This is a genomic window from Microcoleus sp. B4-D4, from assembly GCF_036705185.1.
Lineage (GTDB): Bacteria > Cyanobacteriota > Cyanobacteriia > Cyanobacteriales > Microcoleaceae > Microcoleus.
The window spans coordinates 57672-98077 of the sequence record NZ_JAUBTX010000004.1; the positions used below are offsets into that span (position 1 = coordinate 57672).

Consider the following 40406-nt stretch of genomic DNA (forward strand, 5'->3'; position numbering starts at 1 on the left):
CCGCCAAAGGTCAAGAACGCCAGCGGAGTTTAGAAGCTTTGCAAATAGAATCCCGCACTATTATCTTATACGAATCTCCCCACCGGTTGCGGCAAACTTTACAAGATTTAGCAAATACCTTGGGAACCGACAGACAGATTGTGCTGGCCAGGGAATTGACAAAAATGCACGAAGAGTTTTGGCGTGGTAGTATCGAAAGTGCGATCAAACTTTACACCGCACGCGAACCCCAAGGAGAATTTACCCTAGTGATTGGCGGCCTCCAAACAGACGCACCAATTTTCTCCGAAGACGCCATCAAAGCCGAATTACAAACATTAATAGCAGAAGGCATCAGCCGTTCCCAAGCCAGCCGCCAACTAGCCCAACAAACATCCCTCCCCCGCCGCCAAATCTATCAACTCGCCCTCACAATTGGCGACAATGAATCACTAGAATAACCCTCCTTTCTTCTCCCCCCTCTCCCACTCTCCCCCTCTCCCACTCTCCCCCTCTCCCACTCTCCCCCTCTCCCACTCTCCCCCTCTCCCACTCTCCCCCTCTGCGCCCTCTGCGCCCTCTGCGGTAAAAAAAGAAACTCAATAATCACACTAATAATTCTATGGTACGCGGAAACTACGATCGACAAAAACCCTACTTACGCAACCCCCACATCAACAAACCAATCGCCGAAATCTATGCAGACTTAGACGCCTTTAGCTGGGAGATATTTGAAGACCAACCCCACCGCTTCGATACCGTAAGTTTCTACGTCTTGCTTCCCCCGCTATTTTACGAAGGAAAATTCATCAAAGGAATTTACTTAAGCGAAGGAGTCGAACTAATCAACAAACTATTTCCCCAACTTTCCTCAGTATTTTTATCCTTCACCTATTCCCCCGGCACATCCTATTCCTGGGCACCGATAGCCGACGCATACTCCAGTTTATACAAAAACCCGCAGCGAGATAAATGGTTTCGCGAAACTTATCCAAATCGCGCCAACAAACCGATCGTACCACTGCAAGACACCGACTTCATCAACGAATACTTAATTTCTCCCCGCAACGTCCCCGCCAAAGACATAGACTTGCTAGCCGTCGCCCGAATTTCCGAAGAAAAGAATTTACCAACGATTGCTAAAGCCTTAAAAATTTACCGCCAAAAATATCCGCAAAAACCCATAAAATTAACAGTTGTCAGCGGTCACGAATTTGATATTAATAACCTAAATACTCTCGACGAACTTGCCTTAAAAGAATGGCACCAAGTAGAAGCAATTTTAGGCAATCCCTCCGACTACATCAACTTACTACCGCGAGTTGACTACTACAGCGAAATGCCTGTATATTATTCGCGCGCCCAAGCCTTCGTCCTCGGTTCCCTCCTCGAAGGAAAAAATCGGGGAATTACCGAAGCAATGAGTTGCAACATACCAGTAATTTGTTTTGAAGAGTTCAACCAATACGCCAGAGGAAACTCGCCTGTTTTCCCGGAAGGTGCGGGACTTTACGCCAAATTTGACCCGGAATCCTTAGCCGATACTATTCATACAGTATTGGAAAATCAAACCGAATTTAAGCCGCGATATCAGTATTTAAAGCATTGCGGGCGAAAAAACTTTTTTAACACTTGTATAGATAGTTTTCCTTACTATCAGCATAACATTCCCGACTACAAACCGGGAGAAGCATTTAAGAATTTGTGGCTGGATTTGGCGGTGCAGCAAAATTATCAAGTTAGTTTGGATAGTTTTTTGTACGGAGGTTCTCCCCTGTCTCATATTCGCGGGATAAATACGATTCAGCAAAATCTCGGTGAGTTAACTAAGTTTCAATGACAGATAATTCGGAATGATTAAACCGCAGAGGCCACAGAGGACACAGAGGAAGAGAAGAGAGAGATGAATGATTCTGATGTCAAGGGATTTGAGATTAGTCTTCATAGCGAGGAATTTCGCTAAAGGGCTCGTGGAATTGATTCCCTAGCGACTGGTAGATGGTCGGCTTTAGTTGACACCAATGCCCTATTCCCTATGACAATATCCTCAAAAATCTTACTTGCCAAAACTCTTGCTAAATTCACAGGAACAGCATTCCCGACCATTTTGTAGCCGTCCGCAATATACTTGTACTTGAAAATAAACTCATCAGGAAAAGTCTGAACTCTCGCACACTCTCGCACAGAAAGCCGACGGTAAGGCTGAGGCGAATTGGGGTCAAAAATGCGCTTATCTTTGCCAACCAAAATCATTTTACTAGCTTGAGGGTGTAGAGGTGCGTGTCGGCCGCCCGCCTGAATTGTAAACGAAGGTTCGCCCCAACTTCTAACTCGATTGCGCGACATATAAATGCTCGAAAACCCCAAATCTGCACATTCGTGATTCGCGACAGCATCGTGATAATTATCTACTTTACCCTTAACTGACATTGGGGCGATCGCCTTTAAGTCAAAAATCGCATCTTCCAGCGTCAAAACATCCGTTCCCGGCGCGGGAAACTCAAAACCAAAACCCAGATTTTCCCGATAACCGACAACAATTACCCTTTGTCTATCTTGCGGCACACCAAAACTTTTAGCATTCACCAACTGGAACGAAACCCGATACCCGATCGCCTCAAACTGCGATAATATATAAGTGAAAGCATCACGATTTCTAGGCGCTAAAATACCCCTAACATTCTCAGCCAAAAAAAACAAAGGCTGCTTGTCCCGCACAATTCTGATATACTCCCAAAAAAGCTGACCCCGACTATCATCAATCCCGCGTTTCGCACCCGCCGCACTCCAACTTTGACAAGGAGGCCCGCCAATAATTCCAATACAGTGAGGAATTTCATCAGAATTAATTTTTCTGATATCTCTGCGGTCTAAAATAGTTTCAGGATGATTGAAATTATACGTATCCCAAATAGACTTATCATATTCATTCGCCCAAACCGGATTAAACCCAGCCAACCGAAAACCCAAATCCAACCCCCCACAACCCGAAAACAGAGAAATAATATCCAAAGCCACCTTTTCTCACCCGCAATAAATTACAATAAATCAATTATAAACATCTCTTTCCTCTCTCCCTCTGCGCCCTCTGCGCCCTCTGCGGTTAATAAAAAAAATATAATTCACACACAAACAGAATTCATCATCCTCAATGAATGCAGAATCCATCCTCCAATCTTACCAACACTTCGGCGTACACCTCGGCCTAGAAAGAATCCAACAACTCCTCCAAAAACTAGACAACCCCCACCAAAAAGTCCCCATTATCCACATTGCCGGCACAAATGGCAAAGGTTCCGTTTGCGCTTACCTCTCATCCGCACTCACAGCAGCAGGCTATCGAGTCGGGCGCTACACATCCCCGCACCTAATCGATTGGACAGAAAGAATTTGCATCAACCAAAAACCAATTTCTACAATAGCATTGCAACAGTGTCTAGAACAAGTTGTCAGCGCTGCGGAAGGTAATACAGAAACTCCCACTCAATTTGAAATCATCACCGCTGCAGCTTGGCTGTATTTCGCCGAACAAAAAGCAGATATTGCCGTCATAGAAACAGGATTGGGCGGTAGATTAGACGCGACTAATGTTTGCGAAACTCCCCTTGTCAGTGTCATTACTTCTATCAGCCTCGACCACTGGCAAATCCTCGGCCCTACTGTCGCCGATATTGCTGGAGAAAAAGCCGGAATTATCAAATCAAAGTGTCCGGTAGTTGTCGGAGAATTGCCAGAATCTGCTAGAATAGTAGTAGAAAAACGCATTCAAGAATTAGACTGTCCGGCAATTTGGGCAACACCAGCGGTAGATTTAGGACAAGGATTTGCAGAATATCAGTTAAGTCAAAATTCGGTTAAAATAAAATATCAATTGCCATTGTTGGGACAAATTCAATTAATGAATTCGGCGATCGCACTTGCAACTCTTCACACCCTCCAAAACCTAGGATGGCAAATCTCCCCCACCGCCATCGCAGACGGAATCGCCAAAACCCAATGGCCCGGAAGACTTCAGCAAACTACCTGGAAAAATCAGAAAATATTAATAGATGGAGCTCACAACCCCGCTGCTGCGATCGCCCTGCGCGAATATGTAGATCATCTTACCAGTTCCCCGTCCCCGATTAACTGGGTAATCGGCATTTTGGCGACGAAAGACTGCGATGATATTTTACAAGCATTACTCAAAAAGGGCGATCGGCTTTACCTAGTTCCCGTACCCGATCAAAACTCATCATCCCCCGCAGAATTAGCCGCCCTCGCTCAAATTATCTGCCCCGAATTAACTCTCTGTCAAGCCTTCCCAGACTTAACAACAGCCTTAGATATTGCAGTTGCAGGCGACAATTTAACAGTGCTTTGTGGTTCCCTGTATCTCGTCGGCTACTTTCTGCAACAACAACAATCCCAAGCTTAAACGCATTATAATTGTGTTTCTTCCTCTGTAAAAATAGGAGGCCACAGTTCCGAAACGGGCAATTCCCAACCGGGAAAAAGTTCTGCTACTGTTAAAATATCGCCATTTCCTAAAACAGTCGGTTCGCCTGTAGATCGATAAATAGTCACTGTTTCTTCATCAGGATCGATCAGAATTCCGACAACCGCCCCCAACTCGATAAACTTCAAAACCTTGTTTTCTATCGGCTTAATGCGATCGCTCAAAGATTTAATCTCAACCACCAAATCCGGGACAAGTTCACCAAAATAACGCGGACTTTGGCGCAAGCGGGCGGCGCGCACAAAAGAAACATCCGGTGCTTTGACATTCGTATCCGGCATGATGAAACCGCCTGCGGAGTCAAACACTCTCCCCAAGCGACGGGGATTTATCCAAGCGAAAAGAAAGGCGATCAGACGGCTACTGATTTCACTCGATACGATGTCTGATGGCCCCACAATTGAAAGTCTCCCGTCTTCTAGTTCCATTTTGTAATCTAAACCCGCTTCAGAAAAAAGGGTTTGAACTTGGTTTAAATCTTTGAGTGTCATCGCTGGCATAAGAATTTTCTCCTATTCCGATCGGAGCTTTGATTTTAACACAAGTCAAATTTATGAATATTTGAGGGATTTAGGCTGTTTTTGTAGAAATCATCAATCAAGCTGCATTCAGAAAGGCGATCGCACGGGATAAATAAACCCGGTTGCTGGGATGAGCGATCGTTCTTATCAACAAACATTTACCTCTAAAATAGTCGAGATTGACTTATCCAGAGTTTTCCTCTGACTCCGCGTTGTGAAGAGGCGGTAATTTCATCATTCGATAATAACTTAAAAGCTTATCTATGCTTATATATATGGCGGCACAGATCCCATTATTTAATAATACGTCAAGTGGCATAAAAAAGCAAGGGGCGATATCAAAAAAGATTAATGCCTAATGCCCAATGCCCCATGCCCAATTTTTGTTACAATACAAGTGAGTTTGGAAAAATTTAGAGATAGAAGTTTATGAGCAGCCTTATATCGGTGCAAACGCTAATTGAATATATAGAAGCTTTGCCAGCCCAAGAGCAAACTTTACTATTTGAGGAGCTTTTCAGGCGAAACATAATCAAGCAGCGTCAGGAAAACATCGATTCTACAGTCAAGGTAGCTCTTGACTCGCCGAGCTGGCCAGCACGAGAAAAGTTTCCAAACACGGAAAAACTTTATGACGCGCTTATCAAAGCAGACCCGCTTATCATGGCAGAAAGAGAAAAGTCGCGCCAGGAAAACACCGAGCATACAGTCAAGACAAAAACACTCTTAACAGGTAACGCTACCTGCGACATTCGCGCAGCCGATCGCACTAAATTTGGGGGCGACCTCGACAGCTCAACTGCTCACATAATCATTAAAAACGAATCAGACAAAACCGTCAGTGCAGCGTTGCTGGGATGGCCCGAATGTAAAGCTTTTGGCGAGACGCGATCGCAAGCACTGCAAAACCTGCACGATTTAGTAAATGCCCAGCTAGCCGAAGCAGAAATCGTCTCTGTCAAACTCACTTCTAGTCGATCGAACAATCCTTGGGTGAGGTTAGCTGGTAAGTATGAAAACGATCCGCAATACGATGAGGTATTGGCACACATAGAAGAATATCGCCGCGAACTCGATGCAGAAACCGAAGCTTATTATAGTCAAATTGACGCTGCGGTTGAGACAAAATGAGCCTATACATACTTGATACGGATTGTTTCTCCCTTTGGCAACAGAATCATCCAATGATGGTGCAGCGGGTCGAGGTTAACCCAGAAAATCTTGCTTTAACTATTGTAACAGTAGAGGAAGTAATTCGCGGCAGGTTCAAGGTTATTAAAAACGCTTCTGAATCTTCGCAAGCAGACAAATTAGTATGGGCTTATACCAAGCTATGGGATACATTAGATGATTTCAGACTTCTAAACATTCTGAAATTTGACCAGAATTCTTTCACTATTTACACTGATTTCCGCCGTCAAAGAATACGCATCGGCACGCAAGATTTGCGGATTGCTGCTATTGTACTTGCTAATAATGCTATCCTCGTTACGCGCAACTACCGAGATTTTTCGCAAGTGCCTGATTTAGTGCAGGAAGACTGGACAATTCAACCTTAAAAGCAAGGGGGAAAAGCAAAAATATTTCCGCCCCAGCTTCAATTAAAAACTACCTTTGATCCCAAGCATTCGCCGCATCACTCACAGCTTGTTCCACGGATTTTTCGCCCAACATCGCCGCCTGCAAATTGTCATAAATCGCCTTTTGCAACTTCTTAACATCCTTGAGAGGGGGAATTAACAGCTCAGCTTTCGCCAAGCCAGAAGCACTGACAATCCTAGCTCGATCGCTCGGAGCAGCATCAGCCGGAACACTCTTAAAATAAGAGTCCTGCAAAGCCTCAACCGTAGAAGGCAAAACATTAGCAACCTTCGCAAAAGCCAACTGATTTTGAGAATTTGTCACGAACAAAGCAAATTTCACAGCATCATCAGGGCGCTTGCTGTCGCGAGGTACAACCAAATTCATCACCGCCACAGTCTTCTTGCCGGTTTCCCCCGTAATTTGAGGCGCAGCAGCCGAGACAGCACCAATATTCGGAGCATTCTCAGCGATCGCCTTTAAAAACTGAGGCCCAGAAGCTAACAAAGTAGTTTCCCCAGCTTGATAAAGCTCGATCGCCCTGCGATGTCCCTGCACCAAAACATCCTGCGGCAAAAGTCCGCCCTTGTACAAATCCACCCAATACTGAAAAACAGCCTTCCCCTTATCAGTATTAAAAGCAGCCTTACCTTTAGCATCAACCAAAGGCACACCCATCTGCACAAAAGATTGCAAAACCTCCGACGAATCTTCCGGTACAAAAGTCGCAAAAAAAGCAAATTTACCAGTCTTATCCTTCACCTGTTTCGCCACAGCCGCCAACTCGGCATAGGTAGCGGGAGGCTTAGCAATTCCAGCTTTTTTAAACAACTCCGTATTGTAAATTGTCACCCCAGTTGTCAGATACCAAGGAATCCCAAAAGTCTTGCCATCAAGTACGCTAGCTTTCCAGATATTTGGCAGATAGAGCGATCGCACTTGCTCCGAAATTCGAGAGTCCAAATCCAGCCAAGCATTGCGCCCCGCCAACAGCGAAGCAAAATCTGGATTCAGGTTCACCACATCCGGCGCAGTTTTCGCCGAAACAGCACCCAAAATCTTACTTTCCATCGCCGACCAAGGGACATCCACCCAACGCACCTTCACGCCCGGATTTTTGGCTTCAAAATCGGCGATCGTCTGATTGAAATACTCAGTAAACTGAGGTTGAAGCTGCATCGTCCAGAACTCGATTTCGTTAGCATTCTTAGTTTGGGAATTAACAGCAGGCTTGCTGCAGCTCACCACCGCAGCCAGCAGCAGCCCCACCAGCCCAAAAACAGCAAACAGTTGCCAAGATTTACGCTTCATAGAATTTAATTTCAGAATCATGGGAACCGTTAGAGAAAAAAAAGCACAGCCCGCCGAGAAAACCAGAGAGTCAAGTTCTAGTCTTGGTTGCGCCAGAGCCCTGCGAGGGAAAGAGTCGGTTTTGCAGCCGCACCGGCAGGTTTTCGGTCGATCGAGCTGAAAATTGTTGACATTCGCCGGAGAATAGCTATTGTCAAGTAAATTGGATAGCATAAAATCGGAACTAGCGATCGCGCAACCAAGACCCTGCAGCGCAGCACCGCCAACGGTACTGCGAACACCGAGATTACAGCAGGCGCGTTGGAAATACATACTAGGCCAGCAATCCAAACCCGCCGGCCGATGGGTCATTCCTAATTGAAAATCCCAAATGGTATCACCCTCCAACAGCCAAAGGCTGAGTCAGGCTGGCCAACCACAAAATAAACAAATAGCAACTACCGGCGACCCAATCACATGGTTAACTTTTTCAAAGGTCTACTTTCCCAACGCCAGCCAGGAATCGGGATCGAAATAGCCCCAGACCGCATCAACATCATTCAGCTCGAAAAGAAAGCTCAGGCATTAAAATTAGGCATCCTAGCCTCAATAGAAGTACCAGAAGACATAATACAAGAAGGGCAAATAGTCGATCCGCCCGGAATGGCAGAACTCATCCGGTCAGTCCTCGCCGAAAACAAAATCAAAGCCAAGAAAGTAGCCACAGCCATTCCCGGCCGCGAAGCCGTCATCCGCTTAATTCCAGTTCCCGCAGAACTCAACGAAGAAGAACTGCGGGATTACATGAACGCAGAAGCAGGGCTGTACTTGCCGTTTCCCAGAGAAGACGCCGACGTAGACTATCAAAAAATCGGCCTATTTGTAGATGACGACGGCGTAGAAAAAGTGCAAGTGGTATTAGTAGCTACCCGCAGAGAAGTTACCGACACATACATCGAAACCTTCAAAGAAGCCGGACTGATCATAGACGTGCTAGAAGTAACCAGCTTTGCCCTGATTCGCACCCTCAAAGACCAACTGCAACAATTTTCATCCCAAGAAGCCGCCGTCCTCACAGACATAGAATTTGACAGTACCGAATTAGCTATAGTAGTGGACGGCATACCACAATTTAACCGTACCATCCCGATCGGCACCTACCAAATCCAGACCGCCCTCAACGAAGCCATGAACCTGCCCCCAACCAGAGACACCACCGAACTGCAAGGCATGACCCTGCCAGTAACGGATACAATGGGCGCATCGGGAGACGCCAATCCAGGCACAAATGCCATGATTAAAGTATTGGGAGAACTCGCAGACGAACTGCGCCGCTCAGTAGACTTTTACCTCAACCAGAGCGAAGAACTCGAAGTAGCGCAACTGCTGCTAGCAGGCCCCGGAGCCGCGATCGGCAAACTCGACGAATTTTTCATGCAGAGATTAAGTTTGCCCGCATCCCAAGTCGATCCCATCGAAACCCTAGGACTCGAAATCAGCGAAGAAATTAGCCCTGAACAGCGAGCCGGCTTAGGAGTAGCCCTAGGCTTAGGACTCAGGGAGGTGCTCTAACCTAACAGTTTTAGATAATAGTAGAAAAACAGATTTGAGAATTTTAGGAAAAAGCTTCCTCCGAAAAAAGAAGACCCCTGATGCAGAAGGTAAAATATTGGAGGTAAAAGGTAAAAAGTAAAAGGTAGAATATCCGAGATAGAAGCAGCAACTTCCTTCGGAAAAAGGCAGAAAATTGTTTCCTTCTTCCCTAAATAAACCCTTAACTTGTACCGATAATCTGGCGCTCACTCTAAAATCTAAAATTTCCAATTTAAAGCAACCGCCCTCACAGTTAAGACGTTCTTAATTGCTCAAACCTCAGCCGTCGATTGCCACCAAAAGTCCCTCGCGCCGATCGCTAAAGCCTTCCTCCGACCTTCTTTTTTCTGCCTTCTTTTTTCTGATAACTAATGACCAATAACTAATGACCAATGACCAATGACTTCTTCCTTCAGCTATAAAATCGAGTGAAGCCATGTACAGCCTAGATATTAATTTTCTCAACGATCGCCCGGACTACAAACCAGTCACAGCAGCCAAAAGCTCAGCTAAAAGAAGTTCCGGTGGAGCCAAAGACCAACTGCCCATAATAGGGGCGCTGCTGTTTGCCTTCGGCCTCAACGCCGCAGTCATGGGCGCCTGGTGGTGGGCTACCAACGAAAACACCGGCTTAGCCACAGAACAAGCAACCATCGACCAAGAACTGGCAAAATTAAACACTCAAGCCAGCGCCATCAAAGCCATCAACGCCGAAACCGACAAAATTACCGGCGAATACAAAGCATTAGCCGGAGTATTCGACCAAATTAAACCCTGGTCGGCCATGCTGCAAGACATCAGCGCCCGCACCCCCGCCGGAGTGCAAATTTCCAAAATCGAGCAAATCGACCCAAGTCCCGCCCCCGTTGCAGCACCCCCGCCGCCGGCAGCAACTCCCGCCGCCTCCCCAGGGGCGAGTCCGTCTCCGGGGGCCACTCCCCCAGCCAGCCCCACCCCAGTGGCTGCTCCCACCCCCGTCGTCCCGCCCCAAACTGCAAAAGTACAAATTTCAGGGATAGCAAGTACCTTTGCTCAAGTTAACGACTTTATTCTGCTAGTCCAGCGCTCTCCTTTCTTCCTCGACACCGATACCAAACTGGTAGCGGCCACATTAAAAAACAACCCCACACAATTACAAGTACGCAACCCAACCGATTCAGCAGCAGAACTTCCCAAACTCCGACCAGTGGTGGAATATAAAATTGAAACCACACTCAGCCCGACTGGAGCCTCCGAGTTGCTCTCCGAACTGCGGAACAAGCAAGCAGACGGACTAGCAATACGGATAGAAACACTTCAAGAAAAAGGAATACTAGAATCACAAAAAGGAGAAGTGAAAAAACCATGACAGCAGCAAACGAGTTTATTCCCAGCGGAGCAGAAGAGACAGGGGGTAAGGAAATATTCGGCATTAAGCTGACACCCCAAATCCAAGCCATAGGCATCGCGGTTCTCGGCCTCGGCGTGGCCGGCTACCTAGGCTACCAGTTCGTACTCCCAGAATTCCAAAAAAGCGGCGAATTCAAGCAAAAACTGGTCGAAAGCAAGCAAACGCAAGTGCAATTGCAAGCTCAAATTCAAAAAAAGGCAGAAGCAGAAGCCAAGCAAGAAGAAGCAAAACAGCGCCGCGCCCAAGTGACGGCAATGTTTGCGAGCGATGGAAGCGCCAACACCCTGCTGCTTGACATGACCCAACTGGTTAATCGCATCAACGCCGGCGTGCAAGGAGACGACCTCAAGGCTAAAATTACCAAATTTGAGCCGGATATGCCGCCAGCTACAGCAACTGCGGTGGGAGCTCCAGACCCTGATATTCTCAACGATACGTCCTTCGGGCCGTCCCTTGTTGGCAAGCTCAGGCGCAAAAAATATAAGGTAGAGTTTGAAGGCAATTTTGCTCAAACCCGCAATTTTATGCGTAGTTTGGAGTTGATGCAGTCCCTGTTAGTAGTGAGGAATTTGAAATCTGAATTGCTAGCATCAAATCAGTCCATAGAAATCGATTTCTTGAAAGGGAAAATAGTCCCAGTAGCTCAGCCGGTAACTAAAATTAAAACGGCTTTTGACTTGTACGCGCTCCTGCCGTTAAAGCAAGAAGAAAAACCGCCAACTCCGGCTCCGATTCCTGCCAAATAGCGCTAGGCGAGCGGATATAGCGGTTTTCAATTTCTGCGAGGTACATGAACTCCTTAATTACATGGCTTGTACAGAAGACTCTAGAAAACTGGTTTTTTACCGAAATCAAGATTTTTTTGGCTAGTGTTTTGGTGAAAAACCCGGTTTCGGGGTACTATAGCAATCAGTTTATCTAAGTCTGCTCTTGCTCGGGATATGCGTTACTTTCGCAAAGTCGGGTAACGAGCAATCCCACGAATTCTGCAAGAATTGCTGTAGATAAGTCATAAATTGTCCATTAGGAAAAATCCCATCGCACCTCATTTTTCGCTCGCAAGGCAATATTAGGAACGCAAATTGAATAATTTCAAACATCTGCTAGACTTTTTTCTCTCCAAACGTGGCGAGGTAAAAAAAGGAAGAGTATCCGACCCTGCATTACCAGGAATGGCCTGGTAATGCTCGGAACGAACAACAGTTATTTAATTGCTATTCCTTAGCTATTTCAATTCGCTGTTTCGGGAGAAGGTTAAAGGCAAAATGTTGAAGATTGGATTCACAAAAAAATATCAAAAATATTTGTGTGTGAATTTTAAATGATAGTTTGTGCCTAATTATGCCTATTTTCTGAATTCAAAAAAAACTGAAAACGAGAGAGGTTTCAGTTAGTGCCAAAAGCTCGCTAGTCAAGATTGCGAACAACAAATAACCAAGTGTAGTGGAGGAGAGAACGTGAAACAGCATCTACGGTTAAGTGGTGGAATCTTCAGCAGCGTTGCTGGAATTATAATCGCCCAAGCGCCAGTCTCGGCAGCGCCGACTCAAGTCACAGGAGTGCAAGTAAGTCAAGCCAATAATGGGGTAAATATTGTCCTGGCTACGGAAAAGGGCGATCGCCCGCAAGTTTTCGCCATCAACAGCGGCAATACCTACCAAGCCACAATTACTAACACCAAGCTCCGCTTGTCCCAAGGCAACAGCTTCCGTCAAGATAACCCAGCTCCGGGCATTTCCTCAGTAGAAATCACCCAGATAGAAGCTAACAGCATCCGCGTTGTGGTAGCCGGCACCAACGGAGTTCCCAACGGACAAGTTATGCCCGGACAAGGCCAAAACATCGTCCTCAGCGTTGCCGGACAGGGCGGGACTGTGCAATCTACCCAAGCAGCAGCGCCTGCATTGCCCGCGCTCAACCAAACCCAAGCTTTGCCCCCGCCGCCTCCGGGACTGCCGCTGAACCAAACAGCTCCCCGGCCAGCTCCCCAAATCCGCACCTCGCAAAACGAGCGCGTGCTGCTGCCAAATCCCGAAGTTACTGTTACTAGGGACGATCGCCCGCCCCTACCAAGCGAAATTCAATCTCAAACCAATCAAGCTGCCCCTTTCCTGCCCAGGGCTGTAGCACCGCCATTGGGAGATATCTCCGTATCTAACATCGCTCCAGGCGTAGGAAATATTGAGCTGAGTTCGGGAGAACGCATCCCCCGCTTGGTGCTGCGGGATGCCCCAGTACGAGACGTTTTAGCTCTGCTGGCCCGCGCTGCGGGATTGAACATTGCTTTTACAGGCGGCGGGGCGGCTCAACCGGGCCAACCGGCGGCCGCACCGGGAGCGGCAGGAGGCTCCGATGAAGGGCCGAAGATTTCCTTGGACATCGAAAATGAGTCGGTGCAAGATGTTTTTAATTACGTGCTGCGGATCAGCGGACTGCAAGCCAACCGCGTCGGGCGCACAATTTTTGTGGGCACTACTTTGCCACTAGACTCGCGCAATATTATCGTTCGGACTCTGCGGCTCAATCAAGTCAGATCTACCGATGCAGCTAACTTTTTGAGCGCTCAAGGTGCGGAAACTCAACTGCCGATTACTCGGGTGACTATTCAAACCGTGGGCCAGGGAAATTCGGCGCGGGATGTCGAAATTCGGGAACCGGATATTAAGGCAATTGGCGCTAGGGACGGCAACGGGCCGCTGTTGCTGAGGGGACTGTCGGTGCTGGCGGATGCGCGGCTCAATTCGATCACTTTGGTGGGAGATCCGCGCAAAGTCGATATTGCGGTAGCTTTCTTGACTCAGCTAGATTTGCGCCGCCGTCAAGTGGCTGTCAACGTCAAGGTGATCGATGTCAACTTGCTGGGAAACAACCAAAGTAGCAGCAGTTTCTCTTTCGGAATTAATAACAATTTCTTTGTCAATGATGGGGGAGTAGCAAGTCTCAATTTTGGCGGCATCAATCCGCCTGCCAGGCAGTTTAGCGATCCGGCTCCCGTAATTGCTCGGCCGATCATCGGCAACCCCCTAGCAGGCGAGGAGCCTTTCTTCGATCCTAGGGGCAATTTAATCAACGTGCCGCTCACAGGACTCGGTGGCGGGTTGTTCGTCCGGCCGACAGCCCCGGTTACTGATGACCCCGCGCGAGTTGGGATTAGCACTTACGATGCGTTTGACCCTACAACGGTGAATTCTACCGGAAGTGCGAATTTTTCCCTGTTCCCGCTGTTCCAATATCCGAGGAGGTTCTTGTCGGCGTTGAAGGCAACTATTCAAAGCCAGAATGCCAAAATCCTCACCGATCCGACTCTGGTGGTTCAAGAAGGAGAAACGGCGAATGTAAATATTACTGATGAGGTGCTCAGTAACGTCACGTCGCAAACGCAGACTACCGGAAATACAAGTACCACAACGGTGACGGCGGTCAAAGATAAGGCGGGTTTGCAGTTGGGGGTGGCGATCGATCGGATTGACGATAATGGCTTTGTCTCTCTGCGGGTGAACCCGATTATCAGGACACCGGGCGTCGAGCAAGCACTGTCTACGGGCGCGAACACCAATATTATCAGGCTGCTGGGCGAGCGCTCTTTGCAATCGGGGTTAATTCGCCTGCGGGATGGTCAGACTTTGATTCTTTCGGGGATTATCCGCGACGAAGAACGGGTTACGGCGAACAAGATTCCTATTTTGGGAGATTTGCCGATTATCGGTTCGTTGTTCAGGAGTACGACTAAGGCTAACCAGCGGGCCGAGTTGATCGTGTTGCTGACTCCGCAGATTTTGGATGATAGCGATCGATCGAACTTTGGCTATCAAAACAACATCAGTCCCGACGCGCGCCAACTGTTGCAGCGCAGTCAGCCCGTCCAACCGAGATAGCAGTCAGTTGGCAGTTGGCTGTTGGCTGTTGGCTGTTGGCTGTTGGCTGTTGGCTGTTGGCTGTGAGTGCCCGCCCTCTTAGTTGGCAGTCCGGCAGTGCGTTAGTCCGGCGGGCCGCCAGGGTTAAGTCCCTGGCGGCCCTGCCCAGAAAAGGGAAAGGGACAAAGGAAGAAGGAAAAAAAAATCCTTTAGCCATTGACAAATGACATTTTGTTCTTTCTATTTCTCCTTTTGTCCGCTCTGAAATCCACCGAGGCAAGAAATCGGCTCTCCAAAGTGGTATTTTTTTAACGAAATTTGGGTATTAATTTAAAAAGTTGGCAAGTTCCATATAAATTAAAGGTTCCACCGATCCATAACGGTCGGCAAGACTTTAGAATAATGCAGTGAAAATTAGATGCTGTGGGGTTTTCAGCAATTAAAAACAAAAATTCCTTTTCTGACCAATTATCCTAGGGTAATTGGTATTCAGCAGGAGTTTTTCAGGGGGAAGCGGGCTGGAGCAATAGGGGACTACCCAAATCTCCAAATCCAAACTCCCAATGCAGTTACCACTCACAGCTAATAGTTGAACTCGGTTTGACGTATTTTACAAATTCCAGAAGGAGTTCGGAATGAACAAAGGTGAATTGGTTGATGCAGTCGCAGAAAAGGCTACTGTCACTAAAAAACAGGCAGATGCGGTTTTGAGCGCTGCTTTGGAAGCAATCATGGAAGCTGTCTCCGAGGGCGACAAGGTGACGCTGGTCGGTTTTGGCTCGTTTGAGTCGCGGGAACGCAAGGCCCGTGAGGGTCGCAATCCAAAAACCGGCGACAAGATGGAAATCCCGGCAACCAGAGTTCCTGCATTTTCTGCAGGGAAGTTGTTTAAGGACAGAGTTGCACCGGCGAAAAACGCCGAATAACGGGCAAACTGAGTCTTGATCAGACCTGTACACGGTGGAAATTTAGCTTGGGCAGCCGCATTAGCTGGCTGCCCAGCTTCTGCTATTCTCGATTTTTCTGCCAGTATCAGTCCTTTGGGCCCTCCTGAGTCGGCCTTGGCTGCGATTAAATCTCGCTTGAGCAGTCTGACGGCTTACCCAGACCCGGATTATGGAGAGTTGAGGGCTGCTTTGGGTGAGGCGTTTAATGTGGACCCGGATTGGGTTTTGCCGGGGAATGGTTCGGCGGAATTGTTGACTTGGGCGGCTTGGGATTTGTCGGATCTGGAGGCGACTTATTTGGTGACTCCGGCTTTTGGCGATTACTGGCGGGCTCTTTCGGCTTTTGGGGCGCAGGTGCTCGATTGTCCTTTGGATCTCAAATCGTTGGGCCAGGAGCTTTTGAGCGGGTTAGTAACTGATGGTTTGTCGGTTTCTAACCGCTCCTTTGTTTCTCTTTCTCCTGCTGTCCCGGTTCCTTTTGCTCTGGGGGCCGCCGATCGAGGTTTGCTATTGAACAACCCGCACAATCCTACGGGTTTGCTGTTCGGTAGGGAGGCGATTTTGCCTTATGTGGAGCAGTTAGGTATGGTGGTGGTGGATGAGGCTTTTATGGACTTTCTACCACCGGAAAAACAGCAAAGTTCGATCGCTGCTGTTGAGGAGTTTCCGAATTTGGTGATTTTACGATCGCTCACTAAATTCTATTCTCTGCCGGGACTGCGGATGGGCTGTGCGATCGCGCATCCCGATATTCTCCGCCGCTGGCAGTTGCGGCGCGATCCTTGGCCTGTGAATGCTCTGGCGGAGGCGGCTGCTGCTGCTGTGGTGCGAGATGCTGCTTTTGAGCGGAAAACTTGGGATTGGCTGCCTGTGGCTCGCCAAGAGTTGTTTGAGGGTTTGGCTAATTTACCTGGTTTGCGGCCTTGGAGGGGGGCGGCTAATTTTTTGTTGGTTGAGTCGTCGCTGTCGGTGGCTGCGATTCAAAAAAGTCTGCTGGAAAAACACCGGATTTTGATTCGGGATTGTTTGAGTTTTCCTGAGTTGGGCGATCGATTTTTTCGAGTAGCCGTGCGCGAGAAGGCGGACAATCTGCGACTGATTGCTGGACTTGCGGATGTCTGTTGTCGTTAACTCGGAAATTCATCTCACGTCATAATCTTTGATTTTGGCGTGAGATGAATGTCAGAAGATCCAGAAGAGCGGGCGAATGGAATTCGCGCCTATACAGACAAAACCCGCGGAGGCGGGTTGAAGAGTGGGCCGTTGAAATTACGTTGTTTTCTTGAGTCGCATCCGGCGGACATCGATTGTATAGGCGTGGCTTCAACCGCCCTCCTATCTACTACTGACTTCTTTATCGAAAATATGGGTCTAAAACCCTGTCCTGCCAGGACGGCTTTACTTTTACACAAACTTAGTTTACCATAGTAATAGTAGTTAGGTAAGTGCAGTGTTAAAAGCCCACAAGTACAGAATCTATCCGACTAACCAACAATCAATACTGCTTGCCAAGTCGTTTGGTTCTGTACGTTGGTTTTACAACTATGCACTTAGCCTAACCAGTGAAACTTACAAAGCAACTGGCAAAGGTTTAAGCCGTAACGACACGATTAACCTGTTACCTTCCTTGAAGAAAGAGTATCAGTGGTTAACAGAACCTCCATCACAATGTTTGCAGCAAGTAGCATTAGATTTGTCTAGGGCTTTTCTGAATTTTTTTGAAAAGAGGGCTAAATATCCTAATTTCAAAAAAAAAGGACAAAAGCAATCTATTCGCTTCCCTCAAGGTATCAAGCTAGATGGCCAATTTTTAACCTTGCCCAAGTTAGGTAAGGTTTACTGCAAAATATCTAGGTTGCCTGGGGGGAAACTTAAATCTGTGACTGTATCTCTAACTGTGTCGGGCGAATATTACGCTTCTTGTCTTTACGATGATGGCAAAGCTCTGCCTGCAACACTATCACAAGGCAAGGCTATTGGCGTGGATTTGGGTATCAACCACTATGCCATAACCTCTGATGGCACTAAACATGACAACCCCAAATACTATCGTAAATATGAAGTAAAATTGTCCCAAAAACAGAAGCAACTCAGTCGGAAGCAGAAGGGATCTAAAAACCGCTATAAGGCTCGGATTAAAGTTGCTAAAGTTCATGAAAAAATCACTCGATGTCGTGAAGATTTTTTACACAAACTAAGTCGTAAATTAGTTGACGAAAACCAAGTCATAGTCGTAGAAAATCTAGCGGTGAAAAACATGGTCAGAAACCCTAAGTTGGCTAAATCTATTAGTGATGCTGGGTGGGGAAAATTATGTACCATGTTGAAGTACAAGTCCGAGTGGTCAGGGAAACTCTACATTGAAGTAAATAGATTTTTTCCGAGTTCAAAGATTTGTAGCAACTGTTTGCATCAGATAGAGCGCCTCAGTTTGGATATTCGTAGCTGGCAATGTCCCCAATGTCAAACGATACATGACAGGGATATTAATGCGGCGATCAATATCAGAGATGAAGGTTTACGACTTTTGGCGGGAGGGCATCTCGCTACCGCTTCTGGAGAAAAAGTAAGACCAAGTAAAGGTACTGCTTTTACAAGGCGTTTTTCTGTGAAGGAAGAATCCTCATACCTTTAGGCTGGGGAGTTGTCAATTATGCTTGATTATGATTTAGTGATTATTGGTGGAACTCCGGCCGGACGTTATGCTGCTTTGACGGCAACTAATTTCCCGGCCCGCGTTGCTTTGGTGGAACCGCTAAGCAATTCGCCAGATTTGCCGATTGAGGAGAAGGTGTCGATCGACCTTGGCTTGAGATACAGCCAAACTTTGAGCGAGGCTGCTCGTTTTTACCAGCAGCTTCGCCGCCTACAGTTGGCGGTTCGCCCGGATGTGGCTGATTCGTCGGTGCGGCTCGAATTGCCCTTAGATGGTCTGTTCAAATGGACTGAAGGTGTTGTTTCTAATTTAGAAGAAATTGACGATCTCGGCGTTTTGGCTGCTCGCGGGGTCGATATTATTTTTGGTAGCGGCGAGTTTGTTGCAAAACCGAAGTTGGCTTTTGTTACGGGCGATCGATCTTTGCGATCGCGCTGTTATTTGCTAGCTTCTCCAACTTTACCGACGGTTCCCAATATTGAAGGACTTTTGTCTGTCGGCTTTTTTACTTCGGAAACTGTCGCCCAATTGACCAAACTTCCACAGTTACCTCAAAGTTTGGCTGTAGTTGGTGCCGATCCCAGCGGGGTAGAAGTGGCTCAAACTTTTGCTCGATTAGGGGTGGCTGTGACGCTTGTGGTCAAGGCTTCGCGGATTTTGGCCAAAGAAGACCGGGAAGCTGCAGGCTTGGTTCAAGCTGCAATGGAGGCGGTTGGAGTCCGCATTCTGACTTCTACTGAGGTGACTCAAGCTCGGGTGATTGAGGGTAAAAAGTGGATTCAAGCCGGGCCCAGGGCGATCGAAGCTGAGGAGATTTTTTTGGCTGCTGGCCGCGGACACAATTTTCCATCGTTAAATCTCGAAGCGGTTGGGGTTAAATTTAACAATCGCAGGTTGATTTTAAATGAAAAATTGCAAACAACTAATTCGCGCATTTATGCGATCGGCGATGTTGCTGGGGGTTATCCGTTCCCTCATATTGCTAATGCCGAAGCTGCGGTGGCTGTGAAAAATGCTTTGTTTTTGCCGCTGTTTCAAATAGATTATCGCGGGATTCCTTGGGCGATTTTTTCCGATCCGCAGTTGGCGAGGGTTGGTTTGACTGAGGCGCAAGCAAGGCGTCGTTTTGGAGACGATTTGATTGTTTGTCGAGAATATTTTAAGAATGTTGAAAAAGCTCAAATGTGCGGGGAGACTACTGGTTTTTGTAAGATTGTCGCGCGTCGCAATGGGGAGATTTTGGGAGCGAGTATTGTAGGGCCACAAGCTGCTGAGTTGATTCATGCGATCGCTCTGGCTGTGCGTCACGGGATGAAGGTTGAGGCGATCGCGGAACTTCCTTATATTTGGTCGAGTTTTTCGGCAATTAACGGTCAAACTGCTACTATTTGGGAGTCGCAGCGCTTCCGCAGCAATACTTTGATGCAGAATTTATGCGAGAATTTATTTCACTGGCGCAGGTATTGGAAATGAAAAGATTAGTCATTGGGCATTGGGCAAACAGGGCATTGGGCGGAGCGAAGCGGAGGGATTGGGCATTGGTAATTGGTAATTGGGAATTGGGAATTGGGCATTGGGCATTGGGCATTGGTAATTCGGAATTAGCACCCTAGGGTTAGTTATTGTATTTATATTATTTTGTAAAAACAAAATAGCGGTATATATAAGTGGTACAGATACCACTTATATATACCGCTACCTATTAAACCGAAGCTGTGGCGGAGGAAGCTGATAGTGCCCAAGCCTGGTTTGGTAAGTGTTCTAGGACGGAGAGGGTGGGATTTGAACCCACGTTAAGATTGCTCCTAAAGTAGATTTCGAGTCTACCGCATTCAACCGCTCTGCCACCTCTCCAATTAAATTGAGATGCGAGCTAGAAGTATCTTACCGCACAGTGCGCCACTTTGTAAATCCTTAGAGAAAAGAAGTTTGATTTTCTTCTGATTCCAGAGTCGTCTTAAATCCCGTTGTGGGTGTCCACTGAAGAGCTCCGTCGCGCCCCGTCCAAAAAATCCGGGTTTTGCTTTGGTGCAGTTTGGCTGCGGTTTCTGGGTCGATTTCGTCTGCAGAGGCGATCGCCACTTGCGGCCCAACTGCCTCCAATAACTCGGCTGTCAGGGTTTTTCCCGACCACAACAGCACTTGCGCCGCCTTGAATGTTCCTGCGGCTGCTAATCTTTTTGATAAAATACTTTGGGCTTGCGGTGTCATGTCACCGACAATCAACCAAGTACGCCCCCTCACCAATAATTCTACTACCGGAATCTCTGCATCCAAGAACTGCAACCGCGTCGAACCCAGATCGATGGTACTGTTAGTTTCTAAAAGAAAGTAAACACCTTGCCGAGATTGCACAGCCGTCATAAATTTATCATCGCTGCCGCGGTGAATTTGTTTGGAATCTTTATTATCATAAAATGTTTTAATGGGCAAGCGTTCTAGTAATTTTCCCCAACCGCCGCTCAAACCTAAATGACCGTGAGTGGCGATCGCAAAATTCACAGAATTAATGCCTTGCTTCTGCAAAAAAGGCAACACTGTAAACTTCACAGTATTTTCATCACCACTATTAATTAGCGCCACTTTTCCCTGATCTTGAATTACCAAAACTGGATCGCCAGATGTCGCCAGCAAAGTAACTTTAAACACAGATGATTTAACGTGCCAAGCAGGCAAAACTACGATCGCAATTCCCGCCATTAGCGCCAGCGGGAAAATCCAAGCCGCAGAAATCCGCAGTCGAATAACTCTGCTTTTCCCCTGCTTCCCTCTCCCCTTTCCCTGATTTTTCCCTCTTCCTACTTCCTGCTTCCCTCCTTTTTCTGCCTTGCTTCTTCTATTAGTGACATCCCGTACCTCCGTTACATCCCGGACATTGCTCGTTGCCGAACTTCCCCCCAGCCAAACCCAACAGATTAAACTGTAAAGTGCGATTAACTGAAACACCGATACTTGACCGACAGCTACCGAATTACCTGGCAATTGTGAGAAATATTGGGCGATCGCAATTAAGCCCTTGGCCGGATAGTCCAGCAGTTGCGCCAAAACGCTTCCCGCCGGCGGAAAAATCAATCCTGCTAAAGCGCTAACCATCCCGCCAATACTCAAAATCCACAGCAAAGGAGCCGCAATAATATTGACTAAAATGCTGTAAGGTGATACCACACTAAAAACGTAAAGTAGCAGCGGCAGCACCCAAACAGAAGCTGCGATCGGAACCACCACAATTGAAGCGATCGCGGGCGGCATCCAGTCCAACTTTGCCATCAGCGGCGGCGCTGTCACCACTAATCCCAAAGTAGCCAAAAAACTCAGTTGAAAACCTAAATCCCAAATCCACAAAGGGTTAACTAGCAGTAAAATAGTCGCAGCAATTAACAGCAATCCTAATGGCTTAACTTCGCGGCTTAACACCAAAGCAAATAATGTGCCAAATCCCATCAATGCGGCGCGGCATATTGAAGCTTCAAAGCCTGTTAGTGCCACCAACAAAAATAAAGCGCCCACGCCAAATCCAAATTGTAACTGTTTGGAAAAACGCTTGGTTAAAGCTATAACTAAAGCCAAAACCATTGAAACTTGAGTGCCCGAAGCTGCGATCGCGTGGGCCAATCCAGCTTGCACAAAATAGTCGCGGATGTTGTAAGGTAAATCAACTGCTTGTTTGCCGAGGGCGATCGCACTTATTAGCGGCCCTTCGGGAACATTCAAATACGATAATTGCGATCGCGCGATCCGCATCCGCATCGCTTGAATTGGCGATGGCTGCATCCCGGTTGACTCCCAGAAAGCGCCAGTTGTGCTGTTAACTCGATTGACATCGGCGATCGCCTTTTCTCTCTTCCAGTCAACCTGACGCCCTTTAAGCCCTGCAAAAGCCCCTTCTCTGGCTAAATATGCTCGAAAATCAAAAGCCCCCGGATTCGAGGGCGGCTGTGGTTTGTATAGCGATCCCACAACTGCGATCGTATTGTCGGCGTACAAGCCCGTTGCTTGCAGTAGAGGCACTGTAACGTAGAGTTTGCCTGATACAGGGCGGTTGACGACTACTCCTCCGTCGCTACCGTTGATTCCGCTAACTACATCTGTGTCTAGCCAAAATTGCGATCGGCCCGATCGGGTTAATCGAGGGTTACTCGCCACTCTACCGCGAACTGTCACTACGACTTCTTGAGTGTTTCCCTCCGCAGGAATCAATTTGCTGATGTCATTAATTGCCGGTTGGGGCGATCGAAATACCAAATAAAAGCTAGCTAAAAATGCCAGCAAACCCGCCATTGCCCAAACCCATTTTGCTCTCGGCAGCACCTCCAACAAACTCAATTTGTCCCTCGTCTCCAAGGGTTCTTCTATAGCATTTTTTGGAGTTCTGGTGCGTCTTTTTTTAGTAGTTTTAAAATGTTTTTTAGTATGCTTGAGCAACAACTTAGGCATCGCGATTGCGACGGCGATTCCCAAAGCTAGTATCGCGTATCTACCCCAAAAAACTCCTGTAGAAATCAATCCCAGAATGTAGGCTAGACCGAAAATGACACCCGTTGCTTGATTCATTAATTAGAAACTATGGAATAAGGCAGAAGGCAGACAAGTCAACTTAGATCGTGTCCGATCTATTACCACAAGAAAAACGGTTTGTAGTGCGGACTTGAGTCCGTAGTACGAACCTTAGTTATTGCGATCGATCGGACATGATATTAGACTTTCCGATCGCCTTTTTTTAAGAGATACTTTAATTCTCTTGTCCCCCTTTTTTTAGGAGGTGCCTGGGCGATCGAGTCTAATCTGAATCACAAAAGACTGGTATTGCGTTAAATAGACAGACCCAATTTTAAACCGAAAGCTGCGTGCAGTACCATAAGTGCTAAAGCCGTCGTGCCTAAATAAGCGTGAACCGCGCGCAGTGCTAGCTTGTTCCCGCCAAAACCAGTCAGCGAAATTAAGCTGCTAACAGCCAGCAAAACCAGCACTGTCGAACCAGTCCAAAAATGCGGGCTTTCCATCACGGGCTGATGCTGCATCACCAGCGACAGCAGTCCACCAGTGTAGCCCAAAGCTAAAAATAGAAACATCCACGGTGCCAGCTTGCGGTGATCCGATCGACTTTTGAGCGCGACATCCTTATCGGCTGCCAAACGTCCCTGCCATCCTGTATAGCCGACAAAACTGCCCATCGCTACAATTACGATCCCCATCATTACAGGATGTCCCCAATGGGTAATTGGTTCGGGAATTCCCAGGCTGCGAAATTGACTGGCGATTGGTTCTAGAAGTTCGCTTAAATTTACCATTTGATTTTGATTCCCAGCTTGGCGATCGATATTTTCGGACTCATCATTAAAATATTATAAAATAGTTGGCAAGCGCGATCGCGCACTTCTAATAGTTGTTTAACAACACCGCCAAATATTTCCCACAAGCCCTTACTTACACAAAACTTAGCCGGCTAAAGCCGGCTGTGAGATTTTTACAGCAGCGATGCTGTTTCAAGTTAATTATTTGTTAGCTTTATCAGCTAAGTCGAAAAGCAAAAATAAACCCTATTTGCCCGTACTTCACACCCCGGAGCGGCTTTTCGCCCAATCTTCACAGCCTCATCCTCGATCTGGATGTTAAATTTGACCTGCCTGCTCAAAGTTAATTTCAATTCCTTGACTTTTGAATGCCAAAGTGGGAAATTAACATCGCAGCAGACGAGCAGTAGCACTTCTACATTTTGTTTGTTGATCGCTCTCAAGGGAGAGTCAACTGCAGCACCAAAAAACTAGGGGTTCCAAGTTTGAGGCGAATTGCATAAACTATGCCGTCTGACTGGTGGGAGTTCGATCGACTCAGCGCTAAACTGAATGTCTGAAGGCACTCTCAAAGCACCCTTGTCGGTTGAGCTACCATCAGTCTACAACCTTTAAATCCTCTCAATTAAATCGTTGGGGGTTGCCGTTGTAGCAGACAAGCACCGAATTTCGGGCTTAACCTACCTCGGAACCGTACCATCGCTAAACTCACGGCGCCGTCGCCAAAGTAGCTTCCGCAGGTTGGATGTGATACTTCACCAGATTTGCCAGTTCTTGTAACTGACTAATCGCTTCGGCACCTTCGAGTTTCATCAGTTCGCGATCGTCCCGCATCTCAGTCCAAGTGATACCGTAATCTGACACTAAAAATCGAATCAGATGGTTGTCCGTCAAACTGACCATAAATGAGGCACTGTTCATCTGACCCCCGCAAGTGTAGCAGGATGCCAAATAACCCCTACGCTCTAGCACGATCGCCAAAGCCTGAAGGTTCATTACCAAATCTTGGACGAATTTACGGTGTTGTTCTGCAAGTCTCAGAAACACAGTTGTTCTCCTATCACCACGCCGTGTATTTTACACCCAATTTAATAATTTCTTAAGTATTGGGTATTTAGGTGCTGGTTCAGTATATGTTTAGTATGCTCAAAAAAAATCGAATTAGCGACCTCTTCAGCTTACTTATACTAGACTAACCGAGTTGCGAGCGCAACTAAGTATCATCAGCGACATTCAGCCAAAACAGGCTTTCCTCCGGGACTCCAGCCTCAAAAATATCCTACAATGACGGTTGATTCAGCCCTCGGACAGGCCAAAGATACAAATAACTAATCATAGCAATCGGGTTAGTTAAGAATAAGAGTTCAATCGCCCTGGGGATATTCCTCCCAAAGTGTCGTAGTCTGCCGCAAGCTCAGAAAATCGCCATTTCCCAAGATCAAGTGATCCAACAGCGGAATCGACAAAAACTGCGCTCCCGCCAGCAACTGTCGCGTCAAAGCAATATCCTCCGGGCTCGGATCGACAATTCCCGAGGGGTGATTGTGCGAGATAATCGCCCGCGTCGCCCCTTGGCGGATCACTTCTCTAAATATATCCCTAGGGTGAGCTAAAGTTTCGGTAGCTGTGCCGATCGTAATTACCTGAGTTCCCAGCAGCCGATTTTTTACATCCAGCAGCACCACAGCAAAACGTTCCTGAGACTGCCACATCAAATCCTGACTCAGAGCATCCGCAGCCGCTTGTGGAGAGTCAACCACAGCCATTTCCGGCGGTCGCGACTGAAACACCCGCTTCCCCAACTCCACCGCAGCCAAAATCGAAGTCGCCTTAGCAGGGCCAATCCCGTGAATTTGAGTCAACTCCTGAACGCTAATACTGCGGAGCACCGCCAGAGGGTCACGGGAATGCAAACTCAACTGATTTAAAATATACTGTCCGAGCCCGACGGCGGACAGTTTGCCGGGCCCCTGACCGGTACCCAGCAGAATCGCAATCAATTCCGCCGTTGCCAAACTTTTCGGGCCGCCCGCCATCAGCCGTTCCCGCGGCCGTTCGCTGGTTGGCAAATCGACAATTCTCAAGCTGTAAGTCATAGATGCACCTGCACCGCAAGCTCAACAATTACCCCATTTTAGCCGATCGATTTGCGTTCTTCACATCAGTAAGATTACCGAAAAAATCAAGGCCTTAACTGATGTTTTTGGCGATCGTAATTTTCGTGAAAAAAACCGATTTATCGCCCTAACCTGGCATAACTCCTGGTAAAATTTTTCGTAACGCTGCCACAAAAGTGAGGTGTACGGGCAGCTACGTTCAGCGCAAAAGTGTGCTTACTCTAGATTCTGACCGTTCAGTGGAGCCTAGCAGCGCCGAAGCAACTGGCTGCGGCGGCTTAGGTGCTGTCACTCCCACCAAAACAAACGAAACTGCCATCAAAACGCCGTATAAACTTATAGATAGCTTGCGATCGCCCATTCCCACCCATTGCGGATTCACCAGACCCAGACAAAAAGCTGGCATTGAAAACATAAAAGTTAAAACAAACAAGCTAGACATCACAGCACCTCCGACTCGCTAACTCCACCGATCAATTACTTCTCTCTTCCATTAACCCATCAAAAATCCGCTAAAAAAAGTTGCAATTGATGATTTATGACTTGGGAAGTATTCCCTGTTACCAAACAATAAAAAAATCAGTTAAATCTACTACTTGAGGTATATGTTAAAAGAATTAATAGCTTTTGATAGCATCAATAAATCACGTCTAAAATAGACACTAAATTTCTTAATCAAAATATGCAAGTCCGCTTTAACGTAGTCCGCCAAAATCAAAACGAGGCTCCCCGCGTTCGCGCTTACACCCTAGAGGTGGAAGAAAGCAATACCATCCTAGACTGCCTCAACAGTATCAAGTGGGAACAGGACGGCACTTTAGCTTTTCGGAAAAATTGTCGCAACACAATTTGCGGCAGTTGTTCAATGCGAATTAATGGGCGATCGGCCTTAGCTTGCAAAGAAAATGTCGGTAGCGAACTCGCCAGACTGCAAAAAATAGCTTATTCCAGTTCGACAGAACAGCCTGCCGATTTTATCCCAGAAATTACCGTCGCCCCAATGGGAAATATGCCGGTAATTAAAGATTTGGTTGTTGATATGACCAGTTTTTGGGACAACCTAGAAGCAGTGGAACCCTATGTCAGCACAGCCTCGCGAGCAATCCCCGAACGGGAATTTCTGCAAACTCCCGAAGAGCGATCGAAACTCGACCAAACAGGCAACTGCATCCTCTGTGGCGCGTGCTATTCTGAGTGCAACGCCCGCGAAGTCAACCCGGAATTTGTCGGCCCCCACGCCCTCGCGAAAGCTTACCGCACGATCGCCGATTCCCGCGATAGCGAAACCGAAAACCGGCTCGAAAAATACAACGAAGGTACTTCCGGCGTGTGGGGATGCACTCGCTGTTATTACTGCAACTCGGTTTGCCCGATGGAAGTTGCGCCGATGGATCAAATTGGTAAGATTAAACAAGAGATTCTCGATCGCAAAGACGACCAAGCCAGTCGATCGATCCGCCACCGCAAAGTATTGATCGAACTCGTCAAAGAAGGCGGTTGGATAGACGAGCGCAAATTTGGGATCGAAGTAGTAGGAAACTACTTCCGCGACGTTAAAGGTTTGTTCAGTCTCGGCCCCTTGGGCTTGAGAATGATCGCTCGCGGCAAATTCCCCCTGTTTTTTGAGCCTTCCGAAGGTACCGAAACTGTGCGGAATCTGATCGAATCGGTTCAAAATTTAGAAAATTCAGCAGATTAGCGATCGGCTGTCATTTTCCGGTAAATTGGAAGTTGTGCGATCGCAAAACTTCCCAAAAATCTTGTTTCAAAACTTGCAACTTAAAACATTTAAATGACTGCTCAAACACCTCCATCTCCAAAACCAACAGCCCCAAATACCCCAACACCAGCAGAACCAGCCTTTGGGTGGAATGCCTACTCCGAAAGAATCAACGGACGATTTGCGATGGTGGGATTCGTGGCACTTTTGCTGCTAGAATTCTTCACGCGCCAGGATTTTTTCACTTGGCTAGGCCTGCGTTAAATCGATCGCCATATGCGCTAAAAATGCTAGGAAACCTGCTTCTTTAACGATTCTATGGCTGTCACCAAGTATTTTTGTTAAAAGACTCGGTTTCTGGCAACCCATGCGTAATATCAAATCCTCTCTTCATCGGAATAGTAAATTCAGGCGTTGACTGTTGACTGTTGACTGTTGACTGTTGACAGTTAACATCATGTATGAGTGTTACCGGAATTGATATAATATTGTGTTCGATCGGCGATCGTAACAAAAACCGTTCGTAGTGCAGACTCGTATTCCGCACTACGAACCAATTTTATCTTTTTCAATCGATCGCACACGATATAAAAAATAGATAATTATCTATTTTTTACCTGAATCTCTGCTTTATCAAAGCGGGAATAGAGTTAAGTTGTTGCAAATTTAACCTGTAAGTTTGACCCTGGTTTGTAACTCGCAGATCGAGGAATTTTAGAAATAGATAATCGATTTCGAGACAATTAATCTGGTGCTGTTTCGCGGACGGTCAAACTGTACTTACCTCTACCTTTGGGAGGCGCATCGTAAGCATTGACAATGACGCGGTAGCGACCGCTCGCAGATAAGGTAACAGTCAGCTCTGAATTGGAATTTTGCTGCGTGACATCATCATTTTCTGCAAGTAGCTCGCCCTTGGAGTTGAAAATAGCCAGATAAGTATCAAATTCGCTACTTTCTACGCTAATAACCACTTTCTGACCCTGATTCCCTTCAAAGGTATACTCGTCGTACAAACTACTGTCCGAGGGCAGTACAGAAGACTTAGCAGGGCTAAGTTCTCCCTTTTGATCTAATATGACCTTAGACGAAGCCCCTGCTGGACTTGGCGAAGGTTCGACAGTTGGGCTCAGAGTTGGCGAAGGCTTGGGGCTTGCTTGAGCTAGAACAGCTTTGCTTGTAGAACTCGCATCAGGTGAATTTTGAGGCAATTCTGCTGAAATGAGGGTAGAACTGTTGTTAGCAACTCCTTGGGAGTTTGAAACTGGCACCGAGAAAGTCGGCTTGCTAGAAAAAGTAGCTAGTAAAGCAATTGGCGCGATCGCCCAAAATCTAAATTGACGCATGAATTACCTCGATTTGCAACGAAGGAAGAAGGAAGAGGGAAGAAGGAAGAGGGAAGAGGGAAGAAGGAAGAAGGAAGAAGGAAGAAGTTATTAGTTATTGGTTATTGGTTATTGGTTATTGGTTATTAGTCATCAGGAAGAAGGAAGAATAAAAATAATTCGACCAATGCCCACCCTTCGACTTGCTTCGACTTGCTTCGACTTGCTTCGGCTTCGCTGGCTCACAAGTCGCTCTTCGGGCAAGATGCCCAATTCCCAATTCCCAATTCCCAATTCCCAATTCCCAATGCCCAATGCCCAATGCCCAATGCCCAATGCCCAATGCCCAATTCCCAATGCCCAATTCCCAATTCCCAATTTTCAACGGACAGTTAGAGTATAACGACCCCGGCCCGAAGCATCAAAAGCATTGACAACTACGCGGTAGCGACCCGTAGCGGGCAAAGTAACACTCAGAAACGCATTTTTAGTCGCATCGCTCACATCGTCATTTTCTGCCAGCAATCGGCCGTTAGGGCCAAAGATAGCCACATAGGGATCGAAATCTGTACTTTCGAGGGAAATGGTTACAGACTGACCCGATCGACCTTCAAAAGTATACTCGCGATACAGACTGTTGTCAGACGGCAATACTGGGCCGCCTGCGACTAAAGCGCCTTCTTCTTGCAAAATCGCCCGAGAAGGTGCCGTAGGAGCACTCGCTTTCAGTTCTAACGTATAAGCCCCGGACTGCCTAGCTTGATAGGAATTTGCCAGTAGCGTGTAAGTGCCGTCTGCTGGCAGCCTGAGCGTTATTCTGGCGTTTTTACTACCTGCACCGTCATCGTCTTGCGCGATTTCGCGCTGGTTGGGCCCGAGCAAAATTAAATAAGGGTCAATTTCTTGACTTTTCATTTCAATTGTGATTTCCTGGCCCGCTTTTCCTTCAAAGGAGTAAAGGTCAAAAAAGCTGTTGTCTGCGGGGAGAACGCTAGACTGGGTGGTGAGTTTGCCGCTCAGGGCGGGCCCGTTTAACGCAACTTTTTGAGGTGATTTGTTGCCAAAGGGCGATCGCCTCTGAGCAACGCGGGGAGCTCGCCCTTCTCGCACCGCTGTCAGGAAACCCGGTACTTTGTCTGCTGAAATTGCAAAACCGATACCGATATTGCCTCCACCTTGACCGCGAGTAAAAATAGAAGTATTGACGCCGATTAATTCTCCAGAACTGTTGAGCAGCGGGCCTCCTGAATTGCCGGGATTGATGGCTGCGTCGGTTTGAATTAAGCCCCGCTGCGGATCAATGCGGCTGACTATTCCGACTGTCAAAGTACCTTGAAATTGACCGAAGGGATTGCCGATCGCAAATGCTTGTTGTCCGACTTTCACCGAACCGGGACGGGCGATCGGAATTGTGGGCAAATTGTTTTGACCGCGAATCTTTACGACCGCTAAGTCTAGACCATCTTCGCCGAATCCGACCACATCGGCGACAACTTTTTTGCCGTCTGACAGAATTATATTCACCGTACCGCCTGCCGAAACAACGTGGGCGTTAGTTAACACCATGCCGTCGGGGCTGATAATTGTGCCGCTACCGTTAGATTTATCTGTATCGACGGTGACAACCGCCGGACTTGCTTTTTCGTAGACTCGAATGTTGATTTGTTCTTCGGCATTATTTTGGGCGATCGCACCTGGGAAATGCACCGAGTTAAATTCCTTTAAATCAGCCTCCGGCCGCCCCGGGAACGCCGCAACAACCGCAGCAGGGCTGGCTGCAACCCCAATTGTGACAATTCCTGATACTGCTAAACTTAAAAGTTTGAAATTCATGGTCGTGAATTAGTATTTAACTGCCAACAGGTAGCAGTTAGCTTTTCGGGCTAATGCTAACTACCACCTCTAATTATTTTAGGACTTGCGCGAGGGTAATGAAAAATTGAAGCTTGAGATTGCTTGAATTTTTCACCGGCGGCTGGGTTTTGGGAGAATTGGTCGATCGCCACGCGGTCAGTTTTTTGTTAGTAAACTACGAATTTCCAGCAGTTTCGGCAATTCTAGAATCGAGTGGGCGATCGATATAATGAACATTAGCTTGGCGCACCTTAGCATCCTCATTGCCATAGAAAAAAGACAGCAAAGCAAAACGCTGCCCGCTAATCACCGGTGTTGCTTCGTGCAGCAGAGAACACGAAAAAATAATCGCCGTACCAACATCCCCTTTATAACCGTGCGGCGCGTACTCAGGAAACCGCAAAAATCCCCCCGTATACTCCGCCGGATTCAAGTTGAGAGTCATCGCAAATCGGCGGTGCATAGTACCTTTGCTCGTATTGTCGCGGTGCGGCCGGAAATAACCGCCACTCTCAGCATCGTAACAGCCCACCAAATACCGTTCAAACCTAGTAATTGTAAACTGGAAAGCTTTTTCAACTTCCGGCTGCACCCGGCGCAAAATAATCGCACTCAATCGCTGCTGCAATTCGGGGTCTTCAATATAGAAATCCCGGCGTTTCTTAAAATTATCGTCATGAATGCCAACAGTTTTCCCGTCTATTTGCCTCATAAAGCCCGAGGGACTGCCGCCGTGAGTTTTGTATAAATCGATCAAAGCGCCGCAAGAAGCTTTGTCCAAAACGTTAGGAATTACTAAGACGGGGGCGTGTCGAGTGGCTTGTCGGGCTGTCTCTAAGGGCGGCAAATTTTTGAGAAAATCCAATACTTGCAGCGCGTGTTGGTGGGGATCTCCCATCGGGACAATGTTAATTACCTGAAGGTTTTCGTTGAGAACAAAAGTTTGAGGTGCATAGTGAACTCCGGCTACTCCATTTTCTTCGATATCTCGGCAAACGCCGTACTCTTGGCTTAGTTTTTTATCAAAATCCCAGAAAAAGATGAATGACGGAGCAATTGTTGTCCGTCTGTCTTGTTCTTTGTCTGCAGCATCAACGCTAACTCCGAACAGCGGTACTTGCAAGTTTTGGAATTCTGCTGAAAGTTCTTCAAAGCTTTTGAGCATAACTTGAATTTCTGCGAAAGCTGTGCTGGCAAAGAAAAATAGCACAGTTCGTCGGCCGCCAACCGTCGAGAAATGAAATAAGGGGTTATTGGAGGCAGCTATGGAAAACCAAGGCGCGGGATCTCCTATTTGTAGTATTGGCATATTGCTGATTCGAGGTTTGAGATTTCATATTTGAGACCTTTATATTTTTTGTTTGTTCCACAAGTTGTATTTTGGGCGATCGCACAGGTTTGTAGTCAGGACTTTAGCCCTTCTAAAATGCGAACCAATTTCATCGCTACAAACCTGCAAAAAACGTTGCTTGGGAATATCATTAAATATTTTAAATAGTGTTTTTTGTATTAGTTTCTATTTTTATTTTACTTGATCTAGCTAACTTGATATTCATATTTTGGTGTTATTTGAAAAATATTATAATGTTTAAAAACATAGCAGTTTTCAGAAAAATCGGATGAGGTATTGACCGAGGGAGCATCTGGTGTTTTGTATTAAGAGTGCTGTCCCCGATCGCGATTTGTACAATACTCGCTCTTCGGGGACAGCACTCAAGCAAAAAAATAATTTTTACAATGCAGGAAATGCTTCCTTGACCGATCGCTCCCTCAATCCCTCAATCCTTCAATCCTTCAATCTTTCAATCTCAACTTGTTGAGAAAGGCTATAAGTAGATGGGCATCGATAAACGCAACTTAATATTTTGCCTTGCTGGCGCGAGAAATGTTGAGTTTCACCCACCTACTTATAGCGGTTCTCAAGCGTAATGAGGTATGCCCGATGCCCGATGCCCGATGCCCTATGCCCAGCGGCACCTCATCTTTCGCTCGAAATGCTATATATTTCCCTATTTGTCGAAACTGGGAGAATTATCCGGTTGGTCTTCCGGGTATTCCACTGGTCGGTACTCCACGTAGTCTGACGGGGGTGCTTCCACATCGCGGGTGGTGCTGGGGCGAGACCTCGACCCTTCCGCAGGACGGGTTTTTTTGGTTCTCGGCGGTGTATCGGAACTCGGGTTTTCCGAAGCGGGGGGGCGACGGTTGCGGCTGCGGGCCGGTCTTTCTTCGGGGTTGTCTGAAATGTCCCAGTTGTCTGAATCTTGCGCGGGCGGGGTTTCAGGGCGGGAAGGACGTTTGCGCGATGGTCGATCGACCATCGAGTCTGGCTTGGATGTATTAATGCTGCCGTTGCGACTCGAAGGACGACGGCGCGACTCGTCGTCGTAGGTTTCCCGCGAAGAACGGTAGTCTTGGCTGCCCCTAATCCGGGGACGCTGCGGGTAGTCTTCTTCTGGTTCTAGCTGGTCAATGTCGCTATCGTAGCCCTCGTAAGCGTAGGCGTTGCTGACGGGCCGCTCTTCATCTACGTATTGGGCGCGACTTTTGGCTTGGGCTGTGGTCGCTCCCCGCAGCTTTATGCTTTCGGCTGCAAAAAATATTGCCGAACCGGTGAGCAAGAACTGACCGAAGGCCAGAATTGGATCGAGCCGCCATCCTTGAAATAACAGAATACCGCCACACAGCAGACCGACTGCTGCAAAAAAAATATCGTGGTCTCGGGCTAGTTTGGGACGCCACGATCGCAGAAAGTACAGTCCTGCCCCTGCTACTGCTAGGATGATCCCTAGCAGGCTGCTCCAGTTCAATCCTAAATTGACCATTAGCCTATCTCCTATGTCTTTCCTATGTTAGCGAGTTAGATTTTAAATCTATCAATAAGTCTGTTATCCCGACTGTACTTTTAAAGGGCAGCACCCACCCAGGCTTTCAGCTTGGTTCGGGAAACTTATAGTAATGAGTTTAACGGGAAAAAACCTCAGCGAAAGCCCTCAACCGAAGGTTTTGCCTTCACAGTTGCTGGTAGCCGAGGTTTCTTGGATCGGGGAAATGCCCGACGTGTAGTCGAAAATTGACTTTCACGCCGGACTTAGAAACCCCCAGACTTTTTAGGTGCGCTTGATTTTGTCTTTTTGGCTGATGAAGATCAGAGCGATCGTTGCTGGAATCACTACTACCGCCACGCCCGCCAGCAGGCTGTACAAAAAGTTCGCGAGTGAAGGAGTCATAGATTCAAGACCTTTGTTACAAGAGTTTGATTTTTATTAATTTTATCAGCACTCAGTTCTTACGGGGAAGTTCGGCCAAGGATGTTGCAATGGATGTAGGGATGTCACGGATCTAGGGCAGAAGCAATATTTTCCCTCTCGCCAACTCGAACCCTCGCACCCTCAAAGTCTAGCACTCTGTCGCTTTGAAGGTATAAGACCGGAAAAAATCTGCCGTTTTTGTTCGATCGCACCTGTGAAACGGTTAAAATTATGAAAAGCTGACTTAACAAAACTTAAGATTTCGAGATAAGACCCATGACTGGTATTACCGTTGCAAGTTGGATTCTGGGCTCTGTCCTAGTGGTGATGACTTTGCTATTTATTTTTCGCATCGTCCTGACTTGGTATCCCGAAGTAAATCTGAGCAAATTGCCGTTGAGCCTGATTGCTTGGCCGACGGAACCGTTTTTAGCCGTAACTAGAAAGATTGTACCGCCGATCGGCGGAGTGGACATTACACCGATTATTTGGGTCGGTATCTGTAGCTTGCTCAGGGAAATGGTTCTCGGTCAGCAAGGAATCCTGACGATGATGATGTAATAGTCAGTTGTCAGTTGTCAGTTGTTAGTTGTCAGTTGTCATTTGTCAGTTGTTAGTTGTCAGTTGTTAGTTGTCAGTTGTCAGTTGTCAGTTGTCAGTCGTCTTGACTACTGCCAGAAAGAAAATTTCGAGTTCTTAAGGATATTCTTCACCAGATTGACGCGGGCCGCGCAGGCATTGCCCACCTTAATCCCACTAAGGCCCACTAAGGCCCACTGCCCACTGCCCACTGCCCACTGCCCACTGCCCACTGCCCACTGCCCACTGCCCACTGCCTACTGCCCACTGCCTACTGCCCACTAACAACTGCCCACTGACAACTGACAACTGCCTAATGACCATTTTGGTTCATAAACTGTTCGACAAAATTCGTATAAACTTCGCCGCTGAGAAATTCGGGGCTATCGAGAATTTTTTGGTGGAAGCTGAGGGTGGTAGGAACTCCGGTGATGGCGCATTCCCGCAATGCCCGTTTCATCCTGCTGATGGCTGAAGGTCGATCGCGCCCCCATACAATTACTTTACCGATTAAAGAATCGTAGTAAGCAGGTATTTCGTAATCGGTGTAAACGTGAGAGTCCATCCGCACGCCGGGGCCGCCGGGAGGCAAATAACCGCTGATGATGCCGGGGTGAGGCCGGAAATTGCGATCGGGATCTTCAGCATTGATCCGGCACTCGATCGCGTGGCCGCTTAAAATTACTTGATTTTGCTTGATTTGCAGTTTTTCACCTTGGGCGATGCGAATTTGTTCGGCGATCAAATCCAGGCCGGTAATCATCTCCGTGACAGGATGTTCCACTTGAATCCGGGTGTTCATTTCCATGAAATAGAACTTGCCCGATTTGTCAAGCAGAAATTCGACAGTACCCGCACCGGTGTAGTTGATAGCTTTTGCAGCAGCCACCGCCGCGTGACCCATTTGATCTCGGAGTTTCTGGCTGAGGGCGGGACTGGGCGCTTCTTCCAGAAGTTTTTGGTGCCGGCGCTGAATCGAACAATCTCTCTCACCGAGGTGGATGACATTACCGTAGTTATCCGCGAGAATTTGGATTTCGATATGTCGGGGCTTTTCGATGAATTTTTCTAAGTAAAGTCCCGGATTACCAAAAGCTGCATCGGCTTCACCTTGGGCTGCATGGAAAAGTTTGGGAAGTTCCGACGCTTCTCTGACTAGCCTCATACCCCGGCCTCCCCCGCCGGCGGTAGCTTTAATCATCACAGGATAGCCGATGTCGCGGGCTACCGACAAAGCCTCATGTTCATCTATCAGCAATCCGCCGCTACCGGGAACAGTCGGAACTTTCACCCGCTGCATAGTTTCTTTCGCCGTGGATTTGTCGCCCATCGCCCGCATTGCTGCCGGAGACGGGCCGATGAAGGTAATTTGATGGTCTGCACAAATTTCGGCAAATCGGGCGTTTTCCGCGAGGAAGCCGTACCCCGGATGAATCGCTGCGGCGTTGCGCGTCAGGGCCGCCGAGATAATGTTAGGGATGTTTAAATAACTTTTACTGCTGGTGGGGGGGCCGATGCAAACGGCTTCGTCTGCTAACTGGACGTGCAGGGCGTGTTTATCTACGGTGGAGTGAACGGCGACCGTGGCAATCCCCATTTCCTCGCAGGTGCGAAGTATGCGGAGGGCTATTTCCCCCCGATTAGCGATTAAAATTTTTGAGAACCCCATCTTCGCTGCTTAATTCACTCAATATTCTGTACAATAATGCCTTTCGGTATGTTCTGGATAATCGTTTTCCAGAAATTGTTCACAAAAATTTATTTTACATTTGGCTGGTAGTGGTGCTATGATTGTAAATCGGCGGTGTCAAAGGGCAAGTCACAAGTTAAATGTCAGGAACCTCAACCTGTGAATCTTTAACTCGTAACGCAAAAAACCCAGAGATTGCCGGAAAGAGCGGATGTGGCGGAATTGGTATACGCGCACGCTTGAGGTGCGTGTGGCATTATGTCCTTGCGAGTTCGAGTCTCGCCATCCGCATTGAATATGTAAAACAACTGTTGACAGTTTTGGCTGTTGGCAGTTGTTTTATATTTGATGGGTGGGTAGTCAGAAACCGGGTTTTTGCGAGAATATTTGGTGACAGGCGAAGATTTGGTGAAAAACCCGGTTTCTCAACATTGTGCGCGAGTACCGATCGGGTGCAGATATATGAGATATCTTTAAGTGCGATCGAACTTCTGACAGATCCGCACCATACAAAATACTCTTTAACTGTCGATCGACAATTGTGTGTAAATTAAAAACATAGATACTTATCGTTTGTCAATAGGTATAATGGGATTAGTTAGGTTCCGAATCCGAGAGTTTGCGGACGAAAAAGGATGGACGCTAAAGGATGTTGCCGATCGATCCGAGGTTCCGTACAGCACAGTCAGGCACTATGCTCGTTCGGAAGGACTCGCAACGGTTGATATCACATCAATTCAAAAGATAGCTCGCACCCTCGATGTTTTGATTGAGGAATTAATGGAAGTTGTCAAAGAATGAACCGATGAAATTATATTAGCAAACGGAAGTTAGATCGATGACATCCTACGCCTTAAACTTACCCGTTCAGTTACAGCAAGAAGCTGAAAAATTGGCAACACTCCAAGGCATTTCCTTCGATCAGTTTATCCTCTGGGCTGTAGCCGAAAAAGTCGCTACCCTCAACCAGCGGAATGACGATCCGGCTTTTCCTGAAATCACCTATGTGCGCGGCGCTAGCGGCGAACTCGTTCCCGTTTTGCGCGGCACTCGGTTGCGGGTGCAAACAGTAGTCATCGCAGCGCAGAAATGGGGTTTTTCTCCAAACCAAATTGCCACTGAGTATGACTTAAGTGAAGAGCGAGTGAACGATGTTCTCGCTTTTTATGCGGCTCACCATCAAGAAATAGACGCATCTATTGCCGCTGAGCAAATTATCGAAGCTGCTAATGTCTAAACCGCTATTGCATCTAGATGCCGATACCTCTATTAAAGCTTTGCAAGCCGCCCTTTTATCTCGCAGTCACGATGTCACTCGGACACCGACTGAGTGGATGGCTTTAGATGCTAGCGATGAGGCTCAATTGCTAGAAGCAACAGCGCGAGGACGGTGTATTTTTACGTTTAATATCCGGGATTTTCAGGTTTTAGCTCAGCGTTATCCCGAACATGGTGGCATCATTTTGGCTGCTCAAAACAGTTGGACATTATCTAGTCTAATTGCTTCGCTCGATCGCCTGCTTTCAGAAACACAAGCTGCTGACTGGAAAGGGCAAGTCCGCTGGCTGAATCAGTGGCGAACCTAGTTCTATCTTATCGAACTTATGTATCTCTGGTCGATCGCACTTCTTCCGGGTACCGCAAAATATTATTAATGGTTTAAATTTGGGAACTAGGTAAACTTGTATGCACAAACAAAGCACAATTTATGGCAAAATAAGAATTACTCATTTAATCAATCGCCATTATCCCCATGACTACTGTTACCCAAGCACAAATTGAACAATATCGCTCCCAACTACAAGAATATCCCGATGCTCTGAAAGGCCTTGAGGTTCTCGAAGGGTGTGAAGGCGATTTAGAATATGCCGCCGAAACTATAGCAATTGAGTCAGGAGAATTACAGGACAATTTGAGCGAGGAAGATCCGAATGAACCTAGCTGGTTAGAAAAGTCAACTCAAAAATTGCGTCCTTATATTTGTACCTCAGCCTTTAGAGAATCATTAAAACAGGGTTTTGGTGGTGCAATGACTTTACTAATGCCTGTTGTTGGCATTCCAGCATTATTAATATTAATAATTCTTTACATAAACGAAAAGAATCTGGATGAGTTTTGTAAGGATTCCTAAACACCGATCGCAATGAAGCCAGACCAATAATGAGGTTCAACAAAGGGAAATGGCTTGCGGTTCTGTGCGCCCTTCAGAGGAGCATTAACATAGCGTGTGCGTTCCTTTAGGGGTAGTCGATCAAAAATTTCGTCGATTTGGGGTTGGAGCTCTTTTAATAGGGCTTCCAACTTCTCTGAGGTCAAATTCCGCAGCCATTGTTGTGCCTCATTGAGAGCAGCAACAGTTGACAAGGTTTTTATGTTTTCATAGAACCGAATTAGTAACAAAGTGCTGGCGAGTTGATCCACTTCCCAAAGGGTACTAACCATACTAGGGCTACCTGCTAAGAGAAATCCGAAAGGTAAGCCGATATATTCATCGCTGGTTCTGGATTCTGTCAATCCAGTTTCGCAGGCGGAGAGAGTGACAAGACGACATTGATTTAGGTCAAGATTAAAGATTTCCAACAGTGTCAAACGTTCTTTATTGGCGAATACTAGGGATGATTCCAAAGGCGAGTCAGGCTCGAACTTGCCGTGACAACCGAAATGGGCGCAGTTGGCAAAGCTGAGTTTCGCGTTTAGAATTGCGTTCTTATTAGCATCATCTTTTGCCAAGAAATCATTAGACTTGAATTTGTCACGGATGTTAGCGGCTTGCAGTTCAAGTAAGTAGCGGTCTTTGGTAGGATTGGCAATAGCAAATAGGTGAGAAAAATTAGGGCGTTGTCGCTGTTTCGCCTGTTGCAGTAGTTGGCAACTGGGGGCATAGCTGACTCCACCAGGGAATAAGTCGAGAAGGCACGATTCGGATTTGGACAGGGAGACAGTGATAGAAGAATCGATTTCATCGGTGCATCCGCTTTCAAAATCCCTTTCGTGGGAGATTGGCAACGCATGAAGGGGGAAAAGATGCAGGAAGCGATGGGGAATTAAAATCAGTCGATCGCACTGTTTCGGAATATTCTTTAAAATCCGATCAAGATGCAAAATCTCAGCTAGGTTTTGGAGGCGGGAGGCTAGTTTTTGCTTCCATTGGGGTTTTATCTCTTTGTACTCTTTCCGATACTCGTTATCCCAATTTACCAAGGCTTCAAAGTCTGCTGTTGAAGATTGCCAGATTATTGGTGTTGGGGATTGTGGGGTGATGATGAAAGTTAGAAATTTATCGCCTATGATGTACCACTCAAGAATAGCAGTGTTTTCACCTGTCAGAGTTTGAATGTCTTTGTAGAGGATGGGCTTAACTTTTTGGGTTAGGCTAAAATCAGGATCAATTGATGTAATTTTATGAGCAATCAATTCATCGAGTTGTTTACGCAATTTGGTGAGATGAGTAGAATCGCGGCTAGTGGTTAGGCTGTCGCTTTTGAGGCTGCGTTCTCCCAATATTCTGCCACCATTACTGTTACGGTTTATCTGTTCGATTTCCAGTTGTCGCTGTTCGGCCTCAATTTCTCGACCGAGGCGCGATAATTCGTTGAGAACAGTTTCGGGGATATTGCCTTTAGGTTTGATGTCACGGTTGGCCAAGAGTTCTACAAGGTTGCGGGCTTTGCTGCGTTCGGCATATTCCACAGCTTCGGTGTAGCGTTTCAGTTGGATGCAAACTTCTACCATGCCCAGATAAAGCTTATTCCATTCTTCGGCTAATTTCTGTTTGCTTTCATCCCCAGATTGAATCTCACCCCGTAAAAATTCTACTGTTTCAATCGCTGGGGCATAGGTATCATAAGCGAGTTGCCATTGCTGGTTACTTCGGTAAAGATTACCTAAATTAGATAAAGTTCCTGTATGATTTTGTGGGAAAGCCTCGCGAGTTCTAATAGTTAAAGCATTGCGATAAAGTGCGATCGCCCGTTCCATATTCTCTGCTTTCTCTCCCCTGATTCTGTCACTGTAGGCAATTGCCAGATTATTTTGCGTCGTTGCCCAATATTCGGGAAAAGCATCGCGGGTGTAGACGGTTAATGCAGCAGTGCAAGATGCGATCGCCAGTTCGATATTCTCTGCTTTCTCTCCGCTGATTCTGTAAATGTAGGCTGTTGCCAGATTATTTTGCGTCATAGCCCAATCTTGGCGAAAGGCATCGCTGGTGTAGACGGTTAATGCATCAGTGTAAGATGCGATCGCCAGTTCGATATTCTCTGCTTTCTCT

At 47.1% G+C, this 40406-nt stretch carries 42 protein-coding genes and 2 tRNA genes (1 of these 44 only partly in view); 25 read left to right on the forward strand and 19 right to left on the reverse strand.

The window, feature by feature from the left end:
- Positions 1 to 440, forward strand: partial view of a 16S rRNA (cytidine(1402)-2'-O)-methyltransferase gene (gene rsmI / locus QUB13_RS04850; protein ID WP_333379457.1) — the 3' portion only. Its footprint begins 424 nt before the window's first position; only the last 440 of its 864 coding nucleotides appear in the window; its start codon lies beyond the left edge, outside the window; the stop codon is at positions 438 to 440.
- A 161-nt stretch (positions 441 to 601) separates the two neighbouring features.
- Positions 602 to 1819, forward strand: a complete 1218-nt coding sequence (locus QUB13_RS04855; protein ID WP_333379459.1) for a glycosyltransferase — start codon at positions 602 to 604, stop codon at positions 1817 to 1819.
- A 119-nt stretch (positions 1820 to 1938) separates the two neighbouring features.
- On the opposite strand, the gene QUB13_RS04860 is transcribed toward QUB13_RS04855, so the two are convergent.
- Complete coding sequence (locus QUB13_RS04860) at positions 1939 to 2997, reverse strand: DNA cytosine methyltransferase (RefSeq protein WP_333379462.1); 1059 nt, start codon at positions 2995 to 2997, stop codon at positions 1939 to 1941.
- A 133-nt stretch (positions 2998 to 3130) separates the two neighbouring features.
- Between QUB13_RS04860 and QUB13_RS04865 the strand changes: the two genes are divergently transcribed.
- Positions 3131 to 4396 (forward strand): bifunctional folylpolyglutamate synthase/dihydrofolate synthase, encoded by a 1266-nt coding sequence (locus QUB13_RS04865; protein WP_333379464.1) that lies wholly within the window; start codon positions 3131 to 3133, stop codon positions 4394 to 4396.
- A 5-nt stretch (positions 4397 to 4401) separates the two neighbouring features.
- Here the strand turns inward: QUB13_RS04865 and QUB13_RS04870 are convergent, their stop codons facing one another.
- Positions 4402 to 4977 carry a Uma2 family endonuclease gene (locus QUB13_RS04870; protein WP_333379466.1) on the reverse strand — a complete coding sequence of 192 codons (576 nt, stop codon included), beginning with the start codon at positions 4975 to 4977 and terminating at the stop codon, positions 4402 to 4404.
- Positions 4978 to 5427: 450 nt separating this feature from the next.
- Here QUB13_RS04870 and QUB13_RS04875 point away from each other — a divergent pair, with 450 nt between their 5' ends.
- Together QUB13_RS04875 and QUB13_RS04880 are read left to right on the forward strand one after the other, a co-directional pair.
- Positions 5428 to 6129 (forward strand): hypothetical protein, encoded by a 702-nt coding sequence (locus tag QUB13_RS04875; protein WP_333379468.1) that lies wholly within the window; start codon positions 5428 to 5430, stop codon positions 6127 to 6129.
- Positions 6126 to 6557: a type II toxin-antitoxin system VapC family toxin gene (locus QUB13_RS04880; protein WP_333379470.1), complete on the forward strand. Its 432-nt coding sequence runs from the start codon at positions 6126 to 6128 to the stop codon at positions 6555 to 6557. The genes QUB13_RS04875 and QUB13_RS04880 overlap by 4 nt, the downstream gene beginning before the upstream one ends.
- A 49-nt stretch (positions 6558 to 6606) precedes the next feature.
- Here QUB13_RS04880 and QUB13_RS04885 read toward each other — a convergent pair whose 3' ends face one another.
- Positions 6607 to 7890 (reverse strand): ABC transporter substrate-binding protein, encoded by a 1284-nt coding sequence (locus tag QUB13_RS04885; protein ID WP_333379673.1) that lies wholly within the window; start codon positions 7888 to 7890, stop codon positions 6607 to 6609.
- Positions 7891 to 8346: 456 nt separating this feature from the next.
- Here QUB13_RS04885 and pilM point away from each other — a divergent pair, with 456 nt between their 5' ends.
- Complete coding sequence (gene pilM, locus QUB13_RS04890; RefSeq protein WP_333379472.1) at positions 8347 to 9441, forward strand: type IV pilus assembly protein PilM; 1095 nt, start codon at positions 8347 to 8349, stop codon at positions 9439 to 9441.
- A 300-nt stretch (positions 9442 to 9741) separates the two neighbouring features.
- Here the strand turns inward: pilM and QUB13_RS04895 are convergent, their stop codons facing one another.
- Positions 9742 to 9900, reverse strand: coding sequence for a hypothetical protein (locus QUB13_RS04895; RefSeq protein WP_333379475.1), 159 nt, complete (start codon positions 9898 to 9900; stop codon positions 9742 to 9744).
- Between QUB13_RS04895 and QUB13_RS04900 the strand changes: the two genes are divergently transcribed.
- From QUB13_RS04900 to QUB13_RS04935, 8 genes are all read left to right on the forward strand, one after another.
- The gene (locus QUB13_RS04900) at positions 9899 to 10810 is read left to right on the forward strand and encodes a PilN domain-containing protein (RefSeq protein ID WP_333379477.1); all 912 of its coding nucleotides are present in this window, start codon (positions 9899 to 9901) and stop codon (positions 10808 to 10810) included. The two genes, QUB13_RS04895 and QUB13_RS04900, sit on opposite strands and share 2 nt — an antisense overlap.
- Positions 10807 to 11598, forward strand: a complete 792-nt coding sequence (locus QUB13_RS04905; protein WP_333379479.1) for a pilus assembly protein PilO — start codon at positions 10807 to 10809, stop codon at positions 11596 to 11598. Before QUB13_RS04900 ends, QUB13_RS04905 begins: the two co-directional genes overlap by 4 nt.
- Before the next feature lie 711 nt (positions 11599 to 12309).
- Positions 12310 to 14727, forward strand: a complete 2418-nt coding sequence (locus QUB13_RS04910) for an AMIN domain-containing protein (RefSeq protein WP_333379481.1) — start codon at positions 12310 to 12312, stop codon at positions 14725 to 14727.
- 614 nt (positions 14728 to 15341) lie between these two features.
- A complete protein-coding gene (locus QUB13_RS04915; RefSeq protein WP_194009466.1) occupies positions 15342 to 15632 on the forward strand; it encodes an HU family DNA-binding protein in 291 nt (96 codons plus the stop codon).
- A 15-nt stretch (positions 15633 to 15647) separates the two neighbouring features.
- Positions 15648 to 16784: a threonine-phosphate decarboxylase CobD gene (cobD, locus tag QUB13_RS04920; protein WP_333379483.1), complete on the forward strand. Its 1137-nt coding sequence runs from the start codon at positions 15648 to 15650 to the stop codon at positions 16782 to 16784.
- 319 nt (positions 16785 to 17103) lie between these two features.
- Positions 17104 to 18288 (forward strand): RNA-guided endonuclease InsQ/TnpB family protein, encoded by a 1185-nt coding sequence (locus tag QUB13_RS04925; protein WP_333379485.1) that lies wholly within the window; start codon positions 17104 to 17106, stop codon positions 18286 to 18288.
- A gap of 18 nt (positions 18289 to 18306) precedes the next feature.
- Positions 18307 to 19782, forward strand: coding sequence for a dihydrolipoyl dehydrogenase family protein (locus tag QUB13_RS04930; protein ID WP_333379487.1), 1476 nt, complete (start codon positions 18307 to 18309; stop codon positions 19780 to 19782).
- Positions 19779 to 19922, forward strand: coding sequence for a hypothetical protein (locus QUB13_RS04935; RefSeq protein WP_333379490.1), 144 nt, complete (start codon positions 19779 to 19781; stop codon positions 19920 to 19922). The genes QUB13_RS04930 and QUB13_RS04935 overlap by 4 nt, the downstream gene beginning before the upstream one ends.
- Before the next feature lie 154 nt (positions 19923 to 20076).
- On the opposite strand, the gene QUB13_RS04940 is transcribed toward QUB13_RS04935, so the two are convergent.
- The 6 genes from QUB13_RS04940 to radC all read right to left on the reverse strand — a co-directional run bounded on the left by QUB13_RS04940 (position 20077) and on the right by radC (position 25696).
- A tRNA-Ser gene (locus QUB13_RS04940) sits at positions 20077 to 20163 on the reverse strand.
- Between the two features lie 60 nt (positions 20164 to 20223).
- Positions 20224 to 22860, reverse strand: a complete 2637-nt coding sequence (locus QUB13_RS04945; RefSeq protein WP_333379493.1) for a ComEC/Rec2 family competence protein — start codon at positions 22858 to 22860, stop codon at positions 20224 to 20226.
- Positions 22861 to 23117: 257 nt separating this feature from the next.
- On the reverse strand, positions 23118 to 23597 hold the full coding sequence (locus tag QUB13_RS04950; RefSeq protein ID WP_194009462.1) for a DUF4079 domain-containing protein: 480 nt from the start codon (positions 23595 to 23597) through the stop codon (positions 23118 to 23120).
- The gene (locus QUB13_RS04955) at positions 23591 to 23725 is read right to left on the reverse strand and encodes a hypothetical protein (RefSeq protein WP_333379495.1); all 135 of its coding nucleotides are present in this window, start codon (positions 23723 to 23725) and stop codon (positions 23591 to 23593) included. The genes QUB13_RS04950 and QUB13_RS04955 overlap by 7 nt, the downstream gene beginning before the upstream one ends.
- Before the next feature lie 583 nt (positions 23726 to 24308).
- Positions 24309 to 24647 (reverse strand): DUF1815 family protein, encoded by a 339-nt coding sequence (locus QUB13_RS04960; protein ID WP_333088770.1) that lies wholly within the window; start codon positions 24645 to 24647, stop codon positions 24309 to 24311.
- Positions 24648 to 24964: 317 nt separating this feature from the next.
- Positions 24965 to 25696, reverse strand: a complete 732-nt coding sequence (gene radC / locus QUB13_RS04965; RefSeq protein ID WP_333088769.1) for a RadC family protein — start codon at positions 25694 to 25696, stop codon at positions 24965 to 24967.
- Between the two features lie 233 nt (positions 25697 to 25929).
- Here radC and QUB13_RS04970 point away from each other — a divergent pair, with 233 nt between their 5' ends.
- The 3 genes from QUB13_RS04970 to QUB13_RS04980 all read left to right on the forward strand — a co-directional run bounded on the left by QUB13_RS04970 (position 25930) and on the right by QUB13_RS04980 (position 27701).
- Positions 25930 to 26181, forward strand: coding sequence for a hypothetical protein (locus QUB13_RS04970; protein ID WP_333379497.1), 252 nt, complete (start codon positions 25930 to 25932; stop codon positions 26179 to 26181).
- A 218-nt stretch (positions 26182 to 26399) separates the two neighbouring features.
- Positions 26400 to 27416 (forward strand): succinate dehydrogenase/fumarate reductase iron-sulfur subunit, encoded by a 1017-nt coding sequence (locus tag QUB13_RS04975; RefSeq protein WP_333115794.1) that lies wholly within the window; start codon positions 26400 to 26402, stop codon positions 27414 to 27416.
- 93 nt (positions 27417 to 27509) lie between these two features.
- Complete coding sequence (locus tag QUB13_RS04980) at positions 27510 to 27701, forward strand: chlorophyll a/b-binding protein (protein ID WP_333379499.1); 192 nt, start codon at positions 27510 to 27512, stop codon at positions 27699 to 27701.
- A gap of 61 nt (positions 27702 to 27762) precedes the next feature.
- Here the strand turns inward: QUB13_RS04980 and QUB13_RS04985 are convergent, their stop codons facing one another.
- The 5 genes from QUB13_RS04985 to QUB13_RS05005 all read right to left on the reverse strand — a co-directional run bounded on the left by QUB13_RS04985 (position 27763) and on the right by QUB13_RS05005 (position 31925).
- Entirely contained in the window at positions 27763 to 27984 is a 222-nt protein-coding gene (locus tag QUB13_RS04985) for a hypothetical protein (protein WP_333379501.1), read from the reverse strand.
- A 196-nt stretch (positions 27985 to 28180) separates the two neighbouring features.
- Positions 28181 to 28783, reverse strand: coding sequence for a DVUA0089 family protein (locus QUB13_RS04990; protein WP_333088761.1), 603 nt, complete (start codon positions 28781 to 28783; stop codon positions 28181 to 28183).
- A gap of 132 nt (positions 28784 to 28915) precedes the next feature.
- Positions 28916 to 29140, reverse strand: coding sequence for a hypothetical protein (locus tag QUB13_RS04995; protein WP_333379504.1), 225 nt, complete (start codon positions 29138 to 29140; stop codon positions 28916 to 28918).
- Between the two features lie 3 nt (positions 29141 to 29143).
- Complete coding sequence (locus QUB13_RS05000) at positions 29144 to 30595, reverse strand: trypsin-like peptidase domain-containing protein (RefSeq protein ID WP_333379505.1); 1452 nt, start codon at positions 30593 to 30595, stop codon at positions 29144 to 29146.
- A 196-nt stretch (positions 30596 to 30791) separates the two neighbouring features.
- Positions 30792 to 31925, reverse strand: coding sequence for a 2OG-Fe(II) oxygenase (locus QUB13_RS05005; RefSeq protein WP_333379508.1), 1134 nt, complete (start codon positions 31923 to 31925; stop codon positions 30792 to 30794).
- A gap of 337 nt (positions 31926 to 32262) precedes the next feature.
- On the opposite strand from QUB13_RS05005, the gene QUB13_RS05010 reads away from it, so the two are divergent.
- Positions 32263 to 32436, forward strand: coding sequence for a hypothetical protein (locus tag QUB13_RS05010; RefSeq protein ID WP_333379510.1), 174 nt, complete (start codon positions 32263 to 32265; stop codon positions 32434 to 32436).
- 189 nt (positions 32437 to 32625) lie between these two features.
- Here the strand turns inward: QUB13_RS05010 and QUB13_RS05015 are convergent, their stop codons facing one another.
- Together QUB13_RS05015 and psbX are read right to left on the reverse strand one after the other, a co-directional pair.
- Entirely contained in the window at positions 32626 to 33441 is an 816-nt protein-coding gene (locus QUB13_RS05015) for a Ycf66 family protein (RefSeq protein ID WP_333379512.1), read from the reverse strand.
- Between the two features lie 285 nt (positions 33442 to 33726).
- Complete coding sequence (gene psbX, locus QUB13_RS05020) at positions 33727 to 33846, reverse strand: photosystem II reaction center X protein (RefSeq protein ID WP_194009448.1); 120 nt, start codon at positions 33844 to 33846, stop codon at positions 33727 to 33729.
- Between the two features lie 297 nt (positions 33847 to 34143).
- Between psbX and QUB13_RS05025 the strand changes: the two genes are divergently transcribed.
- On the forward strand, positions 34144 to 34428 hold the full coding sequence (locus QUB13_RS05025; protein WP_333379515.1) for a YggT family protein: 285 nt from the start codon (positions 34144 to 34146) through the stop codon (positions 34426 to 34428).
- Between the two features lie 331 nt (positions 34429 to 34759).
- Here QUB13_RS05025 and accC read toward each other — a convergent pair whose 3' ends face one another.
- Complete coding sequence (gene accC / locus QUB13_RS05030; protein ID WP_194009447.1) at positions 34760 to 36115, reverse strand: acetyl-CoA carboxylase biotin carboxylase subunit; 1356 nt, start codon at positions 36113 to 36115, stop codon at positions 34760 to 34762.
- A gap of 228 nt (positions 36116 to 36343) precedes the next feature.
- On the opposite strand from accC, the gene QUB13_RS05035 reads away from it, so the two are divergent.
- The 6 genes from QUB13_RS05035 to QUB13_RS05060 all read left to right on the forward strand — a co-directional run bounded on the left by QUB13_RS05035 (position 36344) and on the right by QUB13_RS05060 (position 38267).
- Positions 36344 to 36427, forward strand: a tRNA-Leu gene (locus QUB13_RS05035).
- A 20-nt stretch (positions 36428 to 36447) separates the two neighbouring features.
- Entirely contained in the window at positions 36448 to 36690 is a 243-nt protein-coding gene (locus tag QUB13_RS05040) for a hypothetical protein (protein WP_333379518.1), read from the forward strand.
- 34 nt (positions 36691 to 36724) lie between these two features.
- Positions 36725 to 36937 (forward strand): helix-turn-helix domain-containing protein, encoded by a 213-nt coding sequence (locus QUB13_RS05045; RefSeq protein WP_293348538.1) that lies wholly within the window; start codon positions 36725 to 36727, stop codon positions 36935 to 36937.
- Between the two features lie 37 nt (positions 36938 to 36974).
- Complete coding sequence (locus QUB13_RS05050) at positions 36975 to 37373, forward strand: DUF433 domain-containing protein (RefSeq protein ID WP_333379521.1); 399 nt, start codon at positions 36975 to 36977, stop codon at positions 37371 to 37373.
- Positions 37366 to 37722, forward strand: coding sequence for a DUF5615 family PIN-like protein (locus QUB13_RS05055; RefSeq protein WP_333127850.1), 357 nt, complete (start codon positions 37366 to 37368; stop codon positions 37720 to 37722). Before QUB13_RS05050 ends, QUB13_RS05055 begins: the two co-directional genes overlap by 8 nt.
- Positions 37723 to 37889: 167 nt before the next feature.
- Positions 37890 to 38267: a hypothetical protein gene (locus QUB13_RS05060; RefSeq protein ID WP_333379523.1), complete on the forward strand. Its 378-nt coding sequence runs from the start codon at positions 37890 to 37892 to the stop codon at positions 38265 to 38267.
- On the opposite strand, the gene QUB13_RS05065 is transcribed toward QUB13_RS05060, so the two are convergent.
- The coding region (locus QUB13_RS05065) for a CHAT domain-containing protein (protein ID WP_333379525.1) at positions 38264 to 40406 on the reverse strand (2143 nt) is incomplete at its 5' end. The genes QUB13_RS05060 and QUB13_RS05065 overlap by 4 nt on opposite strands.

Bases quoted from the DNA above. Each gene is read 5' to 3' on its own strand.
- QUB13_RS04915 (WP_194009466.1), top strand. From the start codon at position 15,342: ATGAACAAAGGTGAATTGGTTGATGCAGTCGCAGAAAAGGCTACTGTC.
- radC (WP_333088769.1), bottom strand. From the start codon at position 25,696: ATGACTTACAGCTTGAGAATTGTCGATTTGCCAACCAGCGAACGGCCG.
- QUB13_RS04945 (WP_333379493.1), bottom strand. From the start codon at position 22,860: ATGAATCAAGCAACGGGTGTCATTTTCGGTCTAGCCTACATTCTGGGA.
- QUB13_RS04855 (WP_333379459.1), top strand. From the start codon at position 602: ATGGTACGCGGAAACTACGATCGACAAAAACCCTACTTACGCAACCCC.
- QUB13_RS04975 (WP_333115794.1), top strand. From the start codon at position 26,400: ATGCAAGTCCGCTTTAACGTAGTCCGCCAAAATCAAAACGAGGCTCCC.
- QUB13_RS05060 (WP_333379523.1), top strand. From the start codon at position 37,890: ATGACTACTGTTACCCAAGCACAAATTGAACAATATCGCTCCCAACTA.
- QUB13_RS04980 (WP_333379499.1), top strand. From the start codon at position 27,510: ATGACTGCTCAAACACCTCCATCTCCAAAACCAACAGCCCCAAATACC.
- QUB13_RS04900 (WP_333379477.1), top strand. From the start codon at position 9,899: ATGTACAGCCTAGATATTAATTTTCTCAACGATCGCCCGGACTACAAA.
- QUB13_RS05045 (WP_293348538.1), top strand. From the start codon at position 36,725: ATGGGATTAGTTAGGTTCCGAATCCGAGAGTTTGCGGACGAAAAAGGA.
- QUB13_RS04870 (WP_333379466.1), bottom strand. From the start codon at position 4,977: ATGCCAGCGATGACACTCAAAGATTTAAACCAAGTTCAAACCCTTTTT.
- QUB13_RS05025 (WP_333379515.1), top strand. From the start codon at position 34,144: ATGACTGGTATTACCGTTGCAAGTTGGATTCTGGGCTCTGTCCTAGTG.
- QUB13_RS05055 (WP_333127850.1), top strand. From the start codon at position 37,366: ATGTCTAAACCGCTATTGCATCTAGATGCCGATACCTCTATTAAAGCT.
- QUB13_RS05050 (WP_333379521.1), top strand. From the start codon at position 36,975: ATGACATCCTACGCCTTAAACTTACCCGTTCAGTTACAGCAAGAAGCT.
- QUB13_RS04885 (WP_333379673.1), bottom strand. From the start codon at position 7,890: ATGAAGCGTAAATCTTGGCAACTGTTTGCTGTTTTTGGGCTGGTGGGG.
- QUB13_RS04935 (WP_333379490.1), top strand. From the start codon at position 19,779: ATGAAAAGATTAGTCATTGGGCATTGGGCAAACAGGGCATTGGGCGGA.
- QUB13_RS05000 (WP_333379505.1), bottom strand. From the start codon at position 30,595: ATGAATTTCAAACTTTTAAGTTTAGCAGTATCAGGAATTGTCACAATT.
- psbX (WP_194009448.1), bottom strand. From the start codon at position 33,846: ATGACTCCTTCACTCGCGAACTTTTTGTACAGCCTGCTGGCGGGCGTG.
- QUB13_RS05015 (WP_333379512.1), bottom strand. From the start codon at position 33,441: ATGGTCAATTTAGGATTGAACTGGAGCAGCCTGCTAGGGATCATCCTA.
- QUB13_RS04895 (WP_333379475.1), bottom strand. From the start codon at position 9,900: ATGGCTTCACTCGATTTTATAGCTGAAGGAAGAAGTCATTGGTCATTG.
- QUB13_RS04950 (WP_194009462.1), bottom strand. From the start codon at position 23,597: ATGGTAAATTTAAGCGAACTTCTAGAACCAATCGCCAGTCAATTTCGC.
- QUB13_RS04990 (WP_333088761.1), bottom strand. From the start codon at position 28,783: ATGCGTCAATTTAGATTTTGGGCGATCGCGCCAATTGCTTTACTAGCT.
- pilM (WP_333379472.1), top strand. From the start codon at position 8,347: ATGGTTAACTTTTTCAAAGGTCTACTTTCCCAACGCCAGCCAGGAATC.
- QUB13_RS04865 (WP_333379464.1), top strand. From the start codon at position 3,131: ATGAATGCAGAATCCATCCTCCAATCTTACCAACACTTCGGCGTACAC.
- QUB13_RS04930 (WP_333379487.1), top strand. From the start codon at position 18,307: ATGCTTGATTATGATTTAGTGATTATTGGTGGAACTCCGGCCGGACGT.
- accC (WP_194009447.1), bottom strand. From the start codon at position 36,115: ATGGGGTTCTCAAAAATTTTAATCGCTAATCGGGGGGAAATAGCCCTC.
- QUB13_RS04880 (WP_333379470.1), top strand. From the start codon at position 6,126: ATGAGCCTATACATACTTGATACGGATTGTTTCTCCCTTTGGCAACAG.
- QUB13_RS04905 (WP_333379479.1), top strand. From the start codon at position 10,807: ATGACAGCAGCAAACGAGTTTATTCCCAGCGGAGCAGAAGAGACAGGG.
- QUB13_RS04875 (WP_333379468.1), top strand. From the start codon at position 5,428: ATGAGCAGCCTTATATCGGTGCAAACGCTAATTGAATATATAGAAGCT.
- QUB13_RS05005 (WP_333379508.1), bottom strand. From the start codon at position 31,925: ATGCCAATACTACAAATAGGAGATCCCGCGCCTTGGTTTTCCATAGCT.